58 protein-coding genes and 3 pseudogenes (1 of these 61 only partly in view) are annotated in these 54,555 nt (G+C 70.3%); 50 read left to right on the plus strand and 11 right to left on the minus strand.

The genetic code is table 11. The features are described 5' to 3' along the window. The first annotated feature begins 102 nt into the window (after positions 1–102). From ACFPJ4_RS14920 to cofC, 7 genes are all read left to right on the plus strand, one after another. A complete protein-coding gene (locus ACFPJ4_RS14920) occupies positions 103–480 on the plus strand; it encodes a toxin-antitoxin system YwqK family antitoxin (protein WP_386741263.1) in 378 nt (125 codons plus the stop codon). Positions 481–527: 47 nt separating this feature from the next. Then, complete coding sequence (locus tag ACFPJ4_RS14925) at positions 528–734, plus strand: hypothetical protein (RefSeq protein ID WP_386741264.1); 207 nt, start codon at positions 528–530, stop codon at positions 732–734. Between the two features lie 117 nt (positions 735–851). Next, positions 852–1,589: a hypothetical protein gene (locus tag ACFPJ4_RS14930; protein ID WP_386741265.1), complete on the plus strand. Its 738-nt coding sequence runs from the start codon at positions 852–854 to the stop codon at positions 1,587–1,589. 119 nt (positions 1,590–1,708) lie between these two features. Beyond that, positions 1,709–2,770: an AAA family ATPase gene (locus ACFPJ4_RS14935; RefSeq protein WP_386741267.1), complete on the plus strand. Its 1,062-nt coding sequence runs from the start codon at positions 1,709–1,711 to the stop codon at positions 2,768–2,770. A gap of 39 nt (positions 2,771–2,809) precedes the next feature. Then, positions 2,810–4,213, plus strand: coding sequence for a DUF58 domain-containing protein (locus tag ACFPJ4_RS14940; protein WP_386741268.1), 1,404 nt, complete (start codon positions 2,810–2,812; stop codon positions 4,211–4,213). Further along, positions 4,200–6,485 carry a transglutaminase TgpA family protein gene (locus tag ACFPJ4_RS14945; protein ID WP_386741269.1) on the plus strand — a complete coding sequence of 762 codons (2,286 nt, stop codon included), beginning with the start codon at positions 4,200–4,202 and terminating at the stop codon, positions 6,483–6,485. The genes ACFPJ4_RS14940 and ACFPJ4_RS14945 overlap by 14 nt, the downstream gene beginning before the upstream one ends. A 91-nt stretch (positions 6,486–6,576) precedes the next feature. Further along, on the plus strand, positions 6,577–7,170 hold the full coding sequence (cofC, locus tag ACFPJ4_RS14950) for a 2-phospho-L-lactate guanylyltransferase (RefSeq protein ID WP_386741272.1): 594 nt from the start codon (positions 6,577–6,579) through the stop codon (positions 7,168–7,170). Here the strand turns inward: cofC and cofD are convergent. From cofD to ACFPJ4_RS14965, 3 genes are read right to left on the minus strand one after another with little or no spacing between them, the layout of a single operon-like run. Continuing rightward, positions 7,167–8,192: a 2-phospho-L-lactate transferase gene (gene cofD, locus ACFPJ4_RS14955; protein ID WP_386741273.1), complete on the minus strand. Its 1,026-nt coding sequence runs from the start codon at positions 8,190–8,192 to the stop codon at positions 7,167–7,169. The genes cofC and cofD overlap by 4 nt on opposite strands. 28 nt (positions 8,193–8,220) lie before the next feature. Next, on the minus strand, positions 8,221–9,543 hold the full coding sequence (locus ACFPJ4_RS14960; RefSeq protein ID WP_386741275.1) for an aminotransferase-like domain-containing protein: 1,323 nt from the start codon (positions 9,541–9,543) through the stop codon (positions 8,221–8,223). Between the two features lie 39 nt (positions 9,544–9,582). Continuing rightward, entirely contained in the window at positions 9,583–10,794 is a 1,212-nt protein-coding gene (locus ACFPJ4_RS14965) for a mannosyltransferase family protein (protein ID WP_386741276.1), read from the minus strand. A gap of 124 nt (positions 10,795–10,918) precedes the next feature. Between ACFPJ4_RS14965 and ACFPJ4_RS14970 the strand changes: the two genes are divergently transcribed. The 13 genes from ACFPJ4_RS14970 (at position 10,919) to smc (ending at position 25,722) form a co-directional block, all read left to right on the plus strand. Then, a complete protein-coding gene (locus ACFPJ4_RS14970) occupies positions 10,919–11,767 on the plus strand; it encodes a nitrilase-related carbon-nitrogen hydrolase (protein WP_386741277.1) in 849 nt (282 codons plus the stop codon). Positions 11,768–11,826: 59 nt separating this feature from the next. Then, positions 11,827–13,263, plus strand: a complete 1,437-nt coding sequence (hydA, locus tag ACFPJ4_RS14975) for a dihydropyrimidinase (RefSeq protein WP_386741278.1) — start codon at positions 11,827–11,829, stop codon at positions 13,261–13,263. Positions 13,264–13,284: 21 nt separating this feature from the next. After that, positions 13,285–14,301 carry a TIGR03842 family LLM class F420-dependent oxidoreductase gene (locus ACFPJ4_RS14980; RefSeq protein ID WP_386741280.1) on the plus strand — a complete coding sequence of 339 codons (1,017 nt, stop codon included), beginning with the start codon at positions 13,285–13,287 and terminating at the stop codon, positions 14,299–14,301. After that, complete coding sequence (locus tag ACFPJ4_RS14985) at positions 14,298–15,167, plus strand: ABC transporter permease (protein WP_386741281.1); 870 nt, start codon at positions 14,298–14,300, stop codon at positions 15,165–15,167. Before ACFPJ4_RS14980 ends, ACFPJ4_RS14985 begins: the two co-directional genes overlap by 4 nt. Before the next feature lie 5 nt (positions 15,168–15,172). Continuing rightward, a complete protein-coding gene (locus tag ACFPJ4_RS14990; RefSeq protein ID WP_386741282.1) occupies positions 15,173–15,997 on the plus strand; it encodes an ABC transporter ATP-binding protein in 825 nt (274 codons plus the stop codon). Continuing rightward, a complete protein-coding gene (locus ACFPJ4_RS14995; RefSeq protein ID WP_386741283.1) occupies positions 15,994–16,785 on the plus strand; it encodes an ABC transporter permease in 792 nt (263 codons plus the stop codon). The genes ACFPJ4_RS14990 and ACFPJ4_RS14995 overlap by 4 nt, the downstream gene beginning before the upstream one ends. A gap of 67 nt (positions 16,786–16,852) precedes the next feature. After that, entirely contained in the window at positions 16,853–18,004 is a 1,152-nt protein-coding gene (locus ACFPJ4_RS15000) for an ABC transporter substrate-binding protein (RefSeq protein WP_386741285.1), read from the plus strand. Positions 18,005–18,075: 71 nt separating this feature from the next. Further along, positions 18,076–19,434 carry an aspartate aminotransferase family protein gene (locus ACFPJ4_RS15005; RefSeq protein ID WP_386741286.1) on the plus strand — a complete coding sequence of 453 codons (1,359 nt, stop codon included), beginning with the start codon at positions 18,076–18,078 and terminating at the stop codon, positions 19,432–19,434. A gap of 63 nt (positions 19,435–19,497) precedes the next feature. After that, complete coding sequence (locus ACFPJ4_RS15010; protein WP_386741287.1) at positions 19,498–20,037, plus strand: YceD family protein; 540 nt, start codon at positions 19,498–19,500, stop codon at positions 20,035–20,037. 45 nt (positions 20,038–20,082) lie between these two features. Then, positions 20,083–20,286 carry a 50S ribosomal protein L32 gene (gene rpmF, locus ACFPJ4_RS15015; protein ID WP_386741288.1) on the plus strand — a complete coding sequence of 68 codons (204 nt, stop codon included), beginning with the start codon at positions 20,083–20,085 and terminating at the stop codon, positions 20,284–20,286. A gap of 56 nt (positions 20,287–20,342) precedes the next feature. Continuing rightward, the gene (rnc, locus tag ACFPJ4_RS15020; RefSeq protein WP_386741289.1) at positions 20,343–21,032 is read left to right on the plus strand and encodes a ribonuclease III; all 690 of its coding nucleotides are present in this window, start codon (positions 20,343–20,345) and stop codon (positions 21,030–21,032) included. A gap of 9 nt (positions 21,033–21,041) precedes the next feature. Continuing rightward, entirely contained in the window at positions 21,042–21,923 is an 882-nt protein-coding gene (mutM, locus tag ACFPJ4_RS15025; RefSeq protein WP_386741290.1) for a bifunctional DNA-formamidopyrimidine glycosylase/DNA-(apurinic or apyrimidinic site) lyase, read from the plus strand. A 253-nt stretch (positions 21,924–22,176) separates the two neighbouring features. Further along, the gene (smc, locus tag ACFPJ4_RS15030; protein ID WP_386741291.1) at positions 22,177–25,722 is read left to right on the plus strand and encodes a chromosome segregation protein SMC; all 3,546 of its coding nucleotides are present in this window, start codon (positions 22,177–22,179) and stop codon (positions 25,720–25,722) included. Positions 25,723–25,746: 24 nt separating this feature from the next. Here the strand turns inward: smc and ACFPJ4_RS15035 are convergent, their stop codons facing one another. Next, entirely contained in the window at positions 25,747–26,373 is a 627-nt protein-coding gene (locus ACFPJ4_RS15035; RefSeq protein WP_386741292.1) for a histidine phosphatase family protein, read from the minus strand. A 122-nt stretch (positions 26,374–26,495) separates the two neighbouring features. Here ACFPJ4_RS15035 and ftsY point away from each other — a divergent pair, with 122 nt between their 5' ends. Continuing rightward, a complete protein-coding gene (gene ftsY / locus ACFPJ4_RS15040; RefSeq protein WP_386741293.1) occupies positions 26,496–27,365 on the plus strand; it encodes a signal recognition particle-docking protein FtsY in 870 nt (289 codons plus the stop codon). A gap of 12 nt (positions 27,366–27,377) precedes the next feature. On the opposite strand, the gene ACFPJ4_RS15045 is transcribed toward ftsY, so the two are convergent. Beyond that, positions 27,378–27,896: a gamma carbonic anhydrase family protein gene (locus tag ACFPJ4_RS15045; RefSeq protein WP_386741294.1), complete on the minus strand. Its 519-nt coding sequence runs from the start codon at positions 27,894–27,896 to the stop codon at positions 27,378–27,380. A gap of 76 nt (positions 27,897–27,972) precedes the next feature. Between ACFPJ4_RS15045 and ACFPJ4_RS15050 the strand changes: the two genes are divergently transcribed. From ACFPJ4_RS15050 to ACFPJ4_RS15060, 3 genes are all read left to right on the plus strand, one after another. Then, on the plus strand, positions 27,973–28,341 hold the full coding sequence (locus ACFPJ4_RS15050; RefSeq protein ID WP_386741295.1) for a tetraspanin family protein: 369 nt from the start codon (positions 27,973–27,975) through the stop codon (positions 28,339–28,341). A gap of 51 nt (positions 28,342–28,392) precedes the next feature. Further along, entirely contained in the window at positions 28,393–29,955 is a 1,563-nt protein-coding gene (ffh, locus tag ACFPJ4_RS15055) for a signal recognition particle protein (protein ID WP_386741296.1), read from the plus strand. A 66-nt stretch (positions 29,956–30,021) separates the two neighbouring features. Further along, positions 30,022–30,834 (plus strand): LLM class F420-dependent oxidoreductase, encoded by an 813-nt coding sequence (locus ACFPJ4_RS15060; protein WP_386741297.1) that lies wholly within the window; start codon positions 30,022–30,024, stop codon positions 30,832–30,834. Here the strand turns inward: ACFPJ4_RS15060 and ACFPJ4_RS15065 are convergent. After that, positions 30,746–31,270, minus strand: coding sequence for a VanZ family protein (locus ACFPJ4_RS15065; RefSeq protein ID WP_386741298.1), 525 nt, complete (start codon positions 31,268–31,270; stop codon positions 30,746–30,748). The two genes, ACFPJ4_RS15060 and ACFPJ4_RS15065, sit on opposite strands and share 89 nt — an antisense overlap. A gap of 98 nt (positions 31,271–31,368) precedes the next feature. Between ACFPJ4_RS15065 and ACFPJ4_RS15070 the strand changes: the two genes are divergently transcribed. From ACFPJ4_RS15070 to rimM, 4 genes and pseudogenes are all read left to right on the plus strand, one after another. Beyond that, positions 31,369–32,334: a DMT family transporter gene (locus ACFPJ4_RS15070; protein WP_386741299.1), complete on the plus strand. Its 966-nt coding sequence runs from the start codon at positions 31,369–31,371 to the stop codon at positions 32,332–32,334. A gap of 127 nt (positions 32,335–32,461) precedes the next feature. Beyond that, positions 32,462–32,872: pseudogene (gene rpsP / locus ACFPJ4_RS15075) on the plus strand (30S ribosomal protein S16); the annotation flags it as partial. A 173-nt stretch (positions 32,873–33,045) separates the two neighbouring features. Further along, entirely contained in the window at positions 33,046–33,285 is a 240-nt protein-coding gene (locus ACFPJ4_RS15080; RefSeq protein ID WP_386741300.1) for an RNA-binding protein, read from the plus strand. Continuing rightward, positions 33,282–33,938 carry a ribosome maturation factor RimM gene (gene rimM, locus ACFPJ4_RS15085; RefSeq protein ID WP_386741301.1) on the plus strand — a complete coding sequence of 219 codons (657 nt, stop codon included), beginning with the start codon at positions 33,282–33,284 and terminating at the stop codon, positions 33,936–33,938. The genes ACFPJ4_RS15080 and rimM overlap by 4 nt, the downstream gene beginning before the upstream one ends. Positions 33,939–33,989: 51 nt before the next feature. Here rimM and ACFPJ4_RS15090 read toward each other — a convergent pair whose 3' ends face one another. Further along, the gene (locus tag ACFPJ4_RS15090; RefSeq protein ID WP_386741302.1) at positions 33,990–34,823 is read right to left on the minus strand and encodes a DUF559 domain-containing protein; all 834 of its coding nucleotides are present in this window, start codon (positions 34,821–34,823) and stop codon (positions 33,990–33,992) included. A gap of 183 nt (positions 34,824–35,006) precedes the next feature. Between ACFPJ4_RS15090 and trmD the strand changes: the two genes are divergently transcribed. Continuing rightward, positions 35,007–35,696 (plus strand): tRNA (guanosine(37)-N1)-methyltransferase TrmD, encoded by a 690-nt coding sequence (trmD, locus tag ACFPJ4_RS15095; protein ID WP_386741304.1) that lies wholly within the window; start codon positions 35,007–35,009, stop codon positions 35,694–35,696. Between the two features lie 40 nt (positions 35,697–35,736). Here trmD and map read toward each other — a convergent pair whose 3' ends face one another. Then, positions 35,737–36,507, minus strand: coding sequence for a type I methionyl aminopeptidase (gene map, locus ACFPJ4_RS15100; RefSeq protein ID WP_386741305.1), 771 nt, complete (start codon positions 36,505–36,507; stop codon positions 35,737–35,739). A 214-nt stretch (positions 36,508–36,721) separates the two neighbouring features. Here map and rplS point away from each other — a divergent pair, with 214 nt between their 5' ends. The 8 genes from rplS to ACFPJ4_RS15140 all read left to right on the plus strand — a co-directional run bounded on the left by rplS (position 36,722) and on the right by ACFPJ4_RS15140 (position 41,829). Continuing rightward, positions 36,722–37,069, plus strand: a complete 348-nt coding sequence (gene rplS, locus ACFPJ4_RS15105) for a 50S ribosomal protein L19 (protein ID WP_386741306.1) — start codon at positions 36,722–36,724, stop codon at positions 37,067–37,069. A 148-nt stretch (positions 37,070–37,217) separates the two neighbouring features. Beyond that, positions 37,218–38,120, plus strand: coding sequence for a signal peptidase I (gene lepB / locus ACFPJ4_RS15110; protein ID WP_386741307.1), 903 nt, complete (start codon positions 37,218–37,220; stop codon positions 38,118–38,120). Then, positions 38,120–38,824, plus strand: coding sequence for a ribonuclease HII (locus ACFPJ4_RS15115; protein ID WP_386741308.1), 705 nt, complete (start codon positions 38,120–38,122; stop codon positions 38,822–38,824). Before lepB ends, ACFPJ4_RS15115 begins: the two co-directional genes overlap by 1 nt. Positions 38,825–38,834: 10 nt before the next feature. Continuing rightward, entirely contained in the window at positions 38,835–39,158 is a 324-nt protein-coding gene (locus ACFPJ4_RS15120; RefSeq protein WP_386741309.1) for a DUF2469 family protein, read from the plus strand. A 33-nt stretch (positions 39,159–39,191) separates the two neighbouring features. After that, positions 39,192–40,148 (plus strand): Dyp-type peroxidase, encoded by a 957-nt coding sequence (locus tag ACFPJ4_RS15125; protein WP_386741311.1) that lies wholly within the window; start codon positions 39,192–39,194, stop codon positions 40,146–40,148. Between the two features lie 43 nt (positions 40,149–40,191). Beyond that, positions 40,192–41,010: an SDR family oxidoreductase gene (locus ACFPJ4_RS15130; protein WP_386741312.1), complete on the plus strand. Its 819-nt coding sequence runs from the start codon at positions 40,192–40,194 to the stop codon at positions 41,008–41,010. A gap of 46 nt (positions 41,011–41,056) precedes the next feature. Further along, on the plus strand, positions 41,057–41,443 hold the full coding sequence (locus ACFPJ4_RS15135) for a MerR family DNA-binding transcriptional regulator (protein ID WP_386741313.1): 387 nt from the start codon (positions 41,057–41,059) through the stop codon (positions 41,441–41,443). Positions 41,444–41,481: 38 nt separating this feature from the next. Beyond that, complete coding sequence (locus tag ACFPJ4_RS15140) at positions 41,482–41,829, plus strand: thioredoxin family protein (protein WP_386741315.1); 348 nt, start codon at positions 41,482–41,484, stop codon at positions 41,827–41,829. Here ACFPJ4_RS15140 and ACFPJ4_RS15145 read toward each other — a convergent pair. Further along, positions 41,826–42,041 carry an SCO4848 family membrane protein gene (locus ACFPJ4_RS15145; protein ID WP_386741316.1) on the minus strand — a complete coding sequence of 72 codons (216 nt, stop codon included), beginning with the start codon at positions 42,039–42,041 and terminating at the stop codon, positions 41,826–41,828. The genes ACFPJ4_RS15140 and ACFPJ4_RS15145 overlap by 4 nt on opposite strands. A gap of 72 nt (positions 42,042–42,113) precedes the next feature. Between ACFPJ4_RS15145 and ACFPJ4_RS15150 the strand changes: the two genes are divergently transcribed. From ACFPJ4_RS15150 to ACFPJ4_RS15175, 6 genes are all read left to right on the plus strand, one after another. Then, positions 42,114–43,502: an LLM class flavin-dependent oxidoreductase gene (locus ACFPJ4_RS15150; protein WP_386741317.1), complete on the plus strand. Its 1,389-nt coding sequence runs from the start codon at positions 42,114–42,116 to the stop codon at positions 43,500–43,502. A gap of 106 nt (positions 43,503–43,608) precedes the next feature. Further along, a complete protein-coding gene (locus tag ACFPJ4_RS15155) occupies positions 43,609–43,962 on the plus strand; it encodes a YraN family protein (RefSeq protein WP_386741318.1) in 354 nt (117 codons plus the stop codon). Positions 43,963–43,987: 25 nt separating this feature from the next. Continuing rightward, positions 43,988–45,520, plus strand: a complete 1,533-nt coding sequence (locus tag ACFPJ4_RS15160; protein ID WP_386741377.1) for a YifB family Mg chelatase-like AAA ATPase — start codon at positions 43,988–43,990, stop codon at positions 45,518–45,520. Beyond that, a complete protein-coding gene (gene dprA / locus ACFPJ4_RS15165) occupies positions 45,517–46,791 on the plus strand; it encodes a DNA-processing protein DprA (RefSeq protein WP_386741319.1) in 1,275 nt (424 codons plus the stop codon). Before ACFPJ4_RS15160 ends, dprA begins: the two co-directional genes overlap by 4 nt. Positions 46,792–46,831: 40 nt before the next feature. After that, positions 46,832–47,767 (plus strand): phosphodiesterase, encoded by a 936-nt coding sequence (locus ACFPJ4_RS15170; RefSeq protein ID WP_386741320.1) that lies wholly within the window; start codon positions 46,832–46,834, stop codon positions 47,765–47,767. Between the two features lie 36 nt (positions 47,768–47,803). Beyond that, on the plus strand, positions 47,804–48,739 hold the full coding sequence (locus ACFPJ4_RS15175; RefSeq protein WP_386741322.1) for a tyrosine recombinase XerC: 936 nt from the start codon (positions 47,804–47,806) through the stop codon (positions 48,737–48,739). Positions 48,740–48,894: 155 nt separating this feature from the next. Here ACFPJ4_RS15175 and ACFPJ4_RS15180 read toward each other — a convergent pair whose 3' ends face one another. Further along, on the minus strand, positions 48,895–49,494 hold the full coding sequence (locus tag ACFPJ4_RS15180; RefSeq protein WP_386741323.1) for a M23 family metallopeptidase: 600 nt from the start codon (positions 49,492–49,494) through the stop codon (positions 48,895–48,897). A 343-nt stretch (positions 49,495–49,837) separates the two neighbouring features. Between ACFPJ4_RS15180 and rpsB the strand changes: the two are divergent. From rpsB to tsf, 3 genes and pseudogenes are all read left to right on the plus strand, one after another. Beyond that, a pseudogene (rpsB, locus tag ACFPJ4_RS15185) lies at positions 49,838–50,600 on the plus strand (30S ribosomal protein S2); the annotation flags it as partial. 110 nt (positions 50,601–50,710) lie between these two features. Next, a pseudogene (locus ACFPJ4_RS15190) lies at positions 50,711–50,929 on the plus strand (hypothetical protein); the annotation flags it as partial. 39 nt (positions 50,930–50,968) lie between these two features. Continuing rightward, positions 50,969–51,796, plus strand: coding sequence for a translation elongation factor Ts (tsf, locus tag ACFPJ4_RS15195; protein WP_386741324.1), 828 nt, complete (start codon positions 50,969–50,971; stop codon positions 51,794–51,796). 61 nt (positions 51,797–51,857) lie between these two features. Here tsf and ACFPJ4_RS15200 read toward each other — a convergent pair whose 3' ends face one another. Further along, positions 51,858–52,259 carry a nuclear transport factor 2 family protein gene (locus tag ACFPJ4_RS15200; RefSeq protein WP_386741325.1) on the minus strand — a complete coding sequence of 134 codons (402 nt, stop codon included), beginning with the start codon at positions 52,257–52,259 and terminating at the stop codon, positions 51,858–51,860. Positions 52,260–52,344: 85 nt separating this feature from the next. Between ACFPJ4_RS15200 and ACFPJ4_RS15205 the strand changes: the two genes are divergently transcribed. The 4 genes in view from ACFPJ4_RS15205 to ACFPJ4_RS15220 are tightly spaced (at most 58 nt apart) and all read left to right on the plus strand, a layout consistent with a single transcriptional unit that may run on beyond the window. Further along, positions 52,345–52,836: a MarR family winged helix-turn-helix transcriptional regulator gene (locus tag ACFPJ4_RS15205; RefSeq protein ID WP_386741326.1), complete on the plus strand. Its 492-nt coding sequence runs from the start codon at positions 52,345–52,347 to the stop codon at positions 52,834–52,836. 10 nt (positions 52,837–52,846) lie between these two features. Continuing rightward, on the plus strand, positions 52,847–53,689 hold the full coding sequence (locus ACFPJ4_RS15210) for an SDR family NAD(P)-dependent oxidoreductase (RefSeq protein WP_386741327.1): 843 nt from the start codon (positions 52,847–52,849) through the stop codon (positions 53,687–53,689). 58 nt (positions 53,690–53,747) lie between these two features. Then, entirely contained in the window at positions 53,748–54,479 is a 732-nt protein-coding gene (gene pyrH / locus ACFPJ4_RS15215; protein WP_386741329.1) for a UMP kinase, read from the plus strand. Continuing rightward, positions 54,476–54,555: the beginning of a hypothetical protein gene (locus tag ACFPJ4_RS15220; RefSeq protein WP_386741330.1), read on the plus strand. The gene runs 289 nt beyond the window's last position; only the first 80 of its 369 coding nucleotides appear in the window; its start codon is at positions 54,476–54,478; the stop codon falls past the right edge of the window. The genes pyrH and ACFPJ4_RS15220 overlap by 4 nt, the downstream gene beginning before the upstream one ends.

Consider the following 54,555-nt stretch of genomic DNA (forward strand, 5'->3'; position numbering starts at 1 on the left):
CCCCGCCCCCCACCCCGTCGAAACGCCCCGAATCGACCCGTCGACCGCCTCCGAAGGTCGATTCGGGGAGAAACCGAGGGCGGCAGGAGGCAGACTGGGCTGATGGCTAAGCCCCCGCAGGACGGTGAGCGCAAGATCCTCTTCAAGGACGGCACGCTCAGCGCGATCGAGCACTACAAGCACGGCAAGAAGTCGGGCACCTGCGAGTACTGGTATCGCAACGGCCAGAAGAAGGCCGAGGGTCAGTTCGAGAAGGGACTGTTCACCGGAGAGTGGACCTGGTGGCGCGAGAACGGCGAGTTGATGCAGAAGGGCGCCTTCGTCGACGGCGAGCAGCACGGTCTCTGGCGTCGTTGGCACGCCACCGGCGCCGTGATGGACGAGGGCGAATGGGTGCACGGTAAGCGTTCCGGCATCTGGAAGCACTACAACTCGGCAGGCCAGCTCGAACGCACCGCCTCGTACGCCGACCGCACCTGAATCGCGTGGCACGAAGTCCATTCAGCTTGCGCGCATAAGCTCGTGCCGTGGCTGCCAAGGACCGAGGCGACAAGAGCGCGGATGACGCGGATGCCTTGATCGAGCACCTCAGCCCTCGCGTCGAGCCGCCGCCCATGAGCCGCCCGATGATGGCACCGCCGTACGCCTACCCGATTCCGTTCGGCGAACCCCCGAAGGAGCACGTCGAGCTGGTCGAGGGCGAGATCCCCTGGGAACTGCGCGAGGGCGACTGACCGGGAGCCACGCGCCGACACCCGTTCGGGGTGCGGCGAGCGATCCGGCTCTATCGTTAGATTGAATTTGCACGGATCAGACTGACGACGACCGGCGCACTGAGCTGGGGGGCGACGATGGAGGCTGCGACGACGCCTGCTGCCACCGGCGCGATGCCGGGCGACCCGACTCGATCCGCTTCCTCGCTGCCGCCCGCGGTGCGCGGCTGGGTGGCCGCGGCATCCGCGGTCCTCGCGGCACGGCGGATGCCCGTGCCCCTGATCCTCCGGCTGCGGGTCGCCGACCGTGGTGCGCTGACCTTGAACTTCGCCAGGCACTGCTTCACGGGAGACATCCCCCTGGACGCGCTCCCGGTCGACTCGGTCGCGATCCTGGTCGAGACCGGAGTGCCGGCCCCCGCCGACGCCGTCGAATACGACCTCGATCCGCTGCTCTGGTTGATCGGCACGCGGGCGTTCCCCGACGAGCCGGCGCCGTGGCTGGCGCCCAGCGAGCGGTATCACCTCGTGCGCTTCCCCAATCTGCGTCCGCTCCCGATCGGGCTCGACGTGGTGCGCATGACCGCGATCCTCGGCAACGCCTACGCGAACGCCGACGAGTTGGCGGTCGCGGCCCGGGTGCCGCTGGCCGATGCCCGCACGGTCATCAACGGCTATTCCCTCGTGGGTATCCTCACCGCATCCAGCGGCGCGGCAATGCCGGCAGCGGCGGCCCAGCCCGGGCCGGCGGCCGCCGCCGAGCCGTCCCGCGTCGAGACCGCGCCCGCCGACGCCGCCGCAGCGCCCGATGCGGCGCGCACCGACCCCCCGAAGCCGGGCACCCTGGAACGCCTCCGCGGCAAGCTGGGCCTGTAGCCGTCGCACGGCTCTTCTCGCCGCCTTCGTGGCGCCCTTCGTGAACCGAGGGGTCGCGCGCACCGTGTCTCGGTCATGCGCCTCTTGCCGTTTTCCCCACGAGTGACAGACTGAAGCTGATGGATGCTTACTCGCCGGCCCCCGGCTCCCAGCCTCTCGGTTCCCCGACCGGCGAGAGCGCGGGTGAGTTCGGATCACGTGGCGACGCGCTGCCGATCGCGGAATTCCTGCTCGACAGCCGGGCCGTCATGGCCGCCGTCGAGACCGTCATCGACGGCAAACGGGAGGCCGTCGAGATCGCGCTCACCGTGCTGCTGGCCGAGGGCCACCTGCTCGTCGAAGACGTCCCGGGCGTCGGCAAGACGATGCTCGCGCGGGCTCTCGCGCGCAGCGTCGACTGCTCGGTGTCGCGCATCCAGTTCACTCCCGACCTGCTTCCGGCCGACATCACGGGCGTCTCGGTCTACAACCAGGGCGAGCGCGAGTTCGAGTTCAAGCCCGGGCCGGTCTTCGCGAACATCGTCATCGGCGACGAGATCAACCGCGCCTCCCCGAAGACGCAGTCGGCTCTGCTCGAGAGCATGGAGGAGCGCCAGGTCACGGTCGACGGCAACACCTACCCGCTGCCGTCCCCGTTCACGGTGATCGCGACCCAGAATCCGATCGAGATGGAGGGCACCTACGCCCTCCCCGAAGCGCAGCGCGATCGGTTCATGGCGCGCATCTCGATGGGATATCCGGATGCCGCCAACGAGGCGGCGATGCTGCGCACCCGCGAGACCGGCAGCCCGCTCGACGCGCTGCTGCCCGTCGTGACGCTGACCCGGCTCGCACAGATGGTCGCGACGGTGCGTCAGGTGTACGTCAGCGCCGCCGTGGAGCACTACGCGGTGGCGATCGCCGCCGCGACCCGCGTCGACCGCGAGCTGCGGCTCGGGGCGAGTCCGCGCGCGACCCTGCAGCTCGTCCGGGCCGCGAAGGCGCGGGCCGCGCTCGACGGACGCGACTTCGTGCTCCCCGACGACGTGGATGCTCTGGCCGTCCCGGTGCTCGCCCACCGGCTCATGGCGGTGCGCACCTCGGTCGGCGCGAACCCCTTCGGCGGCGAAGCGCTCGCCGACATCACCGCCAGGATCGTCGCGTCGACCCCGGTTCCGCTGGGAGCAGCCGGCCCCGCGTGACGGATCGCCGCATGAACGCCGTCGCATGAACGCCGCCCCATGAACGATCGTCGCGTCCGACGCCGCCAGGCCGAGTTGCGCGAGCGCGCGGCCGCCGCGGTCCGCCGCGCTCCGCGTGGCCAGACACGGGGCGGGGACGGTGACGACTCCGGCCGTCGCGCGGGCGCGCGCGACCCGCTGAAGAAAGCCCAGCATCTGCGACCCAGCGCCCGCGGGATCGCCGCGATCCTGATCGGGCTGCTCGCCTTCGTCGTCGCGTACAGCACCGGTCGCCGCGAGATCCTCGTGGCCGCCGGTGCCGCGCTGCTGCTGGTCGGAACCGGGCTGCTCGTCGTCCGGATCCGGCGGCCGCGGTTCGAGGTGATCCGCCTGTTCTCACCCCCCGTGGTAGCCGCCGGGAATACCGTGCAGGTGACCCTGCGCATCCGGAACCTCGCGGCAGGCCCCAGCCCGCACCTGGTCTGGAACGACGCGATCCCGTGGCGGGAGTCCTCGTCGCCCAACGAACTGCTGCCGGTCGGCGGCGGGCAGAGCCGTCGCCGGGTGGTGACGACCGGGTACGAGCTGCATCCGCCCCGTCGCGGTCTCTACGAGATCGGCCCGCTCGTCGTCGAGCACGAGGACCCGTTCGGCATGGCCCGGTCGACGCTCGCCGTCGGAAGCTCGGATCGCCTCGTGGTGGTCCCCGCTCTCGTCGACCTGCCGCCCGGCGGCCCGAACCTGGCCGACGGTGAGGGCACGGCGCAGCTCGTGCAGCGCCGGGTCACGGGCAACGACGACGACCTGACGACCCGCGAGTACCGCACGGGCGATGCGCTCCGCCGGGTGCACTGGCGGGCGTCGGCCCGGCGCGGCGAGCTGATGGTGCGCCAGGAGGAGCACCGCAGTCATCCCGATGCCCGCATCGTGCTCGACACCCGGCTCGCCGGCTACCCGGATGCGCTGATCGACGACGCCGACCCGTGGCATCCGATCTCGACGAGTGACGCCTTCGAGTGGACGGTGCGGATGCTGGCCTCCCTCGGCGTGCACCTCGACGCCGCAGGATTCAGCGTCTCGATCCTCGAGACGGCGTCGCCGCAGATCGACCAGCTCGGCGAACGCTGGGACGGCGGACGGCGCGAGGGTTTTCTTACGAGCCTCGCCGGCGTGAGGCTCGTGGATGTCGGCCCCGAACGTCTCGACCGGACGCACGTCGTCGACGCGGCCGGTCCGGTCTTCGCGGTGCTCGGCGACCCCGAGGAGACGACCGTCGACTGGCTCACCCGGCTCCGGCGCGCCGGTGACGTCGGCGTCGCGTTTCTCGTGGAGCCGCGCCCGCGCGTCGTCGATCGGCTGAGCGGCGCCGGCTGGCTGTGCATCCCGGTGCACACCTGGGACGACCTGGGCGCCGCGTGGGTCGCCGCGTCGACGGAGGCGGGGTACGTCCGTGGCACTCACTGAACTGCGACGTCCCGCATCCCCGGCGGGGCGAACCGTCCCGACCGGACGGACCGCACCGACCGAGCCCGCGCGGTCGCGGGGCCCTCTGCCGATCCGCGAGTACGCCTGGCGCCGCATGCTGCTGCTCGCGGTCACCATGCTGCTCGCCCTCGCGGGGTTTCACGTCGTCCTGAGCGAGGTCTCGTGGTGGATCGTCGGCGCCCTCTTCATCCTGCTGGTGCTGGTCACCACGACGCTCGTGCGCCAGTTCAGCCGTCCCGCATGGCTTCCGACCGTCGCGGGGGCGGCCGTCGGGCTGGTGGGGCTCACCGTCGGCTACGCGGCCGACACGGCTCTGCTGGGCATCATCCCGAGTCCTGAGACCCTCGCGCGGTTCGGTCGACTGACCAGCGAGGCCTGGGGCGAGATCGCGGTGCAGACGATCCCGGCGTCGCCCGAGGTGAGCATCGTCTTCCTGATCGCGAGTTCCTGCGTAGTCCTGGCCCTCGTCGGCGATCTGACGTTGCGGATCGCGCCTGCCCTGACCGCGTTGCCGATCCTGACCCTGCTGGTCGTCCCGGTCGCGGTGCATCCCGACATCGCCGACGCGCTCTGGTACGTGCTCGCGGGGGTCGGCTACCTGGCGCTGCTCCGGATCGGACGCCGCCGCACGAGCGCTCCGAGCGTGATCGTGCTCGGCGCTGTCATCGTGCTCGGGTCGTTCCTGGTCCCCTCCGTCCTCCCGTCGGTCGAGCAGTCGGCCGATCAGACGGCGAGCGGGGGAGTGGCCACCGGCGTCAATCCGCTCATCAACCTCGGCGACGACCTGCGGCGGGGCGCCCCGGTCACCGCGGTTACTTACACCACGAGCACCGATCAGGGCATGTACCTGCGCCTCGCGACCCTCGACGACTTCGACGGGCGCAGCTGGTCGCCCACGCTGATCGCCCCGACGACGAGGAACAGCATCGCGAGGTTCCCGGAACCGGCCGGGCTGACGAGTGCGGTCGCGCGCAAGCGGGTCAGCGCCTCGGTCGAGGTCGGCGGCATCCAGGGGCGCTGGCTGCCCGTGCCGTATCCCGCCAGCAAGGTCAGCGGGGCCGACGGCAACTGGTTCTGGGAACCGGAGGGGCTCTCGGTGCGCAGCGCCGACAGCAACGTCGGAGGACAGAAGTACACCGTCGACTTCCTCGCAGTGAAGCCGGATCTCGCGCAACTGCGGGCGGCGAACACGAGCGCGGACGTGTCGAAGTCGTACCTGTCCCTGCCGGCCGAGCTGCCGCAGATCATCCGCGACACGGCGCAGCAGGTGGCCGGTTCGGCCGGCACCAACTACGACAAGGCGCTGGCGCTGCAGGACTACTTCCGCAGCTCGCTGTTCACCTACTCGACGACGGCACCGGTGGCCCAGGGCTACGACGGCACCGGCGCGGATGTCGTCGCCGAGTTCCTGCAGAAGAAGGCGGGCTACTGCGTCCACTTCGCCTCGGCGATGGCCATCATGGCGCGCGCGCTCGGCATCCCCTCGCGGGTCGCGGTCGGGTTCCAGCCCGGCCAGCCGTCCCTGCAGGACGGGACGACGGTCTTCACGGTCAGCACGCACGACCTGCACGCCTGGCCGGAACTGTACTTCGCGGGGATCGGTTGGCTGCGCTTCGAGCCGACTCCCGGACGCGGCGAGCTGCCCGACTACTCGGATCCGGCGGCTGTGGATCAGCAGCCGACCGACTCCGGCACGGCCGCGGCGACGAGCGAGCCCAGCGCGAGTCCTGTGCCGTCCTCGGCGGCCGGTCGCGATCTGCCGACCGATCAGGCCGGCTCCACCTCGACAGGTGCCGCCCGCGGTGGCGTCGACCCGGTTCCGATCGTGCTGCTCTCGCTGCTCGGGATCCTGCTGGCCGGGGCGCTCACCCCAGCTGCCGCGCGTACGGTCGTGCGCTGGCGGCGCGAGAGGGCGATCGCCGACGGACGGGATCCCGCCGCGAACGCCTGGGCCGAGGTGCGGGACACGGCGCGCGATCACGGCTGGCTGGCTCCCGACACCGAGACGGCGCGCGAGTTCGCGGCGCGGTTGTCGATGGTGCTGGCCGAGGACGGCGACCGCATTGCGGGTTTCCGCGGTCGGGTCGAGTCGTCCGCATACGGCCGTCCGGATGCCGCCCCGCTGCGCCTTCACGAGCTGCGCGCGATCCGGCGCGCGATCGCGGGGTCGGTCGCGCCGCGCGAGCGGCTCCGCGCCGTGTTCCTGCCGGCATCCCTGCTGGCGCGCGTGCGTTTCGACCCCGACGCCTGAGGTCGAATCAGCTCGGGCGACGGTCGATCAGGAGCGGACGAGCCCGGGGTCCCTGACGTCGCCGAGGCCGGCGAACCCGCAGACTGGTGACATGCAATGGACCGTGGTGGTGCCCGTCAAACCCGCGGCGATGGCGAAGTCGCGGCTGGGTCTCGGCCCGCAGCTGGCGCGCGCGATCGCGCTCGACACCGTCGCGGCGGCGGTGGCGTGCCCGCTCGTGAGCCGCGTGATCGTCGTCACGGCGGACCCGGCATTCCGGCCGCCCGATGCCGAGGTCGTCGCAGAGACCGCGCCCGCCGGCATCGACGCGGCCGTGCGTGCGGGGGCGAGCCTCGCGGCAGGCGGACCGCTCGCCGCGCTGCTCGGCGACCTGCCGGCCCTGCGCCCGGCCGATCTCGCCGAGGCCCTCACTCTCGCCGCCGCGCATCCGCGCGCCTTCGTCGCCGACCGGGAGGGCGTCGGCACGACGCTCGTGACCGCCCTGGAGGCGCCCCTGATCACCGCGTTCGGCGACGGATCCGCGCGCCGTCACCGCGAACTCGGGCTCGCGCCACTGACTCCGAGACCGGCGAGCACGATCGAGGTCGACGTCGACACTGTGGAGCAGCTGGCGGTCGCGACCGCCCTGGGGCTCGGCCCGGCCACGAGCACCGCGGCCCGAGCCGCGGAAGAGGGGCGGGGCTAGCGGCGAGCGAGTTCGGCCGCGAGATCGAGAGCCGCCGCGGCGACCGCCGCACTCGAGGCCTCGTCGCGCAGCCAGAGCGGCACCGCCCGGGTCCGGATGCCGTCCCTCGTGAGCGCGTCGGCGCCGGCCGCGTCGACCTCGTCGACCAGCCAGCCGTCGAGCAGACCGCCGCCCGGCACCGCGTCGTCGGAGCGACGCCCGTAGTGACGGGCGACCGCCGCGGCATCCGTCGACACTCCGATCGCCGTCAGGCAGGCGTCGGCCATGCCGCGCACCACCGCGCCGCCGATGATCGGCGAGATTCCGACGACGGGAGCGGCGGTGGCCCGCACCGCGTCGCGCAGTCCCGGGATCCCGAGGATCGTGCCGATCGAGACGACCGGATTCGACGGGGCGAGCAGCACGACGTCGGCGTCGGCCAGCGCCTCGAGCACGCCCGGTGCGGGTGCCGCGGCGTCGACGCAGTCCTGGACGAACGCGCGGGCCGCCAGGGATGCCCGATAACGGGTCCACCACTCCTGAAAGTGCAGCTCGCGCCGCCTCCCCGGATGGTCGGGGTCGTCGACCACGACATGCGTCTCGACCTCGTCGTCGGTAGCCGGCAGCAGCCGCAGACCGAGCGGCCAGCGCGCCTGTAGCCGGGTTGCGACCTCGTGCAACGGGATACCTTCGCGTAGCCAGGCCGTGCGGGCGATGGAGGCCGCGAGATCCAGGTCGCCGAGCGTGAACCAGGGATGCCCGACCCCCCATTCGGCGAGCTCGGCCGAGACCCGCTCGGTGTCGCCGACCCGACCCCAGCCGCGGTCCGTGTCGTTGATCCCGGCGAGCGTGTACAGGATCGTGTCGAGGTCCGGCGTGATCCGCAGGCCCGCGAGCCAGAGGTCGTCACCCGTGTTGACGACCGCGGTGAGCTGGGCGGTCGTGCCTCCGGAGCCGTCGGGCAGCTCCTGCCGCAGCCGAGCGCGTACTCCGCGCAGAAACCGGGAACCGCCGACCCCGCCGGCCAGCACGACGACCTTCATGCTCGCCACACTAGGGCCGTCGAGCCGATCAGGCGCGCGCGGCCGCCGCCAGCGCCGCCCCGACCGTCGCGATGTCGTCGCGCACCATGCCGACGGTGACCCGCACGAACCCGCCGGGCTCGCCGAGCTGAAACGGCGCCCCGGGCGCGACACGGATGCCGGATGCCGCGAGCTGCACCATGGCGGAGCGCTCGTCGTTGACCCGCAACCAGGCGTTGACCCCGTCGCCGGGACGCAGGCTCGCGCCCTGCAGGCGGACCGCGGCCGCCAGTTCGCGCTGCCGCTCGGCGTAGCGGTCGCGCGCGGCCTCGACCTGGGCGACCGAGTCGGGGTCGGTGAGCAGCTCGTAGAGGATCGCCTGCATCATCCGCGAGGTCCAGCCCGGTCCCAGCAGCCGACGGGCGACGACCCGGTCGATGAGCGCGCGCGGACCGCCGAGGGCGCCGATCCTCAGATCGGGACCGTGCGACTTCGAGAAGCTGCGCACGTGCAGCACCCGTTCCGGAAGCCAGGTGGCGAGGGTCACGTCAGGGGCGGAGCTGATCGAGCCCGAGTGGTCGTCCTCGATCACGACGGCATGCTCCGCGTTGCGACTGCGATGCAGCAGGCTGGCCAGCTCCTGCGCCCGACCGGGTGACATCGACACACCCGTCGGGTTGTGCGCGCGCGGCTGCAGCACGATCATCGTGGGGCCGGCGGCGAGGGCCCTGGCGAACTCCTGGGGCATCATGCCCTGCTCGTCGACAGGTACGGGCACGGGCTCGAGCCCGTACTGCTCCAACAGGTCCATGAAGGGCGGGAAGGTCGGATTCTCGACCGCGACACGGTCGCCGAAGCGGGCGATGGTCGAGAGGGCGCGATCGATCGCATCGAGGGCACCGTTGGTGACCGTGATCGATTCGACGGGCGACGGCCAGGTCGACCGCATCAGGTCGTGCAGTTCGGGGATGTCGGGCAGCTGCTGGTAGCTCGCGGTGTCCGCTCGAGCCGAGACCCGCGAGAGGGCCGGGCCGAGTGCCGGCAGCAGCTCCGGATCGGGCGTGCCGCGCGAGAGATCGAGTCGCGCCTCCTGCGCCCCGCCCAGGTCGCGGTAGCGGCGCGGCAGCCACTCTCGGGGCACCGAGCGCACGAAGCTGCCGCTGCGGCCACGACTCGTGATGAGCCCCGCCGAGGCGAGGGTCTGCCAGGCGTGGCTGACCGTGGCCGGACTCACGCCGAGGTCGATCGCGAGTTCGCGCACCGTGGGCAGCCGGTCGCCGGGGGCGAGGTCTCCCGTCGTGATCAGTCGCGCGATCCCGCTGGCGATGCCCTGCGGTGATCGCGCTTCGATCGCCTTGCTCACGGATCTCATCCTGAAATGTTCACGTGCTCGGATAACAAAAGCAAGGGGTCACGGATACCCGATCACCCAGAGCAGGAGGACGGCCGGGATCTGCAGGGCGACGGCGATGCCGAGCAGCAGCCCGCGCCGACGCGGGGTCTCGCTGAGCGGAGCGGCCCCGAGCACGGGCGCAAGGGGGAGAAGCAGCCTCGGAAGACTCTGCTGCGGCAGGAAGACGGCGGCCAGGTATGCCAGGTGGGCGACCGAGAATCCGAGCACCTCGGGTCCGAGCGCCCGCACGGCCCGACGGGTCAGCAGCACGACGGCGAGCCCCCAGACCGCCACGACGAGGACGACCCCGAGCGGCCCGAGGTAGCGGGTCGCCATGAGCAGCCACGGGGCGAACGGCACGAGCCCTGGCCGGCCGACGTAGCCGGTCCACCAGGCGAGTTCGGTCTGCACGTAGGCGTCGGGATGCCCGGTCACCGCGCCGGCGATCACCGGCCAGGCGAGCCCCGCCGCTCCGATCGTCGCGCCGCTGAGCAGCACGGACACGACACGGGACCCTGCGGGTGACCTCCCGCTGCGACGCCTCTTGTCGCGCCACCCCATCACCGAGTGCACGAGGAGCGCGACCCCCAGCACGAGCGCGCCGGGCCGCGTCGCGCTCGCCGCCACGGCGAGCAGCGTGAAGGGCAGAAGGCGATCGGCCCGCAGGGCCAGGAGCGCGCCGAACAGCAGCAGAAGGAAGAGCGACTCCGCGTAGGCCACCTGCAGCACGAACGACAACGGGCCGACGCAGAACAGCACGGTGCCCCAGAGAGCGGCACGCGGGGTGGTGGTGCGCTGCAGGAGTCGATGCAGCACCACCGCGGCTCCGGCGCCCGCGAGCAGCGAGACGAGCACCGCGACGACGTCGAACGAATCGGCTGAGCCGCTGCCGGTCGCGGCCATGATCGCGCGCACCAGGGCGGGGTACAGCGGAAGGAACGCCCAGGCGTTGGGCAGCACGTGCCCCGCCGCATCCACCGGCAAGGTCGTGGGGTACCCGTGCAGGGCGATCTGACGGTAGGCGGTGCCGTCCCAGGCAGCCAGGAAGTGCAGGAAGCCGGTGGCGGCTCGCGCGCTGCCGAAGGGGAGCCGCAGCGTGGGCGCGAGCAGGAAGCAGGCGAGGAGGATGGCCGTTGTCAGCACGCGGGACGCCGCGTACACTCCGAGCACCCGCAGGCTCGGGTGCGCCGCGGGCGGAGCGGCCGGTGTGGTCTCGGAAGTCGACGACATGGTCCGCTCGGGGCTCGCTGATTCGGGGGATGACCGGGTTTAATGCCGTTGTCATCGTGCGTAACGTCAGTGAAATGTTTACGGCGAACAATAACAAAAAGCAACTTGTCGAGGGAGAGCAGACATGACGATCGTCCGAGCCGCCATCACTCAGACCACGTGGACCGGCGACAAGGAGTCGATGATCGCCAAGCACGAGCAGTTCGCTCGTGATGCGGCCGCCGCCGGCGCCGAGGTGATCTGCTTCCAGGAGTTGTTCTACGGCCCGTACTTCGGGATCACCGAAGACAAGAAGTACTATGCCTACGCCGAGCCGGCCGACGGCCCCATCGTGCAGCGCTTCGCCAAGCTCGCCGAAGAGCTCAAGCTCGTGATGGTCCTGCCCATCTACGAGGAGGACATGCCCGGCCTGTACTACAACACGGCGGTCGTGGTGGATGCCGACGGCAAGATCCTCGGCAAGTACCGCAAGCACCACATCCCGCACCTCGATCGCTTCTGGGAGAAGTTCTACTTCCGTCCCGGCAACCTCGGCTATCCCGTGTTCGAGACCGCGGTCGGCCCGATCGGCGTCTACATCTGCTACGACCGGCACTTCCCCGAGGGCTGGCGCGAGCTGGGGCTGAACGGCGCCCAGATCGTCTTCAACCCGAACGCCACGAAGCCGGGCCTGAGCAACCGCCTCTGGGAGATCGAGCAGCCGGCCGCCGCGGCCGCCAACGGCTACTTCGTGGCGGCGGCGAACCGGGTCGGAACCGAAGACAACGAGTACGGCGACCTCGCCGTGACCTTCTACGGCAAGAGCCAGTTCGTCGACCCGCAGGGCAACCTCATCGGAGAGTACGGGAGCGGGGAGCACGAGGAGCTCGTGATCCGCGACCTGAACATGGACATGATCCGCCAGGTGCGCGACGACTGGCAGTTCTACCGCGATCGTCGCCCCGAGTCGTACACCTCGATCCCGAAGCCGTAACGGCAAGCTGGCCGGGGCGGATCGCACGCCGCAGTTCTCGAGTCGTCAAGGAGCGCAGCATGGCCACCACTCTCATCACCGGCGGGACCGTCGTCTCGGCAACCGGCCGCGGCGCGGCCGACGTGCTGATCGACGGCGAGACGATCGTCGGGGTGCTCGAGCCCGGATCGGTGCTGCTCGGCACGAATCTCGCCGAGTCGGCCGACACCGTCATCGACGCGACCGGCAAGTACGTCATCCCCGGCGGCATCGATGCCCACACCCATTTCGAGCTGCCGTTCGGCGGCACGGAGGCCTCCGACACCTTCGAGTCCGGTACCCGGGCTGCGGCCTGGGGCGGCACGACGACCGTCATCGACTTCGCCGTGCAGACCACCGGAACCCGCATCCAGGACGGGCTGGCCCGGTGGCATGCCAAGGCCGAGGGCAACTGCGCGATCGACTACGGCTTCCACCAGATCATGGGCGGCGTCGACGAGGACTCCCTGAAGGCCATGGAGGGCTTCGCGGCCGAGGGCATCACGAGCTACAAGATGTTCATGGCCTATCCGGGGGTCTTCTACTCGGATGACGGCCAGATCCTGCGGGCGATGCAGAAGGCCGCCGACTTGGGCCTGCTCACGATGATGCACGCCGAGAACGGACCGGCCATCGACGTGCTCGCGGCGCAGCTCGTCGAGCAGGGAAAGACCGACCCGTACTACCACGGCATCGCCCGCGCCTGGCAGATGGAGGAGGAGGCGACCCATCGCGCGATCATGCTCGCCGACCTCACCCGTGCGCCGCTCTACGTCGTGCACGTGAGCGCCAAGCAGGCGGTCCAGCAGTTGGCCTGGGCCCGCGACAACGGCAAGAACGTCTTCGGCGAGACCTGTCCGCAGTACCTGTACCTCTCGCTCGAGGAGCAGCTCGGCGCGTCGAGCGACGAGTGGGGCGCCTTCGAGGGCGCCAAGTGGGTGTGCTCGACCCCGCTGCGCTCCCGCGAGGAGGGGCACCAGGATCACATGTGGCAGGCCCTGCGCACCAACGACCTGCAGATGGTCTCGACCGACCACTGCCCGTTCTGCATGAAGGGCCAGAAGGACCTGGGCGTCGGCGACTTCCGCAAGATCCCGAACGGCATCGGCTCGGTCGAGCACCGCATGGACCTCATGTACCAGGGCGTGGTCACCGGGCAGCTCAGCCTCGAACGCTGGGTCGAGCTGACCAGCACGACCCCGGCCCGCATGTTCGGCATGTACGGCAAGAAGGGCGTCATCACGCCGGGGGCCGACGGGGACGTCGTGATCTACGACCCGAACGGCCACACCAGCATCGGCGTCGGCAAGACCCACCACATGAACATGGACCACTCGGCCTGGGAGGGCTTCGAGATCGACGGTCATGTCGACACCGTCATCAGCCGCGGCAAGGTGATCGTCGACGGCAACCGCTACCTCGGCGCCAAGGGCGACGGTCGCTTCGTCAAGCGCGGCCTGTCGCAGTACCTGATCTAGGAATCGCGGAGCACACACAGCATGGACTTCGGGGCAGTTCTTCAGACCAATCCACCGGCGTCGCGCACGATCGCGCTCGCCAAGCTCGCCGAACAGCATGGCTTCAGCCACGTCTGGACCTTCGACTCGCACCTGCTCTGGCAGGAGCCGTACGTGATCTACAGCCAGATCCTCGCCGAGACGCGGCGGGTGAAGGTGGGCCCGTTCGTCACCAACCCGGCGACGCGCGACTGGACCGTCACGGCATCCGTGTTCGCGACCCTCAACGAGATGTACGGCAACCGCACGGTCGTGGGCATCGGCCGCGGCGACTCCGCGGTGCGCGTCACCAACGGCAAGCCGACCACGTTGAAGGAGCTGCGCGAGGCGATCCACGTCATCCGCGAGCTCGGCAACAGCCGCGAGGTCGAGTACAACGGCTCGATGTTGCGCTTCCCCTGGAGCGTCGGCAGCGAACTCGAGGTCTGGGTCGCCGCCTACGGGCCGCTCGCCCTCAAGCTGACGGGCGAGGTCGGCGACGGCTTCATTCTGCAGCTGGCCGACGTCGACATCGCGAAGTGGATGATCGGCACGGTGCGCGAGGCCGCCGAGAAGGCCGGACGCGATCCGGACGCCATCACCTTCTGCGTCGCCGCGCCGTTCTACGTCGGCGACGACTGGGACCACATGCGCAACCAGTGCCGCTGGTTCGGGGGCATGGTCGGCAACCACGTCGCCGACATCGTCGAGAAGTACGGGGCGAGCGGCACCGTGCCGAAGGCACTCACCGACTACATCGAGGGCCGCACCGGCTACGACTACAACACGCACGGCAAGGCCGGCAACGAGCACGTCGACTTCGTGCCCGACGAGATCGTCGACCGGTTCTGCCTGCTCGGCAACTCGGCGCAGCACATCGAGAGGCTCGAGGAGCTCAAGTCGATCGGCGTCGACCAGTTCGCCGGCTACCTGCAGCACGACAACAAGGAGGAGACCCTCCGCGTCTACGGCGAGACCGTCATCCCGGCCCTCTCGGACCGGGTGACGGCGAAGGCATGAGACGAGTCCGCGCGACACTGTTCGGCATCGCCGGCGTCGTGCTGCTCGGGGTGGTCTGGGAGGCCTACAAGGCGCTCGCGCCGGCCACGGGCGTCGTCGTCGGCGGCCTCACGGTGCTGCCTCGCACGAGCGACGCCGCGATGCCGCACCTGTCGACCATGCTGCAGCGGGCGCTGGAGCCGGTCACGACCGCCGCGGGGTCTCCGCCGCTCTGGGTCGCGGTGCTGCAGGCCTCGCTCTTCACTCTGAGCGTCGCCGCGATCGGCTGGCTGGTCGGCGTGGTCGTCGGCTTTCTGATCGCGACGGTCATGCAGCGCTTCCGCACCGCCGAGTCGGCCCTGCTGCCGTGGGTCGTCCTCAGCCAGACGGTGCCGCTCATCGCGATCGCGCCGCTCGTGAAGCGCTGGGGCGCCCTCGTGCACCTGGGCCCCTTCGACTGGCAGGACTGGATGTCGGTGGCCCTCATCGCCTCCTATCTCGCCTTCTTCCCGGTGTCGATCGGCGCGCTGCGCGGGCTGGCCTCTCCCGAGCAGGCGCATCTCGACCTCATGCGGGCCTACGGGGTCGGATGGTGGCGCAGCTACCTGCGCCTGCGGGTTCCGGCGAGCGTGCCCTACCTGGTCCCCGCGCTGCGCCTCGCGGCCGCGAACGCCGTGATCGGCACGGTCGTCGCCGAGGTCTCGATCGGCCTGAGCGGCGGCGTCGGGCGGATGATCATCGAATTCGCACAGACCGGCAGCAGCGATCCCGCGAAGCAGTGGGCGCCGATCTTCGGGGCCGTGCTGGTCGGCCTGGTGGCCGCCGGAGCGGTCGCCGTGATCGGCGCGGCCCTGCGCAAGTACCGAAGGAGTGAGGTCGTCGGATGAACGCCATGAGCATGGGATCCCCGACCGAGGTCGCGGTCTCGGTCACCGGAGTCGGCAAGGTCTTCGCCGGCGGCCGGGGATCGACGGTCACCGCCCTCGACGACGTGAGTGTCGACATCGCCGCGGGGGAGTTCGTGTCGCTCATCGGCCCGAGCGGATGCGGCAAGTCGACGCTGCTGCGCCTGATCGCCGATCTCGACTCGGCCAGCACCGGCACCGTGACCGTGTTCGGCAAGAGCGCTCGTCAGGCGCGTCTCGACCAGGACTACGGCATCGCCTTCCAGCAGGCCGGACTGCTGCCGTGGCGCACGGTGCGCGAGAACATCGAGCTGCCGCTCGAACTGCACGGCGCGGGCCGGGCCGCCCGGCGCGCGCGGGCGAGCGAGCTCATCGAACTGGTCGGACTCGGTGAGTTCGGCGACCGGCATCCGGATCAGCTCTCGGGCGGCATGCAGCAGCGCGTCGCCATCGCTCGCTCGCTCGCCGAGAGTCCGCGACTGCTCCTGATGGACGAACCGTTCGGGGCGCTCGACGAGATGACCCGGGAGCGGATGCAGACCGAACTCGCACGGCTGCGCGCCGAGACCGGTGCCGCCGTCGTGTTCGTGACCCACTCCATCCCCGAGGCGGTCTATCTCTCCGACCGCGTCGTCGTCATGTCGCCTCGGCCGGGGCGCATCGTCGACATCGTCGACGTCACCCTCGGCGGGGCGAGCGCCCGCACCGACGAGCTGCGCGAAGACGCCCACTTCTTCGAGCGGGTCAGCGCCGTGCGCGAGGCCCTGCACGCACGGGGCGTCGCGGCCGCACGAGGGGTCGACGACCGATGAGCGCGCGCACCGCGGCGGGAGGGTTCGGAAGCCGACGGCTGGTCCGGGTCGTGGCCCCGATCCTGCTCGGCGTGCTCGCGCTCGCGCTGTGGCAGGGGCTGGTCGTGGTGCTCGACATCAAGCCGTTCGTGCTGCCGGGCCCGATCGCGATCGGCACCCAGTTCGGGCTGAGGGCGCCGTTCGTGCTCACGGCGGCGCTCATCACGGCCGGCAATGCGCTCGTCGGGCTCGTCATCGGCATCGTGCTCGGGGTCGTAGGGGCGGCGCTCGCGGCGTCGCTGCGGGCGCTCGACGAGCTCAGCGCGCCGCTCGTGACCGCGGCGTCCGTCATCCCGATCGTCTCGCTGGCCCCCGCGCTCTACACGATGTTCGGGGCCGACGTGCAGACCACCCGGGTGCTCATCGCGGCGCTCGCGTCGTTCATCCCCGTCTACTTCAACTCACTGCGCGGGCTGCGCACGGTCGCGCCGATCCATCGCGACCTCATGCGGTCGTACGCCGCGAGCCGGTGGCAGGCGACCCGGGCGGTCACGCTGCCGGGGGCGCTGCCGTACTTCTTCACCGGGGTGCGCATCGCCTCCTCGCTCGCCGTGATCTCGGCTCTCATCGCCGAGGACTTCGGCGGTCCGATCAACGGGCTCGGCACCTCGATCACCTCGGCGGTCTCGTCGAGCAACTACCCGCTCGCCTGGGCATTCGTGCTCGGGGCGATCATCACCGGTCTCGTCTTCTACTGCGTGACCCTGGCCTTGGAGACCGTTGCAACGTGGCATCGCGCATCCGCATGAGACGTGCCGTCGCAGCCATGTGCGGCCCGGTTCCCCACCCAGACAGCACCACGAAGGAGGAAGCACCATGAAACACAGCTCACGAATCAGACTCGGGCTCGGCGCCGTCGGCATCGCCACCGCGCTCGTGCTCAGCGGCTGCGCCAGCGGGGGCGGCACATCCGCCAGCCCCAGTTCCAGCGGCGCGTTGACTCCCATCACGCTGCAGCTGCAGTGGCTGCCGCAGGCCCAGTTCGCGGGCTACTACGCGGCCGTCTCGCAGGGCTACTACAAGAAGGAGGGCCTCGACGTCACGATCAAACCGGCCGGCACCACGACCGTCCCGATCGATGTGCTCGCCGCGGGGGATGCCGACTACGCGATCTCGTGGGTGCCGAAGGTGCTCGGCTCGATCGAGCAGGGCACCAACGTGACCGACGTCGCGCAGATCTTCGAGCGAAGCGGCACGACGCAGATCTCGTTCAAAGACAAGGGGATCACCTCGCCCGCCGACCTCGCGGGCAAGAAGGTGGGCAGCTGGGGTTACGGCAACCAGTGGGAGCTCTTCGCCGGGATGCAGAAGGCCGGGGTGAACACGACGACCGGCATCAAGCTCGTGCAGCAGGCCTTCGACATGAACGGCTTCCTCGCCGGTGACATCGACGCAGCACAGGCGATGACCTACAACGAGTACGCGCAGGTGCTCGAGACCGTCAACCCGAAGACCGGAAAGCTCTACCAGGCGAGCGACCTCAACGTCATCAACTGGAACGACGAGGGCACCGCGATGCTGCAGGACGCGATCTGGGCCAACGCCGACAAGCTCTCGAGCGACAAGAACTACGCGGCCAACACCACCAAGTTCATCAAGGCGTCGATCGAAGGCTGGATCTACACGCGCGACCACCCGGAGGAGGCCGCGAAGATCGTCGCCGCCGCCGGGTCCACCCTGCCGGCCGGACACCAGCTCTGGATGACCAACGAGGTCAACAAGCTCATCTGGCCGTCGACCGGCGGCATCGGCGTCATCCAGAAGAAGGCGTGGAACCAGACCGTGAAGATCGCTCTCGGAACCAAGGATGACACCGGCTCGACCATCATCACCAAGACCCCGCCCTCGTCGGCGTACAGCAACAGCTACGTCGACGAAGCCCTCAAGGAGCTCAAGGCCGAGGGTGTCGACGTGCTCGGCGCCTCGTTCAAGCCCCTTACCGTCACCCTCACGGAGGGCGGGAAGTAACAGCACCACCCGCGGGGCGCGGGGTCATCCGACTCACGCGCCCCGCGGATTTCCCACACCGAAGGAACATCATGAGCGACAGCATCCCGATCGACCCCACCGAACTCGACCCCGCCGACGGCGTCCGCGCCCTCGAACTCGATCGGGCCCACGTCTTCCACTCCTGGAGCGCCCAGGCGGCGCTGCATCCGTTCGTGATCGCCGGAGCCCTCGGCTGCGAGGTCTGGGACTTCGCCGGCAACCGCTACCTCGACTTCTCGAGCCAGCTCGTCAACATCAACATCGGGCACGGGCATCCGAAGGTCGTCGCCGCCATCCAGCAGCAGGCCGCGATCCTGCCGACGGTCGCCCCCGCCCACGCGAACCTGACCCGCGGCGAAGCCGCGAAGCGCATCATCGCCAAGGCGGGACCGGCGTTCGGCAAGGTGTTCTTCACGAACGGGGGAGCGGATGCCAACGAGAACGCCATGCGCTTGGCCCGCCTCACGACCGGCCGCGACAAGATCCTGAGCCACTACCGCAGCTACCACGGCAACACGGGGGCGGCGATCGTCGCGACCGGCGACTGGCGGCGGGTGCCCAACGAGTTCGCCCGGGGGCACGTGCACTTCTTCGGGCCATTCGAGTACCGTTCCGAGTTCTGGTCGACGACGCCCGAGGAGGAGTCGGCACGGGCCCTGCACCACCTGGAGCGGGTCATCCAGTCCGAGGGGTCGAACTCGATCGCGGCGATCATCCTCGAAGGCGTGCCCGGCACGGCCGGCGTGCTCGTGCCGCCGCCCGGGTATCTGGCGGGGGTGCGCGAGCTCGCCGACAAGTACGGCATCCTGCTGATCCTCGACGAGGTCATGTCGGGGTTCGGCCGCACGGGCGACTGGTTCGCCTGGCAGAACGAGACCATCAACCCCGAGCACGTCGTGCCCGACCTGATCACCTTCGCCAAGGGGGTCAACTCGGGCTACGTGCCCGCCGGCGGGGTGATCATCTCGGAGTCGATCGCCCGCGAGTTCGACGACCACGTGTTCCCTGGAGGCCTGACTTACTCGGGGCATCCGCTGGCCATGGCGGCGATCGTGGCCTCGATCGACGCGATGGAGGAGGAGGGCATCGTCGAGAACGCCGCGACGATCGGGCGTGAGGTGCTCGGCCCCGGGCTCGTGGAGTTGGCGACGCGGCATCCGCTGATCGGCGAGGTGCGGGGTCTCGGGGTGTTCTGGGCGCTCGACCTGGTGACCGACCCGATCACTCGCGAGCCCGTCGCGCCGGCCACCGTCGGCCTGCTGAAGGCGGAGCTCATGAAGCGCGGACTGCTGCCCTTCCTGTCGGAGAACCGCATCCACGTCGTCCCGCCCTGCACGGTGACGGCCGAGCAGGTCGCGAAGGCGCTCACCATCTACGACGAGGCGTTCACCGCCGTCGAGGCCATCTGAGGGGGCCCCTGGCCCGACACCGTGTCGGCGGACGACCCCCTTGGGCGAGTAAACTCACCCCTCGTGTCTTCCCACAGCTCACCCCTGGACCTGCCCGTCCATGACCTCATGCACCGGCCGGGCGAGATGCGCGAGCACGCCTTCGAGTTCGACTCCCCGGAGCGTCTCGGCGAGGGCGTCGTCGCCGTTCAGCAGGGCGAGCCGATCTCGGTCGACGTGCGTCTGGAGGGTCTGCACGACGGCATCCTCGTGACGGCGGATGTGCAGACGGCCGCGACGGGGGAGTGCGTCCGATGCCTCGACCCGGTCACCGTGCCGATCGAAGTCGAAATCCAGGAGCTTTTCGCGTATTCTCCTGATGAAGCGTTCGACTTCGCGGTTCACGATGACTACGTAGATCTTGAACCCGTTGTGCGGGATGCGGTGGTGCTGGCACTGCCGTTCCAGCCGGTCTGCCGGCCGGATTGTCCCGGTCTCGACCCGGAAACCGGGGCGAAACTGGCGGACGAGCCGGATCGGACGCCTCGCGAGGTGCTCGACCCCCGGTGGGCGGCACTGCAGGACTTCACCACGGAAACCACCCAGAATCCGCCCGGCGCTTGAGCGCGGGGCGACGCAAGACCTGAGTCAGATAGAGAAGAGACAGTCATGGCCGTTCCCAAGCGCAAGCAGTCGCGCGCCAACACGCACGCCCGCCGCTCGCAGTGGAAGGCGACGCCCGTGCAGCTCGTCAAGACCATCGAGAACGGCAAGACCGTCTACAGCCTTCCGCACCGCGCGAAGGTCGTCGAGGACTCGACCGGCACGCCCCTGTACCTGGAGTACAAGGGCCGCAAGGTCGCGGACGTCTGAGCCGGGCGCAGGCCACGTCGCCCTCGGGTTCGTCCGGAGCTAGATCGACCGTCGGTGTGACGGTCGATCGTGCGGAGCTGTCGCTGACCCTCGGGGTCGAGATCGACGCCGAGCTGCTCCAGCTCGCCCTGACGCATCGCTCGTACGCCTACGAGAACGGCGGTCTTGCCCACAACGAGCGCCTCGAGTTCCTCGGCGACTCGATTCTCGGGCAGGCCGTGACGGTCATGCTGTACACCGAGAATCCGAATCTCGACGAGGGCGAACTCGCCAAGCGGCGGGCGAGCCTGGTGTCGTCGGTCGCGCTCGCAGAGATCGCGGTGGGCATCGACCTCGGCTCGCACGTGCTGCTCGGTCGCGGCGAAGAACTCACCGGTGGTCGGCAGAAGGCCTCCATCCTGGCCGACGCCGTCGAGGCGCTCATCGGCGCCGCCTATCTCTCCGTGGGACCGGATGCCGCGACCGCCCTGGTGCTGCGCCTGATCGACCCCTTGCTCAACGACCCCGAGCGCTTCGGGGCCGCGATGGATCCGAAGACCAGCCTGCAGGAGCTCTCGACCCGCGTCGGCAAGGGCCTGCCGCAGTACGTGGTGACCGACAGCGGCCCCGATCACTCCAAGCGATTCAACGCCACGGTCCTGGTGGGCGGGGATGCGGTGGCGACCGGCGAGGGAAGCAGCAAGAAGCAGGCCGAGATGGCTGCGGCGCTCGCCGCGTGGGCCGTGCTGCAGCGCCCCCGGCGCTGAGCGCCGTCGATGCCCGAGCTGCCTGAGGTCGAGGTCGTCCGCGCCGGCCTCGAGCCCGCCGTCGCGGGTGCCGTGGTGACCCGCGTCGAGGTGCTCGATGAGCGGTCCCTGCGCCGGCACGACGGCCCGGCCGAGGACTTCGTCGAGCGGCTGACGGGCGCCACGCTCAGCGTGCCGCGGAGGCGCGGCAAGTTCCTCTGGATCCCCCTGGCCGCGCCGTCGGACGACGACGCCCTGGTCATCCACCTCGGGATGAGCGGCCAGGTGCTGCTGCGCGAGCGGGCGGCGGCGCGCGACCGGCTGACCCGCGTGCTGCTCGAGGTGGAGCATCCGGATCACGGACCGCTGCGCGTCGACTTCGTCGACCAGCGCATCTTCGGCTCGATGGCGCTCGACCGTCTCGTGCCGACGCCGGACGACGCCGCGCAGACCGTGCCGAGCCACGTCGCGCACATCGCCCGGGATCCGCTCGATCCGAGGTTCGACGAGCGCGCCTTCTTCGCCGCATTGGCCCGCAAGCAGACGACGATCAAGCGCGCGCTGCTCGATCAGACCCTGATCAGCGGGATCGGCAACATCTACGCGGACGAGTCGCTCTGGGGCGCCCGGGTGCACTACGAGCAGCCGACGGCGACGCTCAGCCGCGCGCGAGCCGCGACCCTGCTCGCCGAGGTGCGGCTCGTGCTGGGCAAGGCGCTCGCCGAGGGTGGCACCAGCTTCGACGCGCACTACGTGAACGTCAACGGGGCGTCGGGCTACTTCTCGCACTCGCTCAACGTCTACGGCAGGCAGGGTGAGCCGTGCCCGCGCTGCGGCCGGCCGGTGGTGCGCGAGAGCTTCATGAACCGCGGATCGCACTTCTGCGCGTTCTGTCAGCGCGCGCCCCGCTGAGGGCGATAGTCAATCGCGACCGTCCGCCGCGCCCGGACTCCGCAGCCGTCGCCGTCAGCGCGTGCCGGCGCTGGTCATGCCCTCATCGGGTCGGCCGGCGGGGACCGGTGCCCAGTGCCCATGTCACGAACCGGGGGTGACAAATCTCACGACGCGGCAGGCGCACGGCGCCGTGCCACGGGCCGGGCCGGGCGCGCCCGTCCGGTACCGTTGTCGCAGTCGCCGACGCGATGTCGAGCAGGAAGGGGGTCGCGTGTATCTGAAGAGCCTGACCCTCAAGGGCTTCAAGTCGTTCGCGCAACCCACCACCTTCGCCTTCGAACCGGGCGTGACTTGCGTCGTCGGGCCCAACGGCTCGGGCAAGTCCAACGTCGTCGACGCGCTCGCCTGGGTCATGGGCGAGCAGGGGGCCAAGACCTTGCGTGGCGGCAAGATGGAAGACGTCATCTTCGCCGGCACGGCCACCAAGGGTCCGCTCGGTCGCGCCGAGGTGCTGCTGACGATCGACAACGCGGATGGCGCCCTGCCCATCGACTACAGCGAGGTCACCATCTCGCGCACGCTGTTCCGCAACGGCGGAAGCGAGTACGCGATCAACGGCGAGCAGTGCCGTCTGCTCGACGTGCAGGAGCTGCTGAGCGACTCCGGCCTCGGCCGCGAGATGCACGTCATCGTCGGTCAGGGCCAGCTCGACCAGGTGCTGCACGCCACCCCCGAGGAGCGCCGTGGCTTCATCGAGGAGGCGGCGGGCATCCTCAAGCACCGCCGGCGCAAAGAGAAGACCCTGCGCAAGCTCGACGCGATGCAGACCAACCTGACCCGGCTCTCGGATCTGGCCGGCGAGATCCGGCGACAGCTGAAGCCACTGGGGCACCAGGCCGAGATCGCCCGAGAGGCGCAGACCATCGCCGCGATCGTGCGCGATGCGCGCGCCCGACTGCTGGCCGACGAGGTCGTCGAGCTGCGCTCGGCGATCAACGACGTCAGCCGCACCGAGGGCGAGCGCAAGACCGAGCGTCTCGTGCTGCAGGAGCAGCTCGACCAGGCCAAGCTGCGGCAGGCCCGGCTCGAGCAGACCATGACGGGCGACTCGGTCGACGCCGCTCGGCGGATCGCCTTCGGCCTGGAGCAGGTGCAGGACCACCTGCGCTCGCTGTTCACCCTCGCCAACCAGCGGCTCTCCCTGCTCGGGCAGCAGGCCGAGCTGCCGGGCATGACGACGACGATCTCGCCGCGCATGGTCGAGGATGCGCGCGAGGAGGCCCTCCGCCTGGCCGCGGGGGTCGCCGAGGTCGAGACGCGACTCGGCAGGGCCAGCGCGGTGACCGCGACCGCGAAGGCCTCGCTCGACTCGCTCGACGACGAGATCAGCGCCCAGAGCGCCCTGCTCTCGCAGCACGACCTCGAGCAGGGCCGCCTGGCCGGACAGGTGGATGCCGCGGAGTCCCGTCGCACGGCGACCCGCGGTGAGCTGGACCGCCAGCGCGCAGCGCTCGAGGCGGCGGAGCAGCGCCGGGAACGCGCGCGCGCCGAACTGCTCGAGATCGAGGGCGACGTCGAGGAGGGCGGTTCGGATGTCGAGCTCGCCGCCGCGGTCGAGGCCGCCGACGTCATCGTCACGGCGCTGCAGGCCGAGGTCGAGACGCTGCGCGACGAGGTGCACGCCTCCGAGCGCGAGCGCGACGCGCTCGCCGCCCGAACGAGCGCGCTCACGATGGCCGTCGAGCAGAAGGACGGGTCGGCGTCGATCATGGGCGCGGGCGGCATCCGCGGGCTCGTGGCCCAGCACATGCAGGTCGAACCCGGCTACGAGGCGGCGATCGCCGCCGCACTCGGCAGCCTCGCCGACGCCGTGCTCGCCGATACGCGCGATTCCGGCCTCTCGGCGCTCGCCCAGGCCCGCGACAGCGACGCCGGCCGGGTCGAGATCGTGGTGGCCGACGGGACTGCCGCCGACGAGCTCTCGGGGCTGCCCGCCGGCGTCGAGTCCGCCGCGGCGCTCGTGACCGCGCCCTCCGGCATCCGCGGCCTGCTGGCCCGTACGGTCGTCGTGCCCGACCTGGAGCTCGCGCGCGCCGTCTGGCCCGCGCTGGCCCGGATCGGCGGCCTCACGGTCATCACCCGCGACGGCGACGTGCTCAGCGAGTACGTGCTGCGCGGCGGGTCCGGTGCCGGCCGCAGCACGCTCGAACTCATCGCCGAGCGCGACGCCGCACAGGAGAAGCTCGTCGGGGTCACGACCGCGATCGAGCGGAGCCGCTTCGCACTGGCCGAGAAGCGCGAAGCCCTCGACGGCGCACAGATCGATGCCGCTCAGGCCGCCGCCGCGCTCAAGGCCTTCGACGCGCGCCTCGCCGACCGCAGCCAGGCGGTCGGTCGCTCGCGCGCCCAGCTGGAGGGCGCGACCGCCGAGGGGGAGCGCCTCGCCGAGGCGGTGCGCCAGCTGACCGAGGCCGTGGAGTCGGCCGACTCGGCGGTCGAGCGCGCGATCGGCGATCGCGACGCGCACGCCGCGACGCCCCGTCCCATCCTCGACGTCTCGGCGCGCGACGCCCTCGTGGCCGAGCTCGAGGCGGCACGGGCGGCGGAGGTGCAGGCGCGGATCGACCTCGAGACGGCACGCGAGCGGGTGCGCGCCCAGCACGCGCAGGCCGACTCGCTGCAGCGCCAGCTCGAGGCGGAGCGCGCCGCCGCCGAGGAGTCGGCGCGCCTCGCCGTGCTGCGCCAGCGCCAGGTGGTGGCGGCGACCAGGGTCACCGATGCGCTTCCCGCGGTTCTGGATGTCGCCGACCGCTCGGTCTCCGAGGCCCGGGTCGCCCTGGCCGCCGCCGAGGCCGAGCGCGCCAAGCAGAACGAGGAGCTCGCGGAGCTGCGCCGCAACGAGAGCGGTCTGCGCGACCGTTTCCAGGCCCTCAACGACAACGTCCACGGGCTCGAGATGCAGGCCTACGAGAAGCGGCTGCACCTCTCGTCGCTGCTCGAGCGGGCTGCTGAGGAGCTCGGACTCGACGAAGAGGTGCTCGTGGCCGAGTACGGACCCGACGTTCCGGTGCCCGCGGACGTGCGCGTCGGCGTCTCGGAGGAGCCCGAAGGCGAGGTCGAGTCGCGCGAGTCCGCGACGACCGTCTTCGACCGCGCCAGGCAGCAGGCGCGGCTCGCCGCCGCCGAGCGCAAGCTCGGCCAGCTCGGCCGGGTGAACCCGCTCGCGCTCGAGGAGTTCGCCGCGCTCGAGCAGCGCCACAAGTTCCTGACCGAGCAGCTGGCCGACCTCGCCGCCACCCGCAAAGACCTGCTGACGATCATCGACGAGATCGACGAGAAGATGCAGACCATCTTCGCCGCGGCCTTCGACGACACCCGCGCGGCGTTCGACGAGGTGTTCCCCGTGCTGTTCCCGGGCGGCACGGGCAGCCTGTTCCTGACCAACCCCGACGAGCTGCTCACGACCGGCATCGAGGTCACCGTCAAGCCCGCGGGCAAGAAGATCGAGCGGCTCTCGCTGCTGAGCGGCGGCGAGCGCTCGCTCGCGGCCGTCGCCCTGCTGATCGCGATCTTCAAGGCCCGCCCCAGCCCGTTCTACATCATGGACGAGGTCGAGGCGGCCCTCGACGACGCCAACCTGGGCCGGCTGCTGACGATCATGCAGGACCTGCGGCAGAGCTCGCAGCTGATCGTCATCACCCACCAGAAGCGCACCATGGAGATCGCGGATGCTCTGTACGGCGTCTCGATGCGGCAGGACGGGGTGAGCGCCGTCGTCGGTCAGCGCGTGGCGACGCCCGAGGCCCGCCCGGCCTAGCGCGGCCGCTCCCGGTGGCCCGGCTCAGCCGGCGATGCCCCGCGGATCGACCACGGGCGCGGCGCCGGCCCAGGCATCCAGTTCCTCGGGGGTCGGCGGCAGCAGCGGCGCTCCGTTGACCGTCAGCACCTCCCAGCGGTCGCCGTCGAGTCGGAACGTCGAGATCGAGCCGTTGCGGATGCCCTCGACCGGCCGTCCGGCAAGCGCGGCGAGCGTGTAGCGGATGATCGTGCCGTGGCACACGATGACGACGTCTCGATCCGGGTAGTCCGCTGCGATCCGCGCCAGTCCGGCGAGCCCGCGCGACACGACGGAGTGGATGGTCTCGGCACCCGGGTATTGCCGGTTCGGCCAGCGCGCCATCGTCTCACTCGACGGGCTGCCCTCGAGCGGCCCGTAGTCGCGCTCGACGAGTTCGGTATAGCTCGGGCCGAGCTCGAGCCCCAGATCCCGCGCGATGATCTCGGCGGTCTCCCGTGCCCGCAGCAGCGGGGAGCTGACGACGGCCTGCCAGGTCCCGTCCGCCAGGATCCGCGCGGCCTCGTGCGCCTGCTCGCGCCCCGTGGCGTTGAGGGGGATGTCGCTCGACCCCTGCAGCTTGTCGTCGCGGTTCCAGTCGGTCTGGCCGTGGCGGATGAAGGCGAAGGTCATGGATCCCATCCTCGCCGATGCGGGCTGCGTCGTCGGACACCGGACCGGCTGTCGGGTGCCGGGTGCCGGGCCGGCCGCCGCCGGCGTCGCCGGTGGTCGTGCGCGCTGGCTAGGCTGACCGCATGGCTTCACCCTGGTCGCTCGGCGGCGCTCTGCGCGGGATGTTCGCGCGCAAGACGATCGATGACGACACCTGGTCCGAGCTCGAGGACGCCCTGATCGCGGCCGATTTCGGCCCCGACGTCACCGATGCGATCGTCGAGCAGCTGCGGGCGAACGTCGCGCGATTCAAGACGACCGACCCGAAGGACCTGCAGCGGATGCTGCGAGAGGTCATCGAGGAACGTCTCGAGCGCCTCGACCCGACCCTCACCCTCACCAATCGCCCCGCGGTGGTGCTCGTGGTCGGCGTGAACGGGGTCGGCAAGACGACGACGATCGGCAAGTTCGCCAAGTTCCTGACGAACTACGGCCGATCGGTGATCGTCGGCGCGGCCGACACCTTCCGTGCGGCGGCGGTGGAGCAGGTGGCGACCTGGGCGGAACGGGCCGGCGCGCAGGTGGTGCGGCCCGAGCATCCGGGGCAGGACCCGGCCTCGGTGGCGTTCCAGACCGTCGAGAGGGCGCAGCGCGACGGCATCGAGATCGTCCTGATCGACACCGCGGGTCGGCTGCAGACCAAGAGCGGGCTCATGGACGAGCTGAGCAAGGTGCGCCGCGTGGTCGAGAAGCTCGCTCCCATCGCCGAGGTGCTGCTGGTGCTCGACGCGACCACGGGGCAGAACGGGCTGGCGCAGGCGGAGGCGTTCATCGAGCACGCGGGCGTGACCGGGCTCGTGCTCACCAAGCTCGACGGCTCGGCCAAGGGGGGGTTCGTGCTCGCGGTGCAGGAGCGAACCGGCATTCCGATCAAGCTGATCGGCCAGGGCGAGTCGATCGGCGACCTCACCGGCTTCACGGCGCGGGTGTTCGCGGCGCAACTCGTCGCCTGACCCGCCGCGAACTCAGCCCTGCTCGGACTTGTGGCGCATCGCCAGCTGCTGGTAGCCGATCGCGTTGATCCGAACGCGCTCGCGCCCGGCCTCGTCGAGCTCGCCGCGCAGCTTCGCGGGAACGCCGGCCGCGAGCATCCCGGCCGGGATCTCCTGCCCCTCGAGCACGAGCGCGCCGGCGGCGACGAACGCGCCCGCCCGGATGACGGAGCGGTTCAGCAGCATCGCGCCCATGCCGATCAGACAGCCGTCCTCGATCGTCGTGCCGTGAATGATCGCGCCGTGCCCGATCCCGACGCCCGCACCGATCGTCGTGGGCACGCCCTCGTCGGTGTGCACGACCGAGTTGTCCTGGATGTTGCTGCCCTCGCCGAGCACGATCGAGTCCATGTCGCCGCGCAGCACGGCGCCGTAGAACACGCTCGCGTTGGCGAGCACGCGGACCCGGCCGATCAGGGTCGCGTTCGGCGCGATCCACGCCGTCTCGTCGACCTCGGGAACATGACCATCGAAGGGGAGCAGAAGAGGCATGCCCTCAGGCTAGCGAGCGAGCCGGGCGCGGTGGCAGGCTGGGGCCGCCGGCCGTCCCCGGCACGATGAGGTGATCATGTCCACGCCCGATCCGGCGGTACCGCATCCCGCATCCGCGCGCGGCGCAACGTCGACCACGCCGGTCAAGAAGAAGCACTCGCCTCTGCCGTCGCTCGTCGCCATCCTGCTGGCCCTCGTCGGCGGCGGCGTGACCGGTTGGAGCTTCATCGCCGGCATCACCGACGCCCTCGATACGAAGACGGCACCCACCTCGATCTACATCGCGCTGTTCTTCGTCGGTGTCGGCCTCCTCATCGTCGCGATCGCCTTCGCCCTCACCGGGATCATCCGCCGGGCTCAGCTGACGCTCTCGGTCACCGCCCTCGTGCTCTCGGTGCTCCCGTCGCTCGTGGTGCTGGTGATCGCCGCGCTGCTGTTCCTGTAGAGCGTCGCGCGGAGCGCCCCGCGCGATCCGCCGGTTAAGCTGGATCCCGATATGGCCACCTTCGGAACCCTCTCGGACCGCCTCACCGCGACCTTCCGCAACCTGCGCGGCAAGGGCAAGCTCACTCCCGCCGACGTCGACGGCACCGTGCGCGAGATCCGCCGCGCCCTGCTCGAGGCGGATGTCGCCCTCGAGGTCGTCAAGGAGTTCACCGGCAAGGTGCGCGAGCGCGCCCTCGGCGACGAGGTGAACAAGGCGCTCAACCCCGCGCAGCAGGTCGTGCAGATCGTCAACGAGGAGCTCGTGGCGATCCTCGGTGGCGAGCAACGCCGTCTGCAGTTCGCCAAGAAGCCCCCGACCGTCATCATGCTCGCGGGCCTGCAAGGCGCGGGCAAGACGACGCTCGCCGGCAAGCTGGCCAAGTGGCTCGTCAAGGACGGCCACACCCCGATGCTCATCGCCGCCGACCTGCAGCGCCCGCAGGCAGTGCAGCAGTTGCAGGTCGTCGGCGCACAGGCCGGGGTGCCGGTCTGGGCCCCCGAACCCGGCAACGGGGTCGGCAATCCGGTCAAGGTCGCCAAGGACGGCGTCAAGGAGGCCGAGCGCAAGCAGTACGACACCGTGATCGTCGACACGGCCGGCCGCCTGGGCATCGACGCCGAGCTCATGAAGCAGGCCTCCGACATCCGCAAGGCCGTCGACCCCGACGAGGTGCTCTTCGTCATCGACGCCATGATCGGCCAGGATGCCGTGACGACGGCTCGCGCCTTCCAGGACGGCGTCGACTTCACCGGCGTCGTGCTCTCCAAGCTCGACGGCGATGCCCGCGGCGGTGCGGCCCTGTCGGTCGCCTCGGTGACCGGTAGACCAATCATGTTCGCGAGCACGGGTGAGGGGCTCGACGACTTCGAGCCGTTCTATCCGGATCGCATGGCCAGCCGCATCCTGGATCTCGGCGACATCCTCACCCTCATCGAGCAGGCGCAGCAGGCCTTCGACGAGGAGGAGGCCGCCAAGGTCGCCCAGAAGTTCGCGACCGACACCTTCACCCTCGACGACTTCCTCACGCAGATGCAGCAGCTCAAGAACATGGGCTCGATCAAGGGGATGCTCGGCATGCTCCCTGGTGCGCGCGGCATGCGCGAGCAACTCGACAACTTCGACGAGCGCGAGATCACCCGCACCGAGGCGATCATCCAGTCGATGACGCTGCAGGAGCGGCACACGCCGAAGGTGCTCAACGGGTCGCGCCGGGTGCGCATCGCTCGCGGCTCCGGCACGACCGTGACCGATGTCAATCAGCTGGTGGCCCGCTTCGAGCAGGCCGCCAAGATGATGAAGACGGTGGCCAAGGGCGGCGTTCCCCAGGTGCCGGGCATGGGGCCGATCCCGGGGGCGGGCTACGGCGGCAAGAAGAAGCCGCAGCCGCAGAAGAAGGGCTCGCGCTCGGGCAATCCGGCCAAGCGTGCGGCCGAGAACGCGGCGCTCGCCCAGGGCGGTAAGGCGATCGGGTCCGCCCCGGCAGGTTCGGGGTTCGGGCTCGGCGGCGCGCCGAAGGCGGGCGCGCCGAGCGAGGACGAGCTCGCGGCGCTGCAGAAGTTCCTCGGTCGCTGAGGGACTCAGCGCGCCGACGCGTCGCGCGTGGAGGGAGCCTCCGGTGCATCGTCTTAGGCTGATGACATGACCTCCACCGGCTCCCGCCCCATCCGCGTCGGCGTTCAGATCGCGCCGCAGCACGCCCTCTACCCGACGATCCGCGACACCGTACAACGGCTGGAGGATCTCGGCGTCGACATCGTCTTCAACTGGGATCACTTCTTCCCGCTGTTCGGGCCGTCCGACGGGTTGCACTACGAGTCCTGGACGATGCTCGCCGCGATGGCGGAGCAGACCTCGCGCGTCGAGTTCGGGCCGCTCGTCAACTGCAACAGCTACCGCAACCCCGACCTGCAGGCCGACATGGCGCGGACGATCGACCACATCAGCGCGCATTCGGGCAGCGCGGGACGGTTCATCTTCGGCACCGGCTCGGGATGGTTCGAGCGCGACTACACGGAGTACGGCTACGACTTCGGCACCGTGGGAACCAGGCTGGACGCGCTCGCCGAGGACCTGCCGCGCATCCGCGCCCGGTGGGAGAAGCTCAACCCCGCGCCAACCCGCAGGATCCCGATCCTGATCGGCGGGGGCGGCGAGCGCAAGACGCTCAAGATCGTCGCCGAGCACGCCGACATCTGGCACTCCTTCGCGGATGTCGACACCCTGACCCACAAGCTGTCGGTGCTGCACCGCTGGTGCGACGAGATCGGACGCGACCCGCACGAGATCGAGCTCTCGACCCACGTGGGGGAGAAGGATGGCGCGCTCGACGTGGAGACCCTCGAAGCGCAGTTGGCGCTGGGGGTCACCCTCTTCGAGGCGTCGACGAGCGGTCCCGACTACGGTCTCGATCACGTCGTCGCTCTGCTGAAGTGGCGGGATTCGCTGGGCTGACGTCCGGCGCCGAACGGACCAGCCGGCGGATGCCGCGCGCCATCAGCACCAGGATCACACCGACGATGGTGCCGGTCGTGTTGGCGAGCACGTCGTTCCAGCTCGCGAAACGCGCGGGGAGAAGCAGCAGCTGACTCAGCTCGATCATGCCCGAGAGCGCGGCGCCGATCGGGATCGCGAAGAACCACCGGCGAGCGGGAAGCAGCAAGCAGATCAAGGCGCCCACGGGCACGAAGAAGCCGATGTTCGCTGTGAACTCCAGCGTGGAGTAGTCGAGAGTCGAGGGAGCACCCGCGTGGTGCAGGGCTCCGAGCACCGACGCGATCTGTGTTCGTATGCCTGCGTCAACCGGGGTCGGCCACAGGCCGACGACGAGTGCGGCGACCACGTAGCCGGACGAGATGATGATCAGCCATACCCGGCGATGGCTCCGCACCACACGATTGTAGGTCGCAGAACCTGAGTGGCGGGATTCGGTGCGGTGAAGTCCGGAATCCGCTCTCGCGAGTCGGCGGTGGGCTCTAGCGTCGAAGGGTGAACTCACCTTCTCCGGCGGCACCTCAGGCCACCCGGCGCTCTCGGGCCCTGCTCGCGATCGCGATCGTGGTCACACTGCTGGCGTGGGCGAGCGCCTTCGTCGTGATCCGCGGAGTGGCACCGCACGTGCCGGGGGGTGCGCTCGCGCTCGGCCGGTTGATGGTCGGCACGGTCGCTCTCGGGGTGATCGCGCTCGCGCAGCGCGCCTGGCTGCGTCCGACCCGCCGCGAGTGGATCCAGGTGGCCGTCTACGGTGTCGCCTGGTTCGGCGCGTACAACGTCGCCCTCAACCTGGCCGAGCACAGCCTCGACGCGGGAACCACTGCCATGATCGTCAACATCGGGCCGATCCTGATCGCGCTCGGAGCCGGCGCCTTCCTCGGCGAGGGGATCCCGCGGTGGCTCGCGATCGGAGCCGCCGTCGCGTTCCTCGGCGTCGTGCTCATCGGGCTCGCGACGAGCCTCGCGAATGCCAGGGGCATCGATCCCATCGGCGTGATCTGGTCTCTGGTCGCCGCCGTCACCTACGCGACCGGTGTTCTCGTTCAGAAGCCCGCGATCCGGCGGCTGCCCGCCGCTCAGGTGACCTTCCTCGGATGCCTGATCGGCATGCTGGCCTGCCTCCCGTTCTTGGGGCAGCTGATCTCGTCGCTCGCGACGGCTCCCGTCTCGGCGATCCTCGGAGTCGTCTATCTGGGCATCGTGCCGACCGCCCTCGGCTTCAGCGCCTGGGCCTACGCGCTGCAGCGCACCCCGGCCGGACGCTTGAGCGTGTCCACCTATATCGTTCCTCCGCTGGCGATCGTGCTCGGGGTGATCTTCTTCGGCGAGATCCCGGTGCCGCTCGCCATCGTGGGCGGGGTGATCTGCCTCATCGGCGTCGCGCTGAGCCGTCGCCGAGAGCTCGCGCGAAGCCCTCGCGCACAGGCCGTTACCTCGGTCGGCGAAAATCTGCCAGAATAGTGCGTTGGGTCTCCAGCGTCCGACCCTCTATCAGACGCGGAAGATCCCCCTTCAGAGCTTTCTGCCGAGTGTGCCCCACGCACACGGTTGCAGTTCGACCATCGCATATTTCAGTTTCAGGAGAATTGTGGCTGTCAAGATCCGCCTCAAGCGGCTCGGCAAGATCCGTGCCCCGTATTACCGCATCGTCGTCGCCGACTCGCGCACCAAGCGCGACGGTCGCGTGATCGAAGAGATCGGCAAGTACCACCCGACCGAGGAGCCCTCGTTCATCGAGGTCGACTCGGCGCGCGCGCAGTACTGGCTCAGCGTCGGCGCGCAGCCGACCGAGCAGGTCACCGCGCTGCTCAAGCTGACCGGCGACTGGGGCACCTTCAAGGGCGAGAAGGGTGCCAAGAGCACCGTCCGCACCAAGGCCGCGCCCGAGTTGTTCGTCGCCGACGAGAAGAAGAAGCCGGTGCTCAAGGCCAAGGCCGAGAAGCCGGTCAAGGCTGCTGAGGCGCCCGTTGCCGAGGCCCCCGTCGACGAGCCGGTCGCGGCTCCCGTCGAGGACGACGTCGTGGCGGCCGAGGCTGTCGAGATGCCGGAGGCCCCTGCCGCCGAGGTTCCCGCCGAGACCGTCACGCCCGCCGAAGACGCGGTCGACGAGGCCGTCGGCTCGGGTGCCGCCGCCGACGAGGCGCCCGCCGCCGACGCCGACAAGGCCTAGTCATGCTCGACTCCGCCGTCGAGCACCTCGTCAAGGGGATCGTCGATCACCCCGACGAGGTGCAGGTCGGTTCGTCCACCTCGCCGCGCGGCGAGGTCATCGAGGTGCGCGTGCATCCCGATGACCTCGGCCGCGTGATCGGGCGCGCCGGTCGCACCGCGAAGGCGCTGCGGACGCTGGTCACTGCGCTCGCCGACGGGCGGCGCGTTCGCGTCGACGTCGTCGACACCGACGAGGCGTGAGCGAGCACCCCGCTCCGCGTACGACGGATGCCCGCGCGGGCACGACGCGGGATCAGGTCCGGGTCGGTCGCCTGACGAAGGCGCACGGACTCAAGGGCGCGCTCAAGATCGAGCTCTACACCGACGATCCGGATCGACGGTTCACCCCCGGTGCGATCTTCACGCTGCAGGTGCCGACCTCATCGCCGTGGCATGGCAAGACGCTCGAGCTGATCGAGCTGCGCTGGTACAACGGCAATCCGGTCGGCTTCTTCGTCGGGGTCAACGATCGCGACGCGGCCGAGACCCTGGTCAAGGCCATCCTCTGGGTCGACCAGGATCCCTCACAGCTCCCCGAGGAGCAGGACGCCTGGTACGACTACCAGTTGGTCGGACTGCGTGCTCTGCGGGACGGCGTGGAGGTCGGACACGTCACTCGCGTCGACCATCTGCCGGCTCAGGACCTTCTCGCGATCGCCACGGCGTCGGGCGAAGTGCTGGTGCCGTTCGTCGCGGCGATCGTGCCGTCGGTGGACATCGCGGCCGGCACCCTGACCGTCACGCCGCCCGCCGGCCTCTTCGAGGAGTTGCCCGACGCGGCCGAGCCCGACGCGGCAGAGCCCGACGCGGCAGAGCCCGCGGACGCCGCGACGCCCGGCGCACCCACCGACTGACCCTGCCCTCCCCGCCTCGCCCTGCGGCACGATGTCGGGCGAGCGCGCATCCTATGCCCGAGACGGCGCCGCGTCGTCGCCTGGCCCGACATCGTGCACCGCTCTCCAGCGGTGTTCGCGTCGGCGCACGACGGCGAGGATCTCGCGCTCGAAGCCGGCCCAGTCGTCCATCACCCGGGAGTACCCCGCCCGCATCGCGAGGTAGCCGCGCCCGACGAGGGCGCTATCGCGCCGCCGATCGGTCTCGCGCTGCACGGGGGTGGAATGCCAGGCGTCCCCGTCGAGCTCGACCACCAGACGATCGCCGACGATGAGGTCGACCCGGCCCACCCCCGCGATCGGCACCTGAACGCGCACCGGCAGCCGTCGCGCCCGCAGCCGCAGGCGGGCGAGCGTCTCCAAGCCCGATGCGGCGCCACCGTCGGCGAGGGCAAGCAACTTGCGTCCCCGCGCGGTGTCGAGCGTGCCCGCAAGCTGTGACATGGTCATCGCACCCAGGTTGAGCACCGAGTCGATGGCGCAGACCGCCTCCTCGGCTGGCAGGCAGCTCACGGCCGTACGCAGTGCCGTCGGCAGCTCGTCGACTCCGGCGGCGGCCGAGCCGGGAAGGCGATGGATGCGAGCCGCCGATCCGTGCACCCTGCCGCGCGGCGGCACTCGCGCGTGGACCGGACCCGGGAGACACCAGATTCCGTGCTGCCGGAGCGCGCCGCGACAGCTCAGAGTTCCGCCGCAGCGCACGGCGGTCACGATGTCGTCGGGGGTGTCGGGGGTCGCGTACCAGCCGGTTCGGATGCGGTGGAGGCTGCCGTCCAGGAGCATCCGCGCGAGGTCGGCTCGAGACGCTCCGGCTGCCCGGGCCTGACGGTAGCTGATGACGGGCATGGAGGGAGGCTCTCGCGCGCTGCCCCCGGGCGCGCGCCGCCGAGTGACATCGGTGGAGGGCACCGGCCGCGCCGACACGGTGTCGGACGAGAGGTCGTCATCCCCTCGTGGGGTCGACATCGCGGCGCCTCGCCCGACACCGTGTAGCGGATACCGGCGCGGACGCGCAACTAGGCTCGACGGGTGCGCATCGACATCGTCACGATCTTCCCGGAGTTCTTCTCCGTGCTCGACGTGTCGCTGCTGGGACGGGCCCGGCAGAACGGGGTCATCGACCTCGTCGTCCACGACCTGCGCGACTTCACCCACGATCGGCACCGCACCGTGGATGACACGCCCTCCGGCGGGGGAGCGGGCATGGTCATGCGTCCCGAGCCGTGGGGTGAAGCGCTCGATGCTCTCCTCGGCACGGCCGATGGAACGCGGCCCACCGTCATCTTCCCGACCCCCGCGGGGCAGCTCTTCCGGCAGTCGATGGCGCGCGCGCTCTCCACCCGGGAGCACCTGGTGTTCTGCTGCGGCCGCTACGAGGGCATCGACCAGCGCGTCATCGAGCACACCCGCACGCGCGCCGAGGTGCTCGAGCTGAGCATCGGCGACTACGTGCTGAACGGGGGCGAGGTGGCGGCGATGGTGGTCATCGAAGCCGTCGGCCGGCTCATCCCCGGCGTCGTGGGCAACCCCGAGAGCCTCGTCGAGGAGAGCCACGAAGACGGTCTGCTCGAGTATCCGAGCTACACCAAGCCGTCGACCTGGCGGGGGATGGAGACGCCGCCCGTGCTGCTCGGCGGCAACCACGCCGCGATCGCCGCCTGGCGACGTGAGCAGCAGCTCGAGCGCACCCGACGCGTGCGACCGGAACTCCTCGACTGACGGGCAGCGCGGTCACCCGTGCCGCACGGCACAGCGGGTGCTAGTGCTCCCGTGCGCTCAGCACGATCGGACCGTCCTCGGTGACGGCGATCGTGTGCTCGCTGTGGGCGCCGCGCGAGCCGTCGCGGCTGCGCAGGGTCCAGCCGTCGGCATCCGTGTAGATCTTGTCGGTGCCGAGCATGAACCACGGCTCGATCGCGAACACCAGTCCGGCGCGCAGCGGCAGTCCGCGGTGCGCGCGTCCGTCATTCGGGATGTGCGGGTCGCCATGCATGACGCGACCCACGCCGTGGCCGCCGAAGTCGGTGTTGACCTTGAGCTTGGCCGCGTGCGCGATGTCACCGATGGCCGCCGAGATGTCGCCGATCTTGTTGCCGACGACGGCCTGGGCGATTCCCGCCTCGAGGGCGCGTTCCGTGGTCGCGATGAGACGCAGGTCCTCGTCGCGCGGAGTGCCCACGACGATGCTGAGCGCGGAGTCGCTGACCCAGCCGTTCACGCTGGCCGCGAAGTCGAGCGAGAGAAGGTCGCCGTCCTGCAGCACGTAGTCGTGCGGCAGCCCGTGCAGAACGGCGTCGTTGACCGAGATGCAGATCACCTTGCCGAAGGGCGAGGCTCCGAATGAGGGGTGGTAGTCGATGTAGCAGCTCTCGGCGCCCTCGGCACGGATCATGTCGTGCGCGAGGCGGTCGAGATCGAGGATGTTGACCCCGACATCCGCGGCGTCGCGCGTGGCCTCGAGCACGCGCGCGACGAATTGGCCGGCGGTTCGCAGCTCGGCGATCTCGGAAGGGGTACGCAATTCGATCACCGCTCGAGCCTATTGGTCCGGACGTCGAGGGGCCTCGCTTTGCCCGCGGGCTCGAAGTCATGGCACAATGGTCGTTTGTGCCTGGTCTGGCTCTGCCACAGGGGAGCCGCACAGAGTCCATTCGACGAACTGCGACGGACGCCGGGCACGAATCCACCTTCTGAATACCGAGAGCACGCGTTCGACCTGTGGCGGTCGCAGAGAGCGAAACACCATGCACATCCTCGACTCCGTCGATGCTGCGTCCCTCCGTTCCGACATCCCCGACTTCCGTGCCGGCGACAACGTCAAGGTGCACGTGAACATCGTCGAAGGCACCCGCACCCGTATCCAGGTGTTCCAGGGCGTCGTCATCGGCCGCTCGGGCGAGGGCGTCCGCGAGACCTTCACGGTCCGCAAGATCAGCTTCCAGGTCGGCGTCGAGCGCACCTTCCCGGTGCACTCGCCGGTCATCGACCACATCGAGCTCGTGACCCGCGGTGACGTGCGTCGCGCCAAGCTCTACTACCTGCGCAGCCTTCGCGGCAAGAAGGCCAAGATCAAGGAGAAGCGCGACGCGTGACGCGTCGTCCGCCCTCCTTCAGCGTCTGAACCACCGATCCCGGCTCCAGCCCCAGGCTGCGGCCGGGATCGTTCGTTAACACCCAGCGCGTCGCGCGGCCGGATCGGCCAGGCGGGCAACATATGCTTACTGGGACCGCAGGGGTGACATGACACAGAACGATGCGCCGTCGGCGCGCAACCCGTTGAGCGCGTCCTCGCTCGACGCCCTCACCGCGACGGCGACCGGCAGCGATCGCGCCGTCGACGCGGGCCCACCGGATGCCGGGGCCGCCGGCCGGGGCGATCGGCCCAGCCGGGGCAAGTCGGTCTGGCGATTCCTGCGCGACATCCTGCTCATCCTGCTCGCGGCGATCGTCATCTCGTTCCTGATCAAGACCTTCCTGATCCGTTCGTTCTACATCCCGTCCGAGTCGATGGAGGGCACCCTCCACGTCAACGACCGCATCATCGTGAACGAGCTCGTGCCCAAGGTCATGTCGATCCAACACGGCGACATCGTGGTGTTCAAGGATCCCGGTGGGTGGCTCCCGCCCAGCACCTCGACCCCGTCGACGAACCCGGTGGCGAGCTTCGTCGACTGGGCGCTCTCGATCGTCGGCCTGACCGCCCCCGACAGCAACGATCACCTCGTCAAGCGCGTCATCGGCCTGCCGGGCGACAAGGTCGCCTGCTGCAACGCGTTCGGGCAGATGACGGTCAACGGCGTTCCCCTCGACGAGCCGTACCTGCAGCTGCCCGCGGGAGTGACGAAGGTCTCGCGTGACGACTTCTCGGTCACGGTGCCTCCGAACTCGCTCTGGGTCATGGGCGACAACCGCTACAACTCGGCCGACTCGCGGTACAACCGCGACAAGCCGGGCAACGGTTTCGTCCCCTTCGACGACGTGGTCGGCCGTGCCGTGCTGATCAGCTGGCCACTCGATCGCTGGACCATGCTCGACGACTACCCGCTCGTGTTCGCGGGAGTCGAGTCGGGCGACGGCTCCGGGCAGAACAACACCGGCAGGTCGCAGACGCCGACACCCACCTCGACCACGAGCGGCGGCTGATGGTCGTCGCCGATCCGACGCTCCGCGTGGAGCGCGCGATGCTCCGCGAGGGTGCCGCGCTCGTGATCGGCTGCGACGAGGTCGGCCGCGGAGCCATCGCCGGCCCGGTCGCAGTGGGTCTCAGCGTGTTCGGCGGTCGCCCTGGTGGTGCGCCGAAGGGCCTGCGCGACTCGAAGATGCTCAGCGAGGCCAAGCGCGAAGAGCTCTTCCCGCTCGTCGGCGCGTGGAGCCTGCACTCGGCGGTCGGTCTCGCCTCCAACGAGGAGGTCGAGCGGATCGGCATCGTGGCCGCCCTCGGGCTCTCGGCCGCCCGTGCGCTCGCGCAGCTGCACGACGACGGAGTCGAGATGGCGGGTGCCGTCGTGCTGCTCGACGGCTCGCACGACTGGTTGACGCCGGCGATCGGACGTGGTGGGGCGATTCCGGATGGCGCGCCGCGGCCGACCGTGACGACCCGGGCCAAGGCCGACCGGGACTGCGCTGTCGTGGCCGCGGCATCCGTGCTCGCCAAGGTGCATCGTGACCGCCTGATGATCGAAGCCGACGCCGTGCACCCCGGGTACCACTGGTCCGGGAACAAGGGCTATGCGAGCGCGGAGCACTACGCGGCGATCGACGAACTGGGCCCGAGCCCTCTGCACCGCTGGAGTTGGCTGCGGCAGCCCGCACTGCTCGACGCAGAGGGAACCGAGGCGGTCGCCTAGACTCGATCCGATGGACGAGGACGAGTTCGAAGACTACGACCGTGAGGTCGAACTGGCTCTCTACCGCGAGTACCGCGACGTGGTGGGGCAGTTCAAGTACGTGGTCGAGACCGAGCGGCGTTTCTACCTCGCCAACGAGGTGAACCTCGAGCGGCACGACACCGAGAACGACTTCTACTTCGAGCTCACGATGAACGACGTCTGGGTGTGGGATGTCTACCGCTCGGATCGCTTCGTCAAGAGCGTGCGGGTGCTGACCTTCAAAGACGTCAACGTCGAGGTGCGCGGCGACAAGGATCTCGAACTGCCCAAGGAACTCGCCCTCGACGAGTGATCGGCCAGGCGAGTGATCGGCCAGAATAGCCGCATGGCCGATGACAATTGGGACCGCGTTCCGATCGAACCGCAGAGCGTCAATGCGCCGCTGTCGCGCTACGCCGTGTTCCTCGTGCTCACGATCGGCGCGGGTGACGAGGCGCTCGCGCGGGTGAAGAGCGTCATCGGGGATGTCGGCGGCCTGGTGCGCACGGTGGGGTTCCGCGACCTCGACGGCCACCTCTCGTGCAACGTCGGCATCGGCTCGGACGCCTGGGATCGACTCGGATTCACCGCCCGCCCCGCCCAGCTGCGCCCGTTCTCGGCGATCCAGGGCGCGGCGCACGACGCGCCGTCGACCCCGGGCGACCTGCTGTTCCACGTGCGTGCGGAGCGCGACGACCTGTGCTTCGAGTTCGAACGCCTGCTGCTGGATGCGCTTGGCGACGCGGTCACCGTCGTCGACGAGGTGCAGGGCTTCCGCTACTTCGAGGCGCGCGATCTGCTGGGCTTCGTCGACGGCACCGAGAACCCCACCGGCCGGAGCATGGCCGAGGCGTCGCTGGTCGGCGACGACGACCCCGGCTTCCGTGGCGGCAGCTACGTCGTGGTGCAGAAGTACCTGCACGATCTGACCGCATGGGCGGCGATCGACACGAGCGAGCAGGAGCGGATCATCGGTCGAACCAAGGCCGACAACGTCGAACTCGAGTTGCCCGACGGAGCGCGCCCCTCGCACAAGGACCTCAACACGATCACCGATGCCGACGGGGTCGAGCACGACATCCTGCGCGACAACATGCCGTTCGGGCGTCCGGGTCAGGCAGAGTTCGGAACCTACTTCATCGGCTACAGCGCCCAGTTGTGGGTGATCGAGCGGATGCTGCAGCGCATGTTCCAGGGAGCGCCTCCCGGGCAGTACGATCGCATCCTCGATGTCTCGCGCGCCGTCACCGGAAGCACGTTCTTCGTTCCGCCGATGCCGGTGCTGGAGTCGCTCGCCGATTGAGCGCGCGGCGTAGCGGATCGTCGCGACGGGAGAGGGGAACGCCGTGAAGACCGCACTGCGGGGAGCATCTGTCGTGATCACCGGCGGAGGCTCCGGCCTGGGCCGTCGGATGGCGCTCGAGGCCGCGCGACGGGGAGCCGTCGTGACCATCTGGGACCTCGCGCTCGACAGCGCGGAGGCGGTCCGCGACGAGATCGTGGCTCAGGGCGGCTCCGCCCGAGCTGTGCGCGTCAACGTGGCCGACCGCGAACAGGTCGCCGAGGCCGCGCGAGGCACCGGGCCGGTCGACGTCGTGATCAACAACGCCGGGATCGTGACGGGCGCGAGCCTGCTCGAGGCGAGCGACGCGCAGATCGAGCGCACCTTCGCGGTCAACACGCTCGCGCTCTACTGGGTCACCCGGGCGTTCCTGGGCGGCATGACCGAGCGCGGCCGGGGCACGGTCGTCACGATTGCCAGCGCGGCCGGCCTGGTCGGCGTGGCCAAGCAGACCGACTACTCGGCCAGCAAGTTCGCGGCGGTCGGCTTCACGGAGTCGTTGCGCAACGAACTGCGCACGCAGGGCAGCCCGATCCGCACCCTGATCGTCTGCCCGTACTACATCGACACCGGCATGTTCGAGGGCGTCGAGACCAGGTTCCCGCGGCTGCTGCCCATCCTCAAAGAGGCGGAGGTCGCGCGCCGGATCGTCGACGGCATCGAGAGCGGCCGCGAGCAGCTCATCATGCCGTGGCTGGCCCGGGTCATGCCGGCGACGCGCGCCCTGCCGGTGCGGGCGTTCGACCGCACCATGGACTTCTTCGGCATCAACCACACGATGGACCACTTCACCGGGCGCGCGGGCGTTCGAAAGGAGTCTTGACCTTTCCCCTGGGGACAGGGTTTAGCGTCGTTTCTCGGAGGCGCACATGAGGATCGGCGAACTCGCCCGCGAGGCGGGTGTGACCACGAAGACCGTCCGGTACTACGAGTCGGTGGGCTTGCTCACCGCGACGCGGCTGGCCAACGGCTATCGCGACTACGACGCGGATGCGGTGGCGCTGGTGCGCGAGATCCGCGGCGTGAGCGCGCTCGGCATCCGCGTCGAGCAGAGCCGGCCGTTTCTCGACTGCCTCACGACGGGGCACGCCCAGGGCGACGACTGCCCGGATGCCCTGCTCGCCTACCGTGCGGCCATCGCCGAGTTCGACAGTCGCATCGCCGAGCTCACGGCGCGGCGGGATGCCCTGCGCGAGCTGCTCGAGAGCGCGAGCGCGCGTCCCGAGGCCCGCTGCGAGTTCTCGCCCGCGCACTGATCGTTCCGATCCCATCGTCCCGACCCCGGAGGCACGCCATGCCCGCACTGCACTCGTCCGTCATCCGTTCGGTCACCGACGCCGATTTCGGCGAGCTCGTGCTCGCGGCCTCCGGCCCGGTGGTCGTGGACTTCTGGGCCGAGTGGTGCCCGCCCTGCCGGGCGCTGAGCCCGCTGCTCGAGCAACTCGCGATCGCGCATCCGGAGGTCGCCTTCGTCGCGCTCAACGCCGACGACAACCCCATGACGGCGGAGCAGTACCGGGCGGCGGCGCTGCCGACGATGAAGGTGTTCCGCGGGGGAGAGGTCGTCAAGACCGTCATCGGCGCGAAGCCGAAGCCCGCGCTCGAGCAGCTCTTCGCGGAGTACTTCGACCAGAAAGGCTAGAGCAGCACCAGCGCGACGATCGCCGCGATGGCCGAGACGAGCGCGAGCAGCAGGGCTGCGCCGATCAACACGGCGTGCACGATGAGAAAGCGCGTCGGGCGTCCGTTCGCGTCGCGGGCGCGTTCGTCGCGAGCGACCCGGCGGTAGAAGGTCGGCCAGACCAGCACGTTGAAGACCGCGTTGACCAGCAGGAGGACGGCGAGCAGGATCACGTCCCGAGCCTACGTTGCGCTTTGTGTCGGCCCGACTCCAGGCGGTGTCGGGGATGTCGGATCATGGGGCGCATGACTCGTCAGATCCGCTTCAACGCCTTCGACATGAACTGCGTCGCCCACCAGTCCTCGGGGCTGTGGCGGCATCCGGATGACCGCTCCGCGAGCTACAAGGACCTCGGCTACTGGACCGAGCTGGCCCAGCTTCTCGAGCGCGGCACCTTCGACGGCATCTTCATCGCCGACGTTCTGGGCACCTACGACGTCTACGGGGGCAGCAACGAAGCCGCGATCCGGCACGCGGCGCAGGTGCCGGTCAACGACCCCGTGCTGCTGATCTCGGCCATGGCCCACGTGACCGAGAACCTCGGCTTCGGCGTGACGGCCGGCACGGCCTACGAGCACCCGTACCCGTTCGCCCGCCGGATGTCGACGCTGGATCACCTCACGAAGGGCCGTGTCGGCTGGAACGTCGTCACCGGCTACCTGCCCTCCGCCGCGCGCAACATGGGCGCCGAGGACCAGCTCGAGCACGACGACCGCTACGACCACGCCGACGAGTACCTGGAGGTGCTCTACAAGCTGTGGGAGGGCTCCTGGGAGGACGACGCGGTCATCCGCGATCGGGAGAGCGGCGTGTTCACCGACCCCGCGAAGGTGCACGAGATCGGGCACAAGGGCAAGCACTTCACCGTGCCCGGCATCCACATCTCCGAGCCGTCGCCGCAGCGCACCCCGGTGATCTACCAGGCAGGCGCCTCGCCCCGTGGGATCGCCTTCGCCGCGGGCAACGCCGAGGCGATCTTCGTCGCCGCGCCCACCAAGGAGGTGCTGACCTCGACGGTCAAGCGCATCCGCGACGCCCTCGAGGCGGCCGGGCGCGACCGCTACTCGGCGAAGATCTACACGCTGCTCACGATCATCACCGACGAGACGCCCGAGAAGGCGCAGGCCAAGTACGAAAACTACCTGAGCTACGCGAGCGAGGAGGGCGCGCTGGTCTTCATGTCGGGCTGGATGGGCGTCGACCTGTCGGAGTTCGACCTCGACGAGCCGGTCGGCAACGTGAAGAGCAACGCGATCCAGTCGGTCATCGCCAACTTCCAGGAGTCCGCCGACCGCGGTCGCGAGTTCACGGTGCGCGACATCGCGCGGCACGGCGCGATCGGCGGTCTCGGCCCGCTCATCGTGGGCTCGGGCGAGCAGATCGCCGACCAGCTGCAGGAGTGGGTGGACGAGGCGGATGTCGATGGCTTCAACCTCGCCTATGCGATCACCCCGGGAACCTTCGAGGACATCGTGAACCACGTGATCCCCGTGCTGCGCGAGCGCGGCGCCTACCCCGAGTCGTACGCCGAGGGCACGCTGCGCAACAAGCTGCACGGCCGCGGCGACCGGCTGCCCGAGGAGCACAAGGGCGCGGGGTACCGGGTACAGCTAGCGGGGGAGGGGCCGAGCTAGCGGGGCGGGGCCGCCTCCCGTCGTCCCCAGAGGATCGCGCGCCGGATCATCCGGCACTTGGGGGCGAGAGGGCCCCTCGAGCACGCCCGGGCGGCATTCTCGGACCATGGCCGCGAAAGACGAACTGGGCGCCCGGGGAGAAGACCTCGCCGCGCGCCACCTGCTGCGCCGGGGGCTGACCCTGCTCGACCGCAACTGGCGGTGCCCGCAGGGCGAGATCGACCTCGTGCTGCGCGACGGCGACGAGGTGGTGTTCGTCGAGGTCAAGACGCGGTCGAGCGTGGCGTTCGGGCATCCGCTCGAGGCGATCACGGCGGCCAAGCTCGCGCGACTGCGGCGGCTCGCCGGTGCCTGGTGCGAGGCGCACCCCGGCGCGGGGCGCATCAGGATCGACGCGATCGCCGTCATCGCGCCGCGCGATCTCCCCGCCACGATCGAGCATCTCGAGCGGGTGTTCTGATGGTCGACTCGTCGGGATGCGCGTCGTGACGATCGGGCGCGCCCACGCGATCTCGCTGCTCGGGCTCGACGGGGCGGTGGTCGAGATCGAGGCCGACATCTCGAGCAACCTGCCCTCGTTCGTGCTCATCGGCCTGCCCGATGCCGCGCTCGGCGAAGCCCGCGACCGGGTGCGCTCGGCGGCCGGCAACTCCGGCTGCCCGCTGCCCGCTCGCAAGCTGACCGTGAACCTCTCGCCCGCGGCACTGCCCAAGCACGGCTCGGGCTTCGATCTCGGCATCGCGCTGGCCGCCCTGGCCGCCGACGACCAGGTCTCGGCCGACTCCGTCGCGCGCGTCGTGCACCTCGGCGAGCTGGGGCTCGATGGGCGCCTGCGCCCGCTGGCCGGCATCCTGCCCGCCGTGCTCGCGGCCGTGCGGGCGGGTTTCGACACCGTGGTCGTTCCCGCCGGTAACGCCGACGAAGCGGCTCTCGTGCCCGGGGTGCGCGTGGTCGGGGTCGTCTCGCTGCGCGACGCGGCGATCTGGCACGGGGCCGAGCTCGAGCCGATCCCGCTCGATGCACTGCTCCCGGCCGCCCCCGACGAGGCTCACGACGAGGAGGGCGACCTAGCCGATGTGATCGGCAATCCGGACGCCGTGGAGGCGATCCAGGTCGCTGCGGCGGGCGGTCACCACATCTACCTGCTCGGCCCTCCGGGTGCGGGCAAGACGATGCTCGCCTCGAGACTGCCTTCGTTGCTGCCGCAGTTGACCCCGCACGAGGCGCTCGAGACGGCCTCGATCCGATCGCTTGCGGGTATCCCGGTGCGGGGCGGGCTGTCGCTCAGGCCGCCGTTCGAGGCGCCTCACCACACCGCGAGTGCGGCCGCGATCGTCGGAGGCGGCAGCGGGGTCATCCGCCCGGGAGCCGCGGCGCGGGCCGCGAACGGCGTCCTGTTCCTCGACGAGGCGCCGGAGTTCAGTCCGGCGGCGCTCGACGCGCTGCGCCAGCCGCTCGAGTCCGGCGAGATCGCGATCTCGCGGGCCACCGCGACCGCCCGGTTCCCCGCGCGCTTTCAGCTCGTCCTGGCCGCGAACCCCTGTCCCTGCGGCAACGCGGGCACCCGGGACGGCGACTGCCGCTGCACGCCGTTCGCCGTGCGTCGCTATCTGGGGCGACTCAGCGGCCCGCTGCTCGACCGCGTCGACATCCGCATGGACGTCCACCGGATCACGACCGCGCAGCTCCGCGCCGCCGGCTCCGGCGACCGGGTCGACAGCGAATCGGCGCGGGCACGCGTTCGGCAGGCCCGCGCCGCGGCGGCCGAGCGGCTGCGCGGCACCGCGTGGCGGCTCAACGCGCAGGTCGCGGGCACCTGGCTGAGGTCGCCCGCCGGGGCCCCGGAACGCGGTGCCACCCTCGGACTCGATCGCGCGCTCGAACGCGGCGGGATCACGATGCGCGGCTATGACCGCGTGCTCCGCCTCGCCTGGACCCTCTGCGATCTCGACGGCTCCCCGCGCCCGGATGCCGACCACGTCGGCCGGGCCCTCTATCTGCGAAAGGCGGCACGATGACGATCCTCGGCATTCAGGAATCGGTGGTGGCACCCCTCGTGCGCGCCCTCTCGCCCGAGGAGCTGTCACGGGAGTACGGCCGCGAGCAGCTCGCGGAACGGTTCGCCCGCGCGGCGTGGAGCACCTTTGCCGAACCCGGTGATCGGGATGCCGGTCATCTGCTGAACGTGCTCGGGGCCGAGGCCTCGGTGCGCGCCCTCACGGCGAGCAGCATCGACGATGTCGCCCCGATCCTGCATGCCCTCGCCGACGCGGACGACCACGAACTCACCCACGACGACGCCGTCGACGCCGTCAAGCGGTGGCGCTCCCGGGTTGAGGTACCCGCTGTGCTGCGTTCGCTGCGGCAGGCGGCCCGGTTCGGGGCGCGGCTGCTCGTACCGGATGACCCCGAATGGCCGACCGGTCTCGACGACCTCGGCGAGCACCGACCGGCCGCACTGTGGGTGCGGGGCGACAGCCGGATGCTCGGGCAGCTCGAGCGGTCGATCGCCATCGTCGGGGCGCGCGCCGCGACGGGCTACGGCGAGCACGTCACGATCGAGGCGGCAAGCGGCCTCGCCGACCGCGGTCTCACGATCGTCTCGGGCGCCGCCTACGGCATCGACGGCATTGCGCACCGCGCCGCTCTGGCGAGCTCGGGGGCGACGGTGGCGTTCTTGGCCGGGGGAGTCGACCGCTTCTATCCGGCGGGTCACGAGGCCCTGCTCACCCGCATCGTCGAGCGCGGCGCGGTCGTCTCGGAGGTGCCGTGCGGAACCGCTCCGACCCGATGGCGCTTCCTGCAACGGAATCGGCTCATCGCCGCCGCCAGCCGGGCCACCGTCGTGGTCGAGGCGGGCTGGCGGTCCGGCTCGCTCAACACGGCCAACCACGCCGCGACGCTCGGCCGCCCGATCGGAGCCGTTCCGGGGCCGGTGACCAGCGCAGCGTCGGTCGGATGCCATCGCCTGCTCCGGGACCTCACGGCGGTGTGCGTCACGACGCCCGACGAGATGGCCGAACTCGTGCCGACAGTGGCGGATTCCTCGCCCTCGCCGAGCACCGACGCCGCGCCGCCCCCGGTCGGGATCGACCCGACGGGCACCCGGGTGCGCCTTCTCGATGCGCTCAGCGAGCGGTCCGGTCGGAGCGTCGAACGGATCGTCGCGCTCTCCGGTCTGGCCGCCGACCGGGTGCGGGCCGAACTGGGTCTGCTCGAACTCGAGGGCATCGTGCAGGAGCGCCCCAGCGGATGGCTGAGAAAGGCTGCGAAAGACCTCGCGCGCTGACGGCCCCGCCCCGTCATCCGGCCCGGCTAGAGTGCGCAGCATGATGCAGCTCGGGCAGTACCCTCCACCGACCCACACCATCGCGCACGTCAGCGACACGCACTTCCTCGGGGGGCGCCGCCGGCTCTACGGGGCGGTCGACACCGATCGCAACCTCGCTCGGGCCCTCGAACAGCTGGAGCGCTCCGGATCGCGGCCGAGCGCCATCGTCATCACGGGCGACCTCGCCGACCTCGCCGAGCCCGACGCGTACGAGCGCCTGCGCGACCAGCTCGCACCGGTCGCCGATCGGATGGGGTCGCGCATCATCTGGGTCATGGGCAACCACGACGAGCGGCGTCCGTTCTCGTCGATCCTGCTGGGCGAGCAGCCGAGCGACGCCCCGCAGGACCGGGTGCACGACGTTGACGGCTTGCGGATCGTCGCGCTCGACACCTCGGTGCCGGGCTACCACCACGGGGAGTTGAGCGACGAGCAACTGTCGTGGCTCGAAGGGGTGCTCGCGATTCCGGCGGCGCACGGCACCCTGCTCGCGCTGCACCATCCACCGCTTCCCGCGGTCATCGAGATCATGGCGATCATCGAACTGCAGGAGCAGCAGAAGCTGGCCGACGTCATCCGGGGAACGGATGTGCGCGGCATCCTGGCCGGGCATCTGCACTACTCGACGCACGGCAGCTTCGCAGGGGTTCCCGTCTCGGTCGCGTCCGCCACCTGCTACTCGATCGACCCGAGCGGCGAGCCGGACACCCTGCTCGGCGTCGACGGCGGCCAGTCGATCAACCTGGTCAACGTGTACGCCGACAACGTCGTGCACTCGATCGTTCCGGTGGGCGATTCGCCCCAGGTGGCCGGGTTCTCGGGCGTGATGCTCGAGCGACTCGCGTCGATGACGCCCGAGGAGCGCCGGGAGGCGTTCTCGAGCAAGACCTCCACCTTCAGCGTGGAGGAGGCCGAGAGCTCGAGCGGGTCGTAGCCGCGCACAGCCGCACCGAGGGGCGACCATAGCTGCATGCAGCTACGCGCCGCGATCGAGGGGTTCTCCCGTCACCTGACGGTGGATCGCGGCTTCAGCGAGCACACCGTGCGCGCCTATCGGGGGGATCTCGCCGACCTCGCCTCCTTCGTCGAGGCGACCGCGACCGACCCCGCGGCCTCGAACCCCGAGCCGTTCGACGTGCGCGAGCTCGACCTCGAACTGCTACGGGACTGGTTGTGGGCTGCGACGGGTGCGGGCCTCGCCAAGTCGACGATGGCCCGGCGCACCGCCGCAGCCCGGGCCTTCACGAAGTGGCTGGTCTCGACCGGGGCGGTTCCCGCGGATGCCGCGGCCCGGCTGAAGGCACCGCGCCCCGAGCAGCACCTGCCGCGCGTGCTCACCCGTGGGCAGATGGGCGCCATCTTCGAGGGGCTCGCGGCCCGCGCGGCGTCCGGTGATCCGGTCGCGGTGCGCGACCTCGCGATCGTCGAGCTGCTCTACGCCTCGGCGATGCGGGTCAGCGAGCTCACCGGTCTGCGCCTCGGCGACATCGATCGATCCCGGCTCACCGCACGGGTGCTGGGCAAGGGGGGTAAGGAGCGCGTGGTGCCCTTCGGCGTGCCCGCGTCGCGGGCCCTCGAGCGATATCTGGATGCGGCGCGCCCGATCCTGCGCGCCGACCACGCCGAGACCGGGGCCCTCTTTCTCAACTCCCACGGAGCCGCCATGAACACCCGCTCGGTCTACGAGTTGGTGGCCAGGATCCTGCACGACGTCCCGGGGTCGGGCCCGTCCGGTCCGCACGCCTTCCGGCACACCGCCGCCACGCATCTGCTCGACGGTGGGGCCGACCTTCGCGCGGTGCAGGAGATCCTCGGGCACGCCAGCCTGTCGACGACCCAGATCTACACGCACGTCTCGGCCGAACGCCTGAAGCAGAGCTACGCCAGCGCCCACCCGAGGGCATGAAAACTCGCTTGAAGAAAGTCGCGACCGCGACTTTCGCGGTTTTCATGGCGTGAGCAACCGAGCATCCCACGAACCGATGGCGCCGACACCCAAGGCGCCATGCCCACGAACCGATGGCGCCGACACTCGGGGGCACCATACCCTCTCGCCCCCCATCACCCCATCGGCAACAGCACCGACCACGGCACCCCGTCCAGGAACAGCAGTGGATTCACGTACTCCCCGCCCACGCGCGCGCCGAGATGCAGGCACGCGCTCGCGCAGTGCCCCTCGAGCAGCACCCCGACCACCTGTCCCCGCGTGACGGTCTCGCCGGCGACCAGCGAGCTCTGCACGGGTTCGAAGCTCGAGAGCACCCCGCCGGCGTGCTCGATCGAGAGCACGGGCCGGTCCACGACGACGCCCGCGAAGTGCACGACCCCGTCGGCCGGTGCGAGCACGGGGGAGCCGGTCGGTGCCCGGATGTCGATGCCGCGGTGCCCCGCCGCGTACGGCGTGGGCGGGGCGAGGTAGGGCCGCGCGATCGGATGCGGTGCCGCGACCGGCCACTGCCACGGCGGCCCCGCAGGCGGCCCTGCGGACGGACCCGCAGACGCCGCAGCGGTCGCGCTCGCCCGGTCACACGCCACCGCGCTCGCCGCGACCGCCCCAGGGGCGGCGCTCGCCGCGCCCGCGCCAGCGCTGCCCGCACCCCCGCCCAGACCCACGGCGAGCAGCGACCCGGCGACCATGAGAACAACGCGAGCACGCGACATCCCCCGAGCATCCCGCCGGCCGGTCCCGGCGACGGCGCCGTCGCCGGGACCGGTGCACCGCGGTCCCGATCCCGCTCCGGGGGAGGAGCCGCCCCGGTGCTACACTGTGAGACGCACTCCGCTCCGGCGGGGTGACTACGCGTGCCCACGCGACGAGAGCCGAGAAGTCGGCGACGGTCGCGGCACCGGCCTCCACCTCCTTCAGTCATCACGGGAACCGCGCGAACGGGGAACGTGACAGTGGATGTGCGCCCGGGCACCAGGGATCGCGAGCCATCCGGCGTCGCGGCGATCAACTGAGAAACCGTGCGGGCGAGAGCCTGCCCAGAAAGAAGGAACGACCATGGCCGTCGTCACCATCCGCCAGCTGCTCGACAGCGGCGTCCACTTCGGACACCAGACCCGTCGCTGGAACCCGAAGATGAAGCGCTTCATCCTGACCGAGCGCTCGGGCAGCCACATCATCGACCTGCAGCAGTCGCTCAAGCACATCGACACCACCTACGACTACGTCAAGGAGACGGTCGCCCACGGCGGCACGATCCTCTTCGTCGGCACCAAGAAGCAGGCTCAGGAGGCCATCGCCGAGCAGGCGACCCGCGTCGGCCAGCCCTACGTCAACCAGCGCTGGCTCGGCGGTCTGCTCACCAACTTCCAGACGGTCTCCAAGCGCCTCGCGCGCATGAAGGAGCTCGAAGAGATCGACTTCGACGACACGAGCAAGGGCTTCACCAAGAAGGAGCTGCTGATCCAGCGTCGGGAGCTCGTCAAGCTGCACAAGACCCTGGGCGGTATCCGCAACCTCACGAAGACGCCGTCGGCCATCTGGGTCGTCGACGCCAAGCGCGAGCACCTCGCGGTCAACGAGGCCACCAAGCTGGGCATCCCGGTGATCGGCATCCTCGACACCAACGCCGACCCCGACGAGCTCCAGTACCCGATCCCGGGCAACGACGACGCCATCCGCTCGGTCGGCCTGCTCACCCGCATCATCGCGGATGCCGTGGCCGAGGGCCTCATCCAGCGTCACCAGAAGCCCGAAGAGGCCGGCAACGTCTCCGCGGTGGAGCCGCTGGCCGAGTGGGAGCGCGAGCTCCTCGAGGCCAACGAGACCCCGCAGAGCACCGCGGAGCGCATCGAGGCCGCCGACCAGAAGGCCGCCGAGACCGGTGAGACCCCGGCCGAGCTCGCCGAGGAGATCGCCGAGATCATCGCCGCCGAGACGCCGGTCGCAGAGAACGACGCCGACGCGGTGGTCGCCGAGCACGAGGCCGCCGCCGACCCGACGCTGGTTCCGCACCACGCGCCCGAGAGCGACGAGCTGACCGAAGCCAAGATCGAGGCCGAGTCCGTCGTGCCCACCGAGCCCACCGACGAGGCGCCGAAGCCGGCCAAGAAGGCCAAGGCCGCGGCCGCAACGCCCGACGCCGAGTAACTCTCCACCCGTTTTTCTGAGCCAGTAAGGAACACATCCATGGCCAACTTCAGCCTGGAAGACGTCAAGGCCCTGCGCGAGCGCCTGGGCACCGGAATGGTCGACACCAAGAACGCCCTCGTCGAGGCGGACGGCGACATCGAGAAGGCCGTCGAGATCCTGCGCCTCAAGGGGGCGAAGGGCAACGCCAAGCGTGCCGACCGCTCCACGAGCGAGGGCCTCGTGGCCGTAGTCGAGAGCGCCACGGCCGTCACGATGTTCGAGCTCGCCTGCGAGACCGACTTCGTCGCCAAGAACGAGAAGTTCATCGCGCTGGCCGACAGCGTCGCGCAGGCGCTCGCCGACTCGGGCGCCGAGACGGTGGATGCCGCCCTGGCCACCCCCGCCGGCACCGGCTCGGTCGCGAGCCTGATCGAAGACCAGGCCGCCACGCTCGGCGAGAAGGTGGAGCTGCGGCGCATCGTGCGTCTCAGCGGCGACCACTACGCGATCTACCTGCACCGCACGAGCAAAGACCTGCCGCCGCAGATCGGCGTCGTCGTCGCCTACTCGGGTGACGACGCGGAGACCGCGCGCAGCATCGCCCAGCACATCTCGTTCGCCGACCCGCAGTACCTGTCGCGCGACGACGTGCCGCCGGCCGAGGTCGAGAACGAGCGTCGCATCGTCGAGCAGATCAGCCGCGAGGAGGGCAAGCCCGAGGCGGCTCTGCCCAAGATCGTCGAGGGTCGTGTCGGCGCCTTCTTCAAGCAGGTCGCCCTGCTCGAGCAGGACTACGCCCGCGACAACAAGCTCACCGTCGGCAAGGTCGTCGCCGACGCCAAGCTGACGATCAACGGCTTCGCGCGCTTCAAGGTCGGCGCGTAACGCGAGTCACCCCACCCTCGGACGGGCCCGGAACGCATGTCGTTCCGGGCCCGTCCGCGCTTCACGGCCGGGGGCGGGTGCCACGTCTCCAGACCGGCGAGATCGCGAACCGCGTGATCCGCCAGCCGTCGGAGTCGCGTCGAGCGGTTCCTCGCCAGACGCTGCCCAGCTCGAAGCTCACGGCTCCGTCGTCGGCCGCGAAGATCGCGACGAGGTTCGCGCGGAGTTCGGCGTCGTCGCGACGCTGGTCGACGAGCACCCCGGTGACCAGGTGCTGCAGTGCGGGAACGGACTCGTGGTTGCGGCGCAGCTGAGCCACGAGCTCGTCGCGCCCCCGGAGCGCGCCTCCCGGGGTCTCGCCGACGATCTCCGCGCTGTAGAAGTCTCGCAGCTCATCGAAGAGATGGTCGTCGATCATCGCGTAGATGCGGGGAACCAGTCGTTCGAGATGTTGTTCGGTCATCTGCTCTCCTCAGTTATCGTTGGGACAACCAACGTTGGAGTAACCAACGATATGACATCGGGCGCCGATCGTCTACCGTGAGCGCATGAACAGTGCTGACGCCCCGCGGCGCGTGCGATCCCTGCCGAGCTGGCAGCTCAACCAGGCCGCCTCGCGGGGAACCCGGCTCGTCGCCGAACGCGCCGCCGATCTCGGAGTGACCCGCAGCACCTTCTCGATCCTCGCGGCCCTCGACGAGTTCGGGCCGTCGAGTCAGGCCGAGTTGGGGCGCCGGGTGGGACTCGATCGCAAGGACGTCTCGTCGCTCGTCGCCGGGCTCGAGGCGGATGGTCTCGTGCGCCGCGGCCCCGATGAGCGCGACGGCCGTCGCAAGCTGCTCGAGATCACCCCTCACGGCCTGGCGATGCTGGAGCGACTCGACGGCGCGTTCACAGCGGCGCAGGACGAGCTTCTCGCGGTGCTCTCGATCCGCGACCGCGTCGAGCTGGCCCGCCTGCTGCTGCTGATCGCCGACAGCGACACGGCGTCAGCGCCCTCGAATCCCCGTCGGGATCTCGGTCGAGCTCTCCTTGGCTAGCCTGGATCCCGTGGTCGAGAACCCCGTCATCCTCATCACCGGTGCCACCGACGGGCTCGGGCGCGCCCTCGCCGACCGGCTCGCCTCGCAGGGGGCGCGGCTCATCCTGCACGGGCGGGACGCCGAACGCCTGGCGACCGTGGCCGACGAGATCGCGGCATCCGGAGCCGAGCGCCCGCGGGCGGTGCTCGCCGACCTGGCCGATCTGGCGCAGGTGGCCCGGCTCGCCGAGGACGTCGCCGGCATGACCGACCGGCTCGACGTGCTCGTGAACAACGCAGGCATCGGCTCGGGGGAGCCCGACGGGCGTGAACGCCGGGTCAGCGCCGACGGCTACGAGCTCCGGTTCGCGGTGAACTACCTGGCGGGCTTCCGGCTGACGCTCGGCCTCATCCCCAGGATGCGGGTCGCACGGTCGGCCGGACCGGCCCGGATCGTGCTGGTCGCCTCCCTCGGCCAGAACCCGCTCGACTTCGGCGACCTCATGATCACGCACGGCTACTCCGGGCAGCGGGCGTACGGGCAGTCCAAGCTCGCCCAGATCATGTTCGGCATCGAACTGGCGCACCGGCTGCCGGCCTCCGAGATCACCGTCAACAGCCTGCATCCCGCGACGTACATGCCCACCAAGATGGTGTTGCGCGAGGTGGGGCACTCGGTCGACACGCTCGAGGCGGGCGTGGATGCCACCGCGCGACTGGCCGCCGATCCGAGCCTCGACGGCAAGACCGGCCGCTTCTACGACCGCCAGCGCGAGGCCCAGCCGCACGAGCAGGCCTTCGACCCGGTCGCCCGCCGTGAGCTGTGGCAGCGCAGCCTCGAGCTGACCCGCATCCCCGACCCCTTCGCCTGAGTGCCACCGCCGCGCCACTGTTAGCCTGGTGCGAGCCAACGCCCGCTGGAGGACAGCCATGACCGATCGCCGACGCCGTGTACTTCTGAAATTGTCGGGGGAGGCGTTCGGGGGCGGGGCGCTCGGCGTGAATCCGGACATCGTGAGCGGCATCGCCAAGGAGATCGCCGAGGCCGCGCCGAAAGACCCCGATGACCCCGAAGGCGTCGAGATCGCGGTCGTCGTCGGTGGCGGCAACTTCTTCCGTGGAGCCGAGCTCAGCCTGCGCGGCATGGACCGCGGCCGCGCCGACTACATGGGCATGCTCGGCACCGTGATGAACGCGCTCGCCCTGCAGGACTTCCTCGAGCAGGCCGGCGCGCAGGTGCGCGTGCAGTCCGCGATCGCGATGACCCAGGTCGCCGAGCCGTACATCCCGCTGCGCGCCGAGCGCCACCTCGAGAAGGGCCGCATCGTCATCTTCGGCGCCGGGGCGGGGCTGCCCTACTTCTCGACCGACACCGTCAGCGCACAGCGCGCCCTCGAGATCGGCGCGGATGCCGTGCTGGTCGCCAAGAACGGCGTCGACGGCGTCTACACGGCCGACCCTCGCACGAACCCGGATGCCGTCAAGCTCGACACCCTCAGCTACCAGGACGCGCTCGTCCAGGGCCTCAAGGTCGTCGACTCGACCGCGTTCAGCCTGTGCATGGACAACCGGATGCCGATGGTCGTCTTCGGCATGGAGCCGGCCGGCAACATCACCAAGGCCCTGCGCGGCGCCAAGATCGGGACGCTGGTGACCGCATGAGCCAGGACGGCATCCCGACCATCGTGCTGGTGCCCGTGCGCCGCCGCGCCGTCTGGGACATCGCGGTGTCGATCAT

Source organism: Lysinimonas soli (assembly GCF_042655435.1).
Lineage (GTDB): Bacteria > Actinomycetota > Actinomycetes > Actinomycetales > Microbacteriaceae > Lysinimonas > Lysinimonas soli.

Excerpts from the sequence above, each read along its gene's own strand:
- ACFPJ4_RS14920 (WP_386741263.1), top strand. The coding sequence starts at position 103 with ATGGCTAAGCCCCCGCAGGACGGTGAGCGCAAGATCCTCTTCAAGGAC.
- ACFPJ4_RS14930 (WP_386741265.1), top strand. The coding sequence starts at position 852 with ATGGAGGCTGCGACGACGCCTGCTGCCACCGGCGCGATGCCGGGCGAC.
- ACFPJ4_RS14935 (WP_386741267.1), top strand. The coding sequence starts at position 1,709 with ATGGATGCTTACTCGCCGGCCCCCGGCTCCCAGCCTCTCGGTTCCCCG.
- ACFPJ4_RS14940 (WP_386741268.1), top strand. The coding sequence starts at position 2,810 with ATGAACGATCGTCGCGTCCGACGCCGCCAGGCCGAGTTGCGCGAGCGC.
- cofC (WP_386741272.1), top strand. The coding sequence starts at position 6,577 with ATGCAATGGACCGTGGTGGTGCCCGTCAAACCCGCGGCGATGGCGAAG.
- cofD (WP_386741273.1), bottom strand. The coding sequence starts at position 8,192 with ATGAAGGTCGTCGTGCTGGCCGGCGGGGTCGGCGGTTCCCGGTTTCTG.
- ACFPJ4_RS14960 (WP_386741275.1), bottom strand. The coding sequence starts at position 9,543 with ATGAGATCCGTGAGCAAGGCGATCGAAGCGCGATCACCGCAGGGCATC.
- ACFPJ4_RS14965 (WP_386741276.1), bottom strand. The coding sequence starts at position 10,794 with ATGTCGTCGACTTCCGAGACCACACCGGCCGCTCCGCCCGCGGCGCAC.
- ACFPJ4_RS14970 (WP_386741277.1), top strand. The coding sequence starts at position 10,919 with ATGACGATCGTCCGAGCCGCCATCACTCAGACCACGTGGACCGGCGAC.
- hydA (WP_386741278.1), top strand. The coding sequence starts at position 11,827 with ATGGCCACCACTCTCATCACCGGCGGGACCGTCGTCTCGGCAACCGGC.
- ACFPJ4_RS14980 (WP_386741280.1), top strand. The coding sequence starts at position 13,285 with ATGGACTTCGGGGCAGTTCTTCAGACCAATCCACCGGCGTCGCGCACG.
- ACFPJ4_RS14985 (WP_386741281.1), top strand. The coding sequence starts at position 14,298 with ATGAGACGAGTCCGCGCGACACTGTTCGGCATCGCCGGCGTCGTGCTG.
- ACFPJ4_RS14990 (WP_386741282.1), top strand. The coding sequence starts at position 15,173 with ATGAGCATGGGATCCCCGACCGAGGTCGCGGTCTCGGTCACCGGAGTC.
- ACFPJ4_RS14995 (WP_386741283.1), top strand. The coding sequence starts at position 15,994 with ATGAGCGCGCGCACCGCGGCGGGAGGGTTCGGAAGCCGACGGCTGGTC.
- ACFPJ4_RS15000 (WP_386741285.1), top strand. The coding sequence starts at position 16,853 with ATGAAACACAGCTCACGAATCAGACTCGGGCTCGGCGCCGTCGGCATC.
- ACFPJ4_RS15005 (WP_386741286.1), top strand. The coding sequence starts at position 18,076 with ATGAGCGACAGCATCCCGATCGACCCCACCGAACTCGACCCCGCCGAC.
- rpmF (WP_386741288.1), top strand. The coding sequence starts at position 20,083 with ATGGCCGTTCCCAAGCGCAAGCAGTCGCGCGCCAACACGCACGCCCGC.
- mutM (WP_386741290.1), top strand. The coding sequence starts at position 21,042 with ATGCCCGAGCTGCCTGAGGTCGAGGTCGTCCGCGCCGGCCTCGAGCCC.
- ACFPJ4_RS15035 (WP_386741292.1), bottom strand. The coding sequence starts at position 26,373 with ATGACCTTCGCCTTCATCCGCCACGGCCAGACCGACTGGAACCGCGAC.
- ftsY (WP_386741293.1), top strand. The coding sequence starts at position 26,496 with ATGGCTTCACCCTGGTCGCTCGGCGGCGCTCTGCGCGGGATGTTCGCG.
- ACFPJ4_RS15045 (WP_386741294.1), bottom strand. The coding sequence starts at position 27,896 with ATGCCTCTTCTGCTCCCCTTCGATGGTCATGTTCCCGAGGTCGACGAG.
- ACFPJ4_RS15050 (WP_386741295.1), top strand. The coding sequence starts at position 27,973 with ATGTCCACGCCCGATCCGGCGGTACCGCATCCCGCATCCGCGCGCGGC.
- ffh (WP_386741296.1), top strand. The coding sequence starts at position 28,393 with ATGGCCACCTTCGGAACCCTCTCGGACCGCCTCACCGCGACCTTCCGC.
- ACFPJ4_RS15060 (WP_386741297.1), top strand. The coding sequence starts at position 30,022 with ATGACCTCCACCGGCTCCCGCCCCATCCGCGTCGGCGTTCAGATCGCG.
- ACFPJ4_RS15080 (WP_386741300.1), top strand. The coding sequence starts at position 33,046 with ATGCTCGACTCCGCCGTCGAGCACCTCGTCAAGGGGATCGTCGATCAC.
- ACFPJ4_RS15090 (WP_386741302.1), bottom strand. The coding sequence starts at position 34,823 with ATGCCCGTCATCAGCTACCGTCAGGCCCGGGCAGCCGGAGCGTCTCGA.
- rplS (WP_386741306.1), top strand. The coding sequence starts at position 36,722 with ATGCACATCCTCGACTCCGTCGATGCTGCGTCCCTCCGTTCCGACATC.
- lepB (WP_386741307.1), top strand. The coding sequence starts at position 37,218 with ATGACACAGAACGATGCGCCGTCGGCGCGCAACCCGTTGAGCGCGTCC.
- ACFPJ4_RS15115 (WP_386741308.1), top strand. The coding sequence starts at position 38,120 with ATGGTCGTCGCCGATCCGACGCTCCGCGTGGAGCGCGCGATGCTCCGC.
- ACFPJ4_RS15120 (WP_386741309.1), top strand. The coding sequence starts at position 38,835 with ATGGACGAGGACGAGTTCGAAGACTACGACCGTGAGGTCGAACTGGCT.
- ACFPJ4_RS15125 (WP_386741311.1), top strand. The coding sequence starts at position 39,192 with ATGGCCGATGACAATTGGGACCGCGTTCCGATCGAACCGCAGAGCGTC.
- ACFPJ4_RS15135 (WP_386741313.1), top strand. The coding sequence starts at position 41,057 with ATGAGGATCGGCGAACTCGCCCGCGAGGCGGGTGTGACCACGAAGACC.
- ACFPJ4_RS15140 (WP_386741315.1), top strand. The coding sequence starts at position 41,482 with ATGCCCGCACTGCACTCGTCCGTCATCCGTTCGGTCACCGACGCCGAT.
- ACFPJ4_RS15150 (WP_386741317.1), top strand. The coding sequence starts at position 42,114 with ATGACTCGTCAGATCCGCTTCAACGCCTTCGACATGAACTGCGTCGCC.
- ACFPJ4_RS15155 (WP_386741318.1), top strand. The coding sequence starts at position 43,609 with ATGGCCGCGAAAGACGAACTGGGCGCCCGGGGAGAAGACCTCGCCGCG.
- dprA (WP_386741319.1), top strand. The coding sequence starts at position 45,517 with ATGACGATCCTCGGCATTCAGGAATCGGTGGTGGCACCCCTCGTGCGC.
- ACFPJ4_RS15170 (WP_386741320.1), top strand. The coding sequence starts at position 46,832 with ATGATGCAGCTCGGGCAGTACCCTCCACCGACCCACACCATCGCGCAC.
- ACFPJ4_RS15175 (WP_386741322.1), top strand. The coding sequence starts at position 47,804 with ATGCAGCTACGCGCCGCGATCGAGGGGTTCTCCCGTCACCTGACGGTG.
- ACFPJ4_RS15180 (WP_386741323.1), bottom strand. The coding sequence starts at position 49,494 with ATGTCGCGTGCTCGCGTTGTTCTCATGGTCGCCGGGTCGCTGCTCGCC.
- tsf (WP_386741324.1), top strand. The coding sequence starts at position 50,969 with ATGGCCAACTTCAGCCTGGAAGACGTCAAGGCCCTGCGCGAGCGCCTG.
- ACFPJ4_RS15200 (WP_386741325.1), bottom strand. The coding sequence starts at position 52,259 with ATGACCGAACAACATCTCGAACGACTGGTTCCCCGCATCTACGCGATG.
- ACFPJ4_RS15205 (WP_386741326.1), top strand. The coding sequence starts at position 52,345 with ATGAACAGTGCTGACGCCCCGCGGCGCGTGCGATCCCTGCCGAGCTGG.
- pyrH (WP_386741329.1), top strand. The coding sequence starts at position 53,748 with ATGACCGATCGCCGACGCCGTGTACTTCTGAAATTGTCGGGGGAGGCG.